General features: G+C 53.7%; 46 protein-coding genes and 2 tRNA genes (1 of these 48 running past the window's edge). 23 read left to right on the top strand and 25 right to left on the bottom strand.

Annotation, left to right across the window (positions count from 1 at the left end; all coding sequences use genetic code 11):
- The 5 genes from atpD to APA10_RS00685 form a co-directional block, all read right to left on the bottom strand.
- Positions 1–146 carry the 5' end (the start) of a F0F1 ATP synthase subunit beta gene (atpD, locus tag APA10_RS00710; protein ID WP_003629791.1) on the bottom strand. It extends 1,327 nt beyond the left edge of the window, so the window shows 146 of its 1,473 coding nt (coding positions 1–146); the start codon lies at positions 144–146; its stop codon lies beyond the left edge, outside the window.
- 31 nt (positions 147–177) lie between these two features.
- Positions 178–1,068, bottom strand: a complete 891-nt coding sequence (locus tag APA10_RS00705) for a F0F1 ATP synthase subunit gamma (RefSeq protein WP_035367292.1) — start codon at positions 1,066–1,068, stop codon at positions 178–180.
- A gap of 17 nt (positions 1,069–1,085) precedes the next feature.
- Positions 1,086–2,621 (bottom strand): F0F1 ATP synthase subunit alpha, encoded by a 1,536-nt coding sequence (gene atpA / locus APA10_RS00700; protein WP_003629794.1) that lies wholly within the window; start codon positions 2,619–2,621, stop codon positions 1,086–1,088.
- The gene (gene atpH, locus APA10_RS00695) at positions 2,621–3,244 is read right to left on the bottom strand and encodes an ATP synthase F1 subunit delta (protein ID WP_373862302.1); all 624 of its coding nucleotides are present in this window, start codon (positions 3,242–3,244) and stop codon (positions 2,621–2,623) included. The genes atpA and atpH overlap by 1 nt, the downstream gene beginning before the upstream one ends.
- A gap of 285 nt (positions 3,245–3,529) precedes the next feature.
- Positions 3,530–3,603 (bottom strand) — tRNA-Gly (locus APA10_RS00685).
- Positions 3,604–3,827: 224 nt separating this feature from the next.
- Between APA10_RS00685 and APA10_RS00680 the strand changes: the two genes are divergently transcribed.
- The 4 genes from APA10_RS00680 to APA10_RS00665 all read left to right on the top strand — a co-directional run bounded on the left by APA10_RS00680 (position 3,828) and on the right by APA10_RS00665 (position 6,560).
- A tRNA-Trp gene (locus tag APA10_RS00680) sits at positions 3,828–3,904 on the top strand.
- A gap of 144 nt (positions 3,905–4,048) precedes the next feature.
- Positions 4,049–4,243, top strand: a complete 195-nt coding sequence (gene secE / locus APA10_RS00675) for a preprotein translocase subunit SecE (protein ID WP_003629800.1) — start codon at positions 4,049–4,051, stop codon at positions 4,241–4,243.
- A gap of 4 nt (positions 4,244–4,247) precedes the next feature.
- Positions 4,248–4,778: a transcription termination/antitermination protein NusG gene (gene nusG / locus APA10_RS00670; RefSeq protein ID WP_003629802.1), complete on the top strand. Its 531-nt coding sequence runs from the start codon at positions 4,248–4,250 to the stop codon at positions 4,776–4,778.
- Between the two features lie 147 nt (positions 4,779–4,925).
- Positions 4,926–6,560, top strand: coding sequence for an NAD-dependent malic enzyme (locus APA10_RS00665; protein WP_035365853.1), 1,635 nt, complete (start codon positions 4,926–4,928; stop codon positions 6,558–6,560).
- A gap of 54 nt (positions 6,561–6,614) precedes the next feature.
- On the opposite strand, the gene APA10_RS00660 is transcribed toward APA10_RS00665, so the two are convergent.
- On the bottom strand, positions 6,615–8,642 hold the full coding sequence (locus APA10_RS00660; protein WP_003629804.1) for a S9 family peptidase: 2,028 nt from the start codon (positions 8,640–8,642) through the stop codon (positions 6,615–6,617).
- Positions 8,643–8,752: 110 nt separating this feature from the next.
- Here APA10_RS00660 and APA10_RS00655 point away from each other — a divergent pair, with 110 nt between their 5' ends.
- The gene (locus tag APA10_RS00655) at positions 8,753–9,415 is read left to right on the top strand and encodes a DedA family protein (protein WP_035365854.1); all 663 of its coding nucleotides are present in this window, start codon (positions 8,753–8,755) and stop codon (positions 9,413–9,415) included.
- Entirely contained in the window at positions 9,412–10,362 is a 951-nt protein-coding gene (locus APA10_RS00650) for an SDR family oxidoreductase (RefSeq protein WP_003629806.1), read from the top strand. Before APA10_RS00655 ends, APA10_RS00650 begins: the two co-directional genes overlap by 4 nt.
- A 55-nt stretch (positions 10,363–10,417) precedes the next feature.
- Here APA10_RS00650 and APA10_RS00645 read toward each other — a convergent pair whose 3' ends face one another.
- Complete coding sequence (locus tag APA10_RS00645; protein WP_003629807.1) at positions 10,418–12,766, bottom strand: helicase-related protein; 2,349 nt, start codon at positions 12,764–12,766, stop codon at positions 10,418–10,420.
- Between the two features lie 318 nt (positions 12,767–13,084).
- On the opposite strand from APA10_RS00645, the gene APA10_RS00640 reads away from it, so the two are divergent.
- The 3 genes from APA10_RS00640 (at position 13,085) to APA10_RS00630 (ending at position 16,811) form a co-directional block, all read left to right on the top strand.
- On the top strand, positions 13,085–13,981 hold the full coding sequence (locus APA10_RS00640; RefSeq protein ID WP_003629809.1) for a ferredoxin--NADP reductase: 897 nt from the start codon (positions 13,085–13,087) through the stop codon (positions 13,979–13,981).
- A 61-nt stretch (positions 13,982–14,042) separates the two neighbouring features.
- Positions 14,043–15,440: a glutathione-disulfide reductase gene (gorA, locus tag APA10_RS00635; protein WP_035367291.1), complete on the top strand. Its 1,398-nt coding sequence runs from the start codon at positions 14,043–14,045 to the stop codon at positions 15,438–15,440.
- 6 nt (positions 15,441–15,446) lie between these two features.
- Positions 15,447–16,811 carry a dihydroorotase gene (locus APA10_RS00630; RefSeq protein ID WP_003629811.1) on the top strand — a complete coding sequence of 455 codons (1,365 nt, stop codon included), beginning with the start codon at positions 15,447–15,449 and terminating at the stop codon, positions 16,809–16,811.
- A 93-nt stretch (positions 16,812–16,904) separates the two neighbouring features.
- Here the strand turns inward: APA10_RS00630 and APA10_RS00625 are convergent, their stop codons facing one another.
- The 3 genes from APA10_RS00625 to APA10_RS00615 are packed head-to-tail and all read right to left on the bottom strand — an operon-like array spanning position 16,905 to position 20,549.
- A complete protein-coding gene (locus APA10_RS00625) occupies positions 16,905–17,369 on the bottom strand; it encodes a hypothetical protein (RefSeq protein ID WP_003629813.1) in 465 nt (154 codons plus the stop codon).
- 16 nt (positions 17,370–17,385) lie between these two features.
- Complete coding sequence (locus APA10_RS00620; protein ID WP_035367290.1) at positions 17,386–18,522, bottom strand: DegT/DnrJ/EryC1/StrS family aminotransferase; 1,137 nt, start codon at positions 18,520–18,522, stop codon at positions 17,386–17,388.
- The gene (locus APA10_RS00615) at positions 18,519–20,549 is read right to left on the bottom strand and encodes a polysaccharide biosynthesis protein (protein ID WP_003629816.1); all 2,031 of its coding nucleotides are present in this window, start codon (positions 20,547–20,549) and stop codon (positions 18,519–18,521) included. Before APA10_RS00615 ends, APA10_RS00620 begins: the two co-directional genes overlap by 4 nt.
- Between APA10_RS00615 and APA10_RS00610 the strand changes: the two genes are divergently transcribed.
- The gene (locus APA10_RS00610; RefSeq protein ID WP_035365855.1) at positions 20,543–21,640 is read left to right on the top strand and encodes an MraY family glycosyltransferase; all 1,098 of its coding nucleotides are present in this window, start codon (positions 20,543–20,545) and stop codon (positions 21,638–21,640) included. The genes APA10_RS00615 and APA10_RS00610 overlap by 7 nt on opposite strands.
- A 9-nt stretch (positions 21,641–21,649) precedes the next feature.
- On the opposite strand, the gene APA10_RS00605 is transcribed toward APA10_RS00610, so the two are convergent.
- The 3 genes from APA10_RS00605 to APA10_RS00595 form a co-directional block, all read right to left on the bottom strand.
- A complete protein-coding gene (locus tag APA10_RS00605) occupies positions 21,650–22,096 on the bottom strand; it encodes a hypothetical protein (RefSeq protein WP_003629818.1) in 447 nt (148 codons plus the stop codon).
- 140 nt (positions 22,097–22,236) lie between these two features.
- Positions 22,237–22,710, bottom strand: a complete 474-nt coding sequence (locus tag APA10_RS00600) for a MarR family transcriptional regulator (RefSeq protein ID WP_012812305.1) — start codon at positions 22,708–22,710, stop codon at positions 22,237–22,239.
- Between the two features lie 98 nt (positions 22,711–22,808).
- The gene (locus APA10_RS00595) at positions 22,809–24,395 is read right to left on the bottom strand and encodes a leucyl aminopeptidase family protein (RefSeq protein ID WP_080587101.1); all 1,587 of its coding nucleotides are present in this window, start codon (positions 24,393–24,395) and stop codon (positions 22,809–22,811) included.
- A gap of 9 nt (positions 24,396–24,404) precedes the next feature.
- On the opposite strand from APA10_RS00595, the gene APA10_RS00590 reads away from it, so the two are divergent.
- The gene (locus APA10_RS00590) at positions 24,405–26,945 is read left to right on the top strand and encodes a helicase-related protein (RefSeq protein ID WP_035365860.1); all 2,541 of its coding nucleotides are present in this window, start codon (positions 24,405–24,407) and stop codon (positions 26,943–26,945) included.
- A gap of 170 nt (positions 26,946–27,115) precedes the next feature.
- Complete coding sequence (gene fdxA, locus APA10_RS00585; protein ID WP_012812302.1) at positions 27,116–27,448, top strand: ferredoxin FdxA; 333 nt, start codon at positions 27,116–27,118, stop codon at positions 27,446–27,448.
- A 276-nt stretch (positions 27,449–27,724) separates the two neighbouring features.
- Here fdxA and cyoD read toward each other — a convergent pair whose 3' ends face one another.
- The 5 genes from cyoD to APA10_RS00555 all read right to left on the bottom strand — a co-directional run bounded on the left by cyoD (position 27,725) and on the right by APA10_RS00555 (position 32,975).
- Entirely contained in the window at positions 27,725–28,057 is a 333-nt protein-coding gene (cyoD, locus tag APA10_RS00580; RefSeq protein ID WP_003629825.1) for a cytochrome o ubiquinol oxidase subunit IV, read from the bottom strand.
- Entirely contained in the window at positions 28,057–28,662 is a 606-nt protein-coding gene (gene cyoC / locus APA10_RS00575) for a cytochrome o ubiquinol oxidase subunit III (protein ID WP_003629826.1), read from the bottom strand. Before cyoC ends, cyoD begins: the two co-directional genes overlap by 1 nt.
- A gap of 1 nt (position 28,663) precedes the next feature.
- The gene (gene cyoB / locus APA10_RS00570) at positions 28,664–30,655 is read right to left on the bottom strand and encodes a cytochrome o ubiquinol oxidase subunit I (RefSeq protein WP_012812299.1); all 1,992 of its coding nucleotides are present in this window, start codon (positions 30,653–30,655) and stop codon (positions 28,664–28,666) included.
- 5 nt (positions 30,656–30,660) lie between these two features.
- On the bottom strand, positions 30,661–31,587 hold the full coding sequence (cyoA, locus tag APA10_RS00565) for a ubiquinol oxidase subunit II (RefSeq protein WP_006116679.1): 927 nt from the start codon (positions 31,585–31,587) through the stop codon (positions 30,661–30,663).
- Between the two features lie 611 nt (positions 31,588–32,198).
- Positions 32,199–32,975: a Bax inhibitor-1/YccA family protein gene (locus APA10_RS00555; protein ID WP_003629831.1), complete on the bottom strand. Its 777-nt coding sequence runs from the start codon at positions 32,973–32,975 to the stop codon at positions 32,199–32,201.
- Positions 32,976–33,162: 187 nt separating this feature from the next.
- Here APA10_RS00555 and APA10_RS00550 point away from each other — a divergent pair, with 187 nt between their 5' ends.
- The 4 genes from APA10_RS00550 (at position 33,163) to APA10_RS00535 (ending at position 38,405) form a co-directional block, all read left to right on the top strand.
- The gene (locus APA10_RS00550) at positions 33,163–33,726 is read left to right on the top strand and encodes a hypothetical protein (RefSeq protein ID WP_003629833.1); all 564 of its coding nucleotides are present in this window, start codon (positions 33,163–33,165) and stop codon (positions 33,724–33,726) included.
- A 208-nt stretch (positions 33,727–33,934) separates the two neighbouring features.
- Positions 33,935–36,163 carry a PQQ-dependent dehydrogenase, methanol/ethanol family gene (locus tag APA10_RS00545; RefSeq protein WP_003629834.1) on the top strand — a complete coding sequence of 743 codons (2,229 nt, stop codon included), beginning with the start codon at positions 33,935–33,937 and terminating at the stop codon, positions 36,161–36,163.
- 52 nt (positions 36,164–36,215) lie between these two features.
- On the top strand, positions 36,216–37,634 hold the full coding sequence (locus APA10_RS00540; protein ID WP_004449230.1) for a cytochrome c: 1,419 nt from the start codon (positions 36,216–36,218) through the stop codon (positions 37,632–37,634).
- 129 nt (positions 37,635–37,763) lie between these two features.
- Positions 37,764–38,405: a uracil-DNA glycosylase family protein gene (locus tag APA10_RS00535; protein WP_012812297.1), complete on the top strand. Its 642-nt coding sequence runs from the start codon at positions 37,764–37,766 to the stop codon at positions 38,403–38,405.
- 6 nt (positions 38,406–38,411) lie between these two features.
- Here the strand turns inward: APA10_RS00535 and APA10_RS00530 are convergent, their stop codons facing one another.
- From APA10_RS00530 to APA10_RS00505, 6 genes are all read right to left on the bottom strand, one after another.
- On the bottom strand, positions 38,412–39,707 hold the full coding sequence (locus APA10_RS00530; protein ID WP_003629838.1) for a glycerate kinase type-2 family protein: 1,296 nt from the start codon (positions 39,705–39,707) through the stop codon (positions 38,412–38,414).
- A gap of 63 nt (positions 39,708–39,770) precedes the next feature.
- A complete protein-coding gene (locus tag APA10_RS00525; protein ID WP_003629839.1) occupies positions 39,771–42,005 on the bottom strand; it encodes an FUSC family protein in 2,235 nt (744 codons plus the stop codon).
- A 144-nt stretch (positions 42,006–42,149) separates the two neighbouring features.
- A complete protein-coding gene (locus APA10_RS00520; protein ID WP_003629841.1) occupies positions 42,150–42,683 on the bottom strand; it encodes an adenine phosphoribosyltransferase in 534 nt (177 codons plus the stop codon).
- A 161-nt stretch (positions 42,684–42,844) separates the two neighbouring features.
- A complete protein-coding gene (locus APA10_RS00515) occupies positions 42,845–45,088 on the bottom strand; it encodes an ATP-binding protein (RefSeq protein ID WP_035365857.1) in 2,244 nt (747 codons plus the stop codon).
- A gap of 103 nt (positions 45,089–45,191) precedes the next feature.
- Positions 45,192–46,454 (bottom strand): multidrug effflux MFS transporter, encoded by a 1,263-nt coding sequence (locus tag APA10_RS00510; protein WP_035365861.1) that lies wholly within the window; start codon positions 46,452–46,454, stop codon positions 45,192–45,194.
- Positions 46,455–46,615: 161 nt separating this feature from the next.
- The gene (locus APA10_RS00505; RefSeq protein WP_003629844.1) at positions 46,616–47,395 is read right to left on the bottom strand and encodes a TVP38/TMEM64 family protein; all 780 of its coding nucleotides are present in this window, start codon (positions 47,393–47,395) and stop codon (positions 46,616–46,618) included.
- 14 nt (positions 47,396–47,409) lie between these two features.
- Here APA10_RS00505 and APA10_RS00500 point away from each other — a divergent pair, with 14 nt between their 5' ends.
- The 7 genes from APA10_RS00500 to rodA all read left to right on the top strand — a co-directional run bounded on the left by APA10_RS00500 (position 47,410) and on the right by rodA (position 56,285).
- Entirely contained in the window at positions 47,410–48,459 is a 1,050-nt protein-coding gene (locus APA10_RS00500; RefSeq protein WP_012812291.1) for a COX15/CtaA family protein, read from the top strand.
- Between the two features lie 295 nt (positions 48,460–48,754).
- On the top strand, positions 48,755–50,344 hold the full coding sequence (locus APA10_RS00495) for a 2-isopropylmalate synthase (protein WP_003629846.1): 1,590 nt from the start codon (positions 48,755–48,757) through the stop codon (positions 50,342–50,344).
- Between the two features lie 204 nt (positions 50,345–50,548).
- Positions 50,549–51,595, top strand: coding sequence for a rod shape-determining protein (locus APA10_RS00490; protein WP_003629847.1), 1,047 nt, complete (start codon positions 50,549–50,551; stop codon positions 51,593–51,595).
- 95 nt (positions 51,596–51,690) lie between these two features.
- Positions 51,691–52,605 carry a rod shape-determining protein MreC gene (gene mreC / locus APA10_RS00485; protein WP_003629848.1) on the top strand — a complete coding sequence of 305 codons (915 nt, stop codon included), beginning with the start codon at positions 51,691–51,693 and terminating at the stop codon, positions 52,603–52,605.
- Positions 52,606–52,610: 5 nt separating this feature from the next.
- Positions 52,611–53,174, top strand: coding sequence for a hypothetical protein (locus tag APA10_RS00480; protein WP_003629849.1), 564 nt, complete (start codon positions 52,611–52,613; stop codon positions 53,172–53,174).
- Between the two features lie 19 nt (positions 53,175–53,193).
- The gene (mrdA, locus tag APA10_RS00475) at positions 53,194–55,122 is read left to right on the top strand and encodes a penicillin-binding protein 2 (RefSeq protein WP_003629851.1); all 1,929 of its coding nucleotides are present in this window, start codon (positions 53,194–53,196) and stop codon (positions 55,120–55,122) included.
- Entirely contained in the window at positions 55,119–56,285 is a 1,167-nt protein-coding gene (rodA, locus tag APA10_RS00470) for a rod shape-determining protein RodA (RefSeq protein WP_003629853.1), read from the top strand. Before mrdA ends, rodA begins: the two co-directional genes overlap by 4 nt.
- A gap of 88 nt (positions 56,286–56,373) precedes the next feature.
- Here rodA and APA10_RS00465 read toward each other — a convergent pair whose 3' ends face one another.
- The gene (locus APA10_RS00465) at positions 56,374–57,603 is read right to left on the bottom strand and encodes a tetratricopeptide repeat protein (RefSeq protein WP_003629855.1); all 1,230 of its coding nucleotides are present in this window, start codon (positions 57,601–57,603) and stop codon (positions 56,374–56,376) included.
- Positions 57,604–57,671: the final 68 nt, after the last annotated feature.

Genomic DNA, 57,671 nt, shown 5'->3' with positions numbered 1-57,671 from the left:
AGCTTGACGTGCAAGGCATTCAGAATTTTAGGCAGTTCACCTTCGAACTGCACGTCAACAACCGGGCCCTTAATCTCGGTAATGCGGCCAACTGCATTGGTCTTCGTGGCCGCAGGGGCCTGGGTCTGGGTTGTGGTATCCGACATGGGTCAGCTCCTGCGGGGCAAACGAGCGGGCTCAGACAGCCTGTGCGCCCGAAATGATTTCGATCAATTCGTTAGTAATGTTTGTCTGGCGGGTTCTGTTATAAACCTTGCTCAGACTATCAATGGAACGCCCAGCATTACGCGTTGCGTTATCCATTGCCGTCATACGGGCACCGTTTTCGCCCGCTGCGGTTTCAAGCAGCGAAGCATAAATCTGAACCTGCAGATTACGCGGCAGCAGCATTTCCAGCAGCGTTGCTTCATCTGGTTCAAATTCATACAGAGCCACATCATTAGATGCCGCAGCAGGTTTTTCTTCTGCCTCATCCATAACCATGGGCACCAGCTGCTGACATGTCGGCACCTGTGTCATCGCGTTTTTAAACTTGTTGAACACTAGGGAGCAGACATCAATTTCTCCTGCTTCCAGCAGGGTGTTGATTTTTTCACCCAGATTGCTGGCAGCAGAAAAAGGCACTTCCTTACCGCTAACACCAATAACCTTATCAATGATAAGATCAGCATAATCACGAGAAAAGAAGTTGAATGCACGGCGGCCAACAGGCAGCAACTTTACCGTTTTACCTTCAGACTGAAGGCGGCGGATTGTCTGCACTGTCAAGCGATGCACATTGGAGTTAAAACCGCCACAAAGCCCACGGTCACTGGTCAAGGGCACCAACAGATGCACCTTATCCTGACCTGTGCCTGCCAAAAGGCGCGGACCACCGTCCTCACCTTTTGTGGCAGCAGCAAGCTCACCTAGCATGCGGCGCATGGCCGCTGCATAGGGACGTGCGGCTTCCGCACTGGCCGGCCCCCGCCGCAGCTTGGCAGCCGCCACCATTTTCATGGCGCTCGTGATCTTCCGTGTCGATTTGATACTTCCGATACGCGCGCGGAGTTCCTTCAGGGAAGCCATTGGACGATTCTACCCTCTTAGCCGGCAAAGTTGCGGTTGAAGGTTGTTAGGTATTCTGTCAGGCGCGCTTCCAGATCTTTGGAAATGGCCTTTTCCTTTTTAATGGTATCCAGAATATCTTTACCTGCGCTGCGCACATCGTTCAGCAGCGCACGTTCCCAACTCACAACCTTATCGACAGCAATACCATCAACAAAACCACGGGTGCCGGCAAAGAGCACAACAACCTGTTCTTCAACGGTAAGCGGAGAAGACTGGCTCTGTTTCAGCAACTCAACCAGACGAGCACCACGTGCCAGCATCTTCTGGGTTGCCGGATCAAGGTCAGATGCAAACTGAGAGAACGCAGCCATTTCACGATACTGCGCCAGTTCCAGCTTAATCTTACCTGCAACCTGCTTCATGGCTTTGATCTGTGCAGCAGAACCTACACGAGACACAGAACCACCCACGTTCACCGCAGGACGAATACCGCGATAGAACAGGTCGGTTTCAAGGAAGATCTGACCATCTGTAATGGAAATAACGTTCGTCGGAATATAGGCGGAAACGTCACCAGCCTGCGTTTCAATCACAGGCAGAGCCGTGAGCGAACCTGCGCCATATTCATCAGACATCTTCGCAGCGCGTTCCAGCAAACGGGAATGCAGGAAGAACACGTCACCCGGATAAGCTTCACGGCCTGGCGGACGACGCAGCAACAGGGACATCTGACGGTAAGCCACAGCCTGCTTGGAAAGGTCATCGTAGCAGATCAGGGCATGCATACCGTTGTCGCGGAAATATTCACCCATCGCACAAGCGGCATAAGGAGCCAGATACTGCAGCGGAGCCGGATCAGATGCGGTGGCGGCAACGACGATGGAATATTTCATCGCGCCTTTTTCTTCCAGCAGACGCACAAGCTGTGCAACCGTGGAACGCTTCTGGCCGATAGCAACGTAAATGCAGTAAAGTGACTTCTTGTCGTCACCTTCATCATTCACGGTTTTCTGGGCAAGAATGGTATCTGTCAGAATGGTGGTTTTACCGGTCTGACGGTCACCAATCACCAGTTCACGCTGGCCACGGCCAACTGGCACGAGGGCGTCAATGGCTTTAATGCCTGTCTGCATCGGTTCATGCACGGACTGACGCGGCATAATGCCAGGCGCTTTCACTTCAGCGCGGCGCAGTTCAACGTCTGTCAGTGGGCCTTTGCCGTCAATCGGGTTACCCAGACCGTCAACAACGCGGCCAAGCAGTCCCTTACCAACGGGAACGCTCACCACCATGCCAGAACGGGTAACAGTGTCACCTTCACGGATGTTGGTATCATCACCGAAAATAACGATACCGACGTTATCGCTTTCCAGGTTCAGGGCCATGCCCTTCTGACCGGCGGTCGGAAAGTCCACCAGTTCGCCTGACATTACATTCTGCAGGCCGAACACACGGGCAATACCGTCTCCGACAGACAGAACCGTGCCGGTTTCGACAACATCAGATTCCTTATCGAACGAGGCAATCTGCTGCTTGAGGATATCCGAAATCTCTGCGGGACGGATTTCCATCACGCGGCTCCCTTCATGGCGTAATGCAAACGAAACAGGCGAGTCTTAAGGCTGGCGTCATAAAGCTTTGCCCCCACCCGCACGACCAAACCGCCGAGGAGGGAGGAATCGACACGCTCGCGAATATTGATACGGGAGTATCCGGCTTCCGCCAGCCGTGCCTGCACTTGGGCACGCTGCTCAGGCGTAAGCGGATAAGCGCTAGCAACTTCTGCCACCACTTCCCCCCGGCGGGAAACGACCAGCGCATCTAGCGCAGCCAGAATCCGGCGCAAAACAGGCAGGCGGCGGTTATCAGCCACAACACCCACAAAATTACGAAGAGTTTGCCCGAACCCCTGCGCCTCAAGCACAGCCAAAACGGCTTTGCGAGATACAAGGATATCAAGACGCCTGTCTTCCAGGACCGTGCGCAAAGGCGCACTTTCATCAATCAGGCGCGCAAGAGCGGCACCTTCATCAAGCACTGCATCCAACTGGCGCTGTTCGGCTGCAAGATCATAAAGCGCCGTTGCATAACGGCCTTCAAGACCATTGGAAGCAAAAGCAACCGGTTGTGCTGTCGTTACGCCCGAGGCCACCACTCTTTTGGTTCTTTCCTTCTGTGCGCGCCGGCATTCCACACTAACAAACTCTGACGGTGCCGCGGCTTATCCGTTAAACGTCTTACAGCACGCAACCATCGGCGCGGCCTCTAGCATGCTCATCAGCCCCACGCAACATCCCTGACGCGCCATTTTTAATTCCACACCCATTTGTGCCACCAAAAGCGCGCAAAAACAGGCCATAAATCACCACAAACCACGAAACACAAAAAGACGCCAGACACGTAATAAAAAACTCACCCTCAGCATCCACTGATAGGATGAAGGATTTTGGTCTGCTTAAAATTTTTGGGAAAAGGAAGATGGAGCGGACAGAGGGAATCGAACCCTCCTCAGTAGCTTGGAAGGCTACTGCATTACCACTATGCTATGCCCGCATACTCCATATGTTTCTACCACTAACTGCAAAGACGACATTTTGCAAGTTTGAAGAGAAAAAATTTAACCACACACCAAAAAAGGGCAGACATTTGTTGTTTGCCTCTTGACTTTAAGCCCACAACATATTTTCTTCCGCCACCTGCAAAGGCTGCTGTTAAGTGGCTGGTCAGGCTGACGGTTATCCGTTATAGCATTGATCCAGCTACGGCAGACAGGCTGTAGGGGTGTAGCTCAATTGGCTAGAGCGCCGGTCTCCAAAACCGGAGGTTGTGGGTTCGAGACCCTCCACCCCTGCCAGGTTCAAGATTGCAGGTTCTGCGCCGTAGTTTCCGCCTTGTTTTTCTAAGTTTCAACGCGGAAATCCTGTGCGGAATGTGTGGTGTATTCAGGACTGCCACCGGAGAAACATCCGGTTTTCGTGCAGTGTAGAAAGGGTGGTTCGTGTCGTTCAGTCCCGGTAAGTTCCTGCATGATGTGCGTGCCGAGGCGGAACGGGTCACATGGCCCACCCGCCGTGCTACCTTGGTAACCACGGGCGCCGTTCTGGCCATGGCAGGCATGGCATCCATCTTCTTCTTTTTTGTTGACCAGCTGATCGGTCTCGGTGTGCGTCAACTTTTCGGGCTGGGAGGCTAACGACATGGCCAAGCGCTGGTATGTGGTTCACGTCTATTCGGGCTTCGAAAAGAAAATTGCCCAGCACATCCGTGAAGAAGCGGAACAGAAGGGCCTGAGCGACCATATTGATGAAATTTTGGTGCCTTCTGAAGAAGTCATTGAAGTGCGTCGTGGCCAGAAGGTGAATACGGAACGCAAGTTCTTCCCCGGTTACGTGCTCGTCAAAATGGAAATGACTGACGAAACATGGCATCTGGTCAAGGACACCCCAAAGGTTACGGGTTTTCTGGGAACCAGAAACCGCCCTACCCCTATTTCTGCTGCTGAAGCCGAACGCATTATCAAGCAGACAGAAGAAGGTGTGCAGCATCCTCGTTCTGCCGTTTCGTTCGAAGTGGGCGAACAGATTCGCGTGGCAGATGGTCCGTTCACATCCTTTAACGGTGTGATTGAGGAAGTGGACGAAGAAAAAGGCCGCTTGAAAGTCAGCGTCTCCATTTTCGGACGTTCCACCCCAGTGGATCTGGAATACAATCAGGTGGAAAAGCTGTAAAATCAGCTTTTTTATCTGAAAGAACTCAAGGCGGCCTTGGTGCCGCCTTTTTTATTGCCTTAACCCAGACTTGCTGTTTGCACTCTTCCCCTCTGCATAAAAAACCGCTGTAATCCCGCCCTTGGCCTCACAACTCATGGAGTTATCATGCCCTCTGCTTCCACGCCCCAACTGCGAGGAATGGCCCTTCTTAATAATGCGCACCTGAACAAGGGCACGGCGTTTACCGAGGAAGAGCGCCGCCTTTATGGGCTGGAAGGACTATTACCCACACAGGTTGAAAACCTAGATAGGCAGGTAGAACGTATCCACCGCCATCTTGAGGCCAAACCCAACAATCTGGAACGCTATATCTATCTGAGCGGCTTGCGCGACCAGAACGAAACCCTGTTCTACAAGGTTTTGATGTCTAATCCTGCCCGATTCGTGCCCATTGTGTACGCGCCCACGCTGGCCGCCGTATGCCAGCAATTCAGCCACATCTACCGCCGCCCACGCGGCATGTATATCAGCCTGGATATGCGTGGCCGTATTAAGGATGTGCTGCAAAACTGGCCTATGGATAATGTGCGCTTCATGTGTGTGACCACAGGCGGTCGTATTTTGGGGCTTGGTGATATTGGCGTAAACGGCATGGGCATCCCCATTGGCAAGCTGGACCTTTATACAGCCTGCGGCGCAGTGCCCCCCGATTCGCTTTTGCCCGTGCAGCTTGATATTGGCACCACAAACAGCGCCTTAAGAGCTGACCCTCTGTATCTGGGCCTGCGGCGTGAACCACCCCCGATAGAAGAACTCGATTCTTTTGTAGAAGAATTTATTGAGGCCGTGCAGGAAGTCTTCCCGCAAAGCTGTATCCATTTTGAGGATTGGAAGGGCACGGATGCCCTACGCTACCTCAAAAAATATCATGACCGTGTGCTGTGCTATAACGATGATATTCAAGGCACAGCGGCTGTAACTTTGGCCGGTCTGATTACAGCACTGAAAATCAAGAACGAATCGCTTACCCAGCAACGCTTCTTGTTCTTGGGGGCGGGTTCTTCCGGCATTGGTACTGTCGATATGCTGGTTTCCGCCTTGAAACAGGAAGGGCTATCTGAACAAGAAGCCATTGACCGCATTACGTTAATGGATGTGAACGGTCTTTTAGAAACCTCACGCACTGATCTGCTGCCCGAACAGGAACGGTTCGCCAAGGATCTTCCACCATCGCGTGACCTGTTGGGCATGATCAAAACTGTTAAACCCACAGTGCTGATTGGTGTTTCCACCGCTGGCGGTTCTTTCACCCAAGAAGTGGTGGAAGAAATGAGCAAGCTGAACGAACGCCCCATTATTTTCCCGCTTTCTCTGCCGCAGAAAAATGGGGAATGCACGGCTGAGCAGGCCTATGAATGGTCTAAAGGGCGTGCGCTTTTTGCTGCAGGCCTACAGTACCCAGAAGTGACGTATAATGACCGTACGTTCTATCCGGGGCAGGCTAATAACTTCTACATCTTCCCTGCTCTGGGTCTGGCTGTGTATGCCACCTGCCCCAAGCTGATTACGGATGAAATGGTGATTGAAGCCGCACAGGCTCTGGCAGATCAGGTAGATCCGGCAGCGCGTGAACGGGGCCGGCTGTTCCCGCCACAAAGCGATATTCTGGAAGTGTCCATCACCTCCGCCACACGCATTGCTGAGTTTATTTTTGATAAAAACGCAGCAACGGTGGAACGCCCCAAAGACATTCGGGCGTGGATTGAAAACCTGACTTACAAACCACGCTATACAAACTAAACCGTAAAAAAGGCTGAGGGACATTTGCTCCTTCAGCCTTTTTTATTTCCACGCTTAGTTCTGCGCAGCAAATCCAAACACCTTGGCATAAAAAGCCAATTCTTCAGCAAAGGCAGCGCGGATAGTCGCTTCCTTGCGGAAGCCATGCCCTTCCCCTTCAAATTCTTGTAAAGTCACCGGCGTTCCAACGGCTTTCAAAGCATTGGCCATGGAATATGCCTGTTCTGGCGGCACAACTTTATCGTCCATTCCCTGCAACAGTAGCACAGGCGCACGAATCTGATCGGCAACAGAAATTGGAGAGCGCTGTAGATATAGTGCCTCAGCTTCTGGCCACGGGCCAATTAGACCATCCAAATAGCGTGCTTCAAATTTATGGGTTTCCTGCGCCAAGGCACGCAGGTCGGTTACGCCATATAGGCTCACCCCCGCCGCAAATATGTCTGAAACAGCTAACGCCACCAGCACAGTCATGCCGCCTGCACTGGAACCACGGATGGCGATACGATTCGGGTCTACCCGCCCCGATTCTACAACGGCACGGCAGGCAGACAGACAATCTGCCACATCCACCACACCCCACTGACCTTTTAGACGATTCCGCCACGCGCGCCCGAATCCGGTAGACCCACCATAATTCACATCCAGCACAGCAAACCCGCGAGACGTCCACCACTGGATTTTAAAGGATAATCCTTCCTGCGCCCGCGCAGTTGGTCCTCCATGCACTTGTACAATCATGGGAGGACGCTCACCCTTTGGCACACAAGCATGGCGGTTGGTTGGAGGATAAAAGAAGGCGTGCCCCTTCAAACCATCTTCCCCATCCACTGAAAAACGAATCGATTCGGGTATGGAAATATCTGCAACATCCAGTTGTTCTGCCGATGAACGCTGCAAAATAACCTCTGCCCCCTTCTCGGGCGTGCCCACCACAACAGAAGGCAGAGCATCTGGCGGCGCTTGCAACCAGGCAAAACGCCCATCGGCCAAGGGAACAGGGCATTGGTCCGGTTTGGCATGGAAGATGCGATATTCAGATACACCATCCGGTTTTATCCAGCATGTTGCTTGGCCCTGCGTAACGGCCAAAACCAGACAGCCCTCATTTTTGAGCAGTTGATAGCTACTCTGCCCAAACACCCACGCTGGCTGCCCGACTTCACCTTCTGGAGCAGGATAGCGGGATAAGGTTGGGCTACTTTCCTGCCAATTGACGTTCCATATCGTCCAGCTTCCTGAACGATCAGACAAAACAAGCAATTGTCTATCAGATGTCCAACGCGGCTCTATAAGCGATTCGCTTGTCTGTTTACCCGCCAGCACACGTGCATCTCCAATACCGCAGATGTCCCCCGAAGCATTACGCTGAACACGGGCAAGGCACAGGCGTGTGGCATCCCACGGCATGTTGGGGTGATCCCACTCAACCCACGCCAACAATGTTCCATCTGGTGACAAAGCCGGAGCCGCATAAAAATCTGCTCCAACCTTCAGCACCGTGCCCGCTTTGTTGCCCTGAGCATGCAACGCCACCAGTGCAGTTTTGGCTTCCCCTGCTTCTCGGTGATCTTCCCGCACGGCAAGCACTGTTTCAGAACTTACGTCAAACCGCAGATCAGCAAACCGAAGCCCTATCTCTCCAGCCATAAAAACAGCCGAAGTTTCTGCTTCTCTACGCAGCCACACGCTTCCTGTACGTTTATCGGAATAGGCAATACCTCCGCTTTTCACGGCATAGGCGCCACCGCCATACTCATGCACACGAGTTGCCACATCTGTATCTGGTTCCAGTGCCTCACAGGCACCTTCTGCCTGTGTCCAACGCATCAGCACAGAACGGCCAGCTTCTGCCGGCCGCCGTTCCAGCCAGAAAACAGTATTTTCTACAGCCCGTACCTCGGAAAATGACAGTGTCTTTCCCGCCACCAGATCCGGCGTAACAGGGGAAGGCCATGTGCCACACGGCATTGGCATGACAGAAGAAGAAAGAGGAGGTGTGTTATTCATGCTGGTATTTTTTACCATTCCGGCAGTTGCATCCAGAAAAACATGCACCCAGACACCGCACGTGTTAAGCATTGCTGCATACGCTCTTACGCAGAATGCTTGACACAACAGGACCTGAACGGTTTCTGCCGTGAGCAGTCTCGTGCTCTGTCTAAATTGGATGTTCTGTTCTGTTACACTCTTTGCACAATTTCTTTTCGGTAGATTACCTGAGCAGCCTTTTCGCCCAATACGGTTATGGGGTGGTAGGGGTTGTGGTAATGCTAGAAAGCATGGGCTTTCCGCTGCCAGCAGAAAGCCTGCTTATTACCGGAGCGCTGTTTTGTGCCACAACGCACAAGCTGCACATTGAGGGCGTAGCACTGGCCGGCGTGCTGGGTGCCATTATGGGCGACAATTTTGGCTATCTGATTGGCCATCTTGTTGGACTGCGTATGCTGCAAAAATATGGCCCCAAAATTGGCCTAACATCTCAGCGCCTTTTGCTGGGGCGCTACGTTTTTCTCAAACACGGTGGCCCGGTTGTGTTTTTTGGCCGGTTTATTGCCGTGCTGCGTATGTTTGTAGCCCTGCTGGCCGGAGCGAACCATATGCCGTGGCATACGTTTTTGTTTCATAACGCGCTTGGCGGCATATTCTGGGCTGGGGGTTACACACTTGTTGCCTACCTGCTGGGGAACGAGATCCTTCGGCTTTCCGGACCGCTGGCTATCGCCTTTGGGGCGGTGGCCTGTATTGTCATCGGGTCTTTGTCCATATTCATCAAGCGCAATGAAAAACGTCTGACGGAGGAAGCCATGAAAGCAGCCGAGCAGGATGAACGCCTGAAAGTTCTTCCCTCATGACAGGGCGCAGAGCATGGCGCGTTAACCACAACCAGCCTGATCTGAAAGGGCAAGTTGCCCTTGTAACCGGTGGCAACAGTGGGTTGGGCTTTCAGGTTGCGTTGGGGCTTGCACACAGAGGTGCACGTTTATTGTTGCCTGTAAGGCATGCAGAACGTGGGCGTGAAGCTATCTCCCGCATCAAAGCGGAATGCCCAACGGCACAGATTATTCCTTTGCCGCTAGATCTCTCTTCACTCCAGTCTGTCGCGGAATGCGCAGCGGCTGCTACAAAATACACAGACCGGCTGAATCTACTGGTCAACAACGCGGGCGTTATGGCCCCAACACGCCGCAAGGAAACCAAAAACGGTTTTGAGCTTCAGTTTGGCGTGAATCATCTCGGACATTTTGCCCTAACAGCCCATTTGCGGCATTTGCTGGAAAATGCTCCGGGCGGCGGTGTGGTGGTAAGTGTTGCCAGTTTGGCAGCCTGCAAGGGCCATATTCAGTTTGATGATCTGCAATCCCGCTATCGCTACAGCCCTTTTGGGGCGTATCAGCAAAGCAAGTTGGCCAATCTGCTTTTTGCCATGGAATTGGCGCGCCGGGCGGGTGAACAAGGGTGGAATGTACACGCACGCGCCGCACATCCCGGCTGGGCCAGCACATCCATTATTGCCAATGGGCAAGCAGCTAGTCTGCCTGCTCCGCTAGGGCGTATTGAGCAGTTTTGGGGTGGTATGATTTTGCGCGTTATGGGGCAATCTGCTGCGCATGGGGCTGAACCTATTTTATACGCAGCACTTTCCCCCTCCGCCCGAGATGGAGATTACTACGGCCCACAAGGGCATCAGGAAAGGCGTGGCCCACCGGGGCCAGCCCATATTCCCCCTACTGCGCGCAAGGGCAGTACTGCCGCACGCCTATGGGATGTTTCTGAAAGGCTGACCGGCACAAGCTGGTAAAAATCTAAAAAAGGGGGCGTCGTCTCACAAACAGGACGACGCCCCCTTTCTATGTTCAGAAACGAGTGGAACGGCGTGTACGGCTCTGCTGCCGTAATACGCTTTCAATCCAGTCATTCAGTCTGCGTGTGGTATCTTCTGCTTCTTCCCGATCCGGGTAGATTTCGGGGAAGCGTAGCGCCAGCCAGCGCCATGCCACCAATCGCTTGTGCCGTTTTTCAGCACGTTCCAGTTCTTCACGCCCAGCCCTCTCACTCGCGGGCAAGCGGCCCGTTCCCGGCGGAAGCACGCGCCGCCCTGCCGCATGGTCTGCGGCCCAACCTACCAGACGACGGATGCCATTATCTCGGTCATCGACCGGACACATGGCGTAAGACCAGCGCGTTGTCAGATCCAGCCCTTCCACCCCTTCCAGAGCAGAGGCAATGGCGAAAGCCTGCTCCATATCTGACAACCGGTAATTCGGGTCATCCTTACGCAGCACGGCACGGTGAATACGTGAAAGAACACCATACAGGCTCTGGGAGCCAATTTCCGCAGCTACAGCTTTTACGATATCGGCATCAGGCTGCACATATGGCCGCAGATCATCAGGCTGTTCAGGGTCTGCTTCCAACTGCCGACGAATAAAGGTTGGGCTGCCCGCACCAGCAAGAACCGCAACAACGCCAGTTTCATGCTTACCAAAACGGCCTGCACGCCCGCCAATCTGCTTTACTTCCTGCACGGTCAGATCACGCGTCTGGCGGCCATCATATTTTTTCAGGGCCGCAAACACCACGCGCTTGATGGAAAGGTTAAGCCCCATGCCAATGGCATCTGTGGCCACCAGAATATCGGCTTCTCCATCATTAAAACGCTGGGCTTCTGCACGCCGCACCTCCGGGCTTAACGCCCCATACACCACGGCTACACGCTTGCCGTGCTGAAGCAGAGCAGCACGCAAATCCAGAACCTCACGGCGAGAAAACGCAATCAGCGCATCCCCAGACCCCAGATCTGCCAACCGCACAGGATGCGATGCCGCCCGCAGCGGGCTTTTGCGTTCCAGAGAAATTTCATCCAGTGGATCACCACACAGTTCGGCAATACGCCGCACCATGGGAATACAATCTGGCGCGCCTAATACATACAAATGCCGTGCAGGTGCCCCCATAATGGCGGCTGTCCATGCGGCGCCACGGTCTGTATCGAACAGCATCTGGGCTTCATCAATAACCGCTACATCTACAGGGCTGTAAAACGGGCACATTTCCACCGTTGCTGCCAGATGCTTGCTGCCCGGCACCACAATCCGTTCTTCACCCGTAGAAAGAGAGGCCTCGACTCCTCTGGAAGCCAGTGCTTCACGAAATTCGTGCGCCAGCAACCGCAACGGAGCCAGAGCCAAACCACTTTCAGCCTGCGCCAGTGCGTTCAGAGCCGTATAGGATTTGCCGCTATTGGTTGGCCCCGTAACAAGGGTAATCTGCCTGTTAAGCGCGCGAGCAGTACGAAAATGCGCAGCATATCGGTCTAGGGCCGCCACACGGGCAATAACGGAATTGGCAACCTTGCGGCCCATATCTGGTGCCGTTTTGGGGCCACCAAATTCTGTCCCGCGGCCATTATCTTTCCGCCATTCTCCCAGCTTGCCACGCAAGGCCACCAATGCGGCGGGGTCAAACTCCCACTTCTCGCGTCCGCCGGCTTCGCGCACCTTTCTGGCCACTGGCAGACGATTCTCTGCAATCCAGCGCAAAGCCTCACGTTGGGAGCAACGTAGCAGACGCGGCACTTCAGCAAACGGAACAAGACTTTCTTCCCATTCCCGCAGTTGCGCTTCTTCCTTGTCGCGCTTCTGGCGGGCGGTCTGTTCTATTTTGCTGGCGGTCTGCTGCCTGCGGGCCTCCTCCCGCCGGGCTGTTTCAAGAAACGGGTCTCCCTCAGGCAGCCCAAACGCTACGGCAATGGCCATAAGCAGCAGATCTGTCTGATCGGGGGAAAGCACACGCCCTGTATCCACCAGGTCAGCCTGCACTGTTTCAAACACGGCCCGAGGCGTTGCAGCATACCCACGCAAGCGAGACTCGGCCACAGGTGCCAGCGCGCGCTCCAGTTCCTGATCTCCGGCCTGCGGATCTGTAATGCCGGAAACGGCTTCTTCTATTTCTTCCCGGCTGATCCAGATACGCCCGCTGCGGCGTGTTTTATCCAGCAGGCGGGAAATCCAGCGCTTGCGCCGCACCTGGCACAAAACCTGAAGATAGGTTTCATCCGGCACCTCATGTGCGCCGGGTTCAAGATTACGGGCAAGGCGGCGGAGAACTTCGTGTTCTTCCTTAGCCTCTGGGGCAATGGTGGTGCGGGCTACAGCGCAGGCAAGAGCCTGACGGGCTGGAGAAGCAGAGCTGTCTGACGTCATGCTTTCTCTCTTGCGTCATCCTGCGGGCCGGAACAATGCCTTGGCGGCATACTTCATGCAAAATAAATCAGAAACCTGCCTTGCCCCCACGGCCCGATTTGGCCATTGTGGCGCCCCCAACCTACCCAGCAGACAGAAGCGGCGGGCGGTTTTCAGCCAGTTACGTGTTGCGCGAACACGTTGTGTGATGAATTTACACTGGCATTAGACGCCTCACCCTTCTAAAAACGCCGCCAGCAAGAAATTCACGGTGCTTTTGTATCTACTACGCAAAGGCACATTGTTCTGATCTGCTACAAGCGGAGTACATAGCGGTCCATGTCTGAAACCATGCTTGAAAACGATATCCTGCCACGGATGTCTGCCTCTGAAGTGCCCAGCGGCCTGCTGCCTGTTGATGGACAGGAAGGCGTGTGGCATCTGGCCTCGCCTACCAAGGAATACGGGCACCTTTACCCTGCCAAGGTTCTGACCGTTCATCACTGGACGGACCGCCTGTTCAGCTTCACCACCACCCGTGACCCCGGCCTGCGCTTTGAAAACGGCCAGTTTGCCATGATCGGGATTGAAGTAGACGGCAAGCCCCTGCTGCGTGCCTATTCCATTGCATCCCCCAACTATGCAGATGAAATGGAATTTCTTTCCATTGCTGTGCCCAACGGCCCGCTGACATCCCGCCTGCGCCACGTAAAAGTGGGTGATACGGTGCTGATCGGCCGCAAACCAACCGGCACGCTGTTGCTGGATAACCTGCGCCCCGGCCGTAACCTGTATTTCCTGTCCACTGGCACAGGGCTGGCCCCGTTCATGAGCCTGATCAAGGATCCGGAATGCTATGAACGGTATGACCATGTTATTCTGACACACACCGTGCGTCTGTCTGGCGAACTGGCATATTCCAACCACATCCGCCACGAACTGCCCGAACACGAATTCCTTGGTGAAGAAATCAAGGAAAAGCTGCTGTACTACCCAGCCGTTACGCGTGAAGACTTTGCCGTAACAGAACGCATCACCAAGCTGATTGAATCGGGCAAGATCTTCAAGGATCTGAACATTCCTGAGCTTGATCCAGAACATGACCGCGTCATGATCTGTGGTTCCCCGGAAATGCTGGCTGATACGGAAGCCCTGCTGCGTGCGCGTGGGTTTGATGAAGGCAACATGTCCACTCCGGGTGCATACGTGGTGGAAAAAGCGTTTGCCGAACGATAAGGCACGCGTTTTTATGCCCAACACCGCCTCTTAAGACACATTATTAAAAGGAGCACGCCCCATGAGCTATGATTTTGATCTTTTGGTTATTGGGGCGGGCTCCGGCGGCGTACGGTGCGCACGCATTGCGGCCAGCCACGGTGCGCGCGTTGCCATTGCAGAAAGCCGACACTGGGGCGGTACCTGTGTGAATTTGGGCTGTGTGCCCAAAAAGCTTATGGTACAAGCCAGTGAATACGGTGATATGGTAGATGACAGCCACGGCTTTGGCTGGACCTCTACTCGCGGTACGCATGACTGGGGCAAGCTGATGGCCGCCAAGGATCGGGAAATTACCCGCCTGAACGGCATTTATGTCTCCATGCTGGAAAAAGCCGGTATTACGCTCCTCACCGGCCATGCCCGGTTTGTAGATGGACATACCATCCGCATTGAACCTTCTCCCCTTGCGCCGGATGAAGACCCCCGCACCATTACGGCAGAACGCATTGTTATTGCCACCGGTTCCACACCCGTAAAGCCTGATATCCCAGGCGCAGAACTGGCCATTACATCAGACGAAGCCTTCCACCTGCCGCAACGGCCAAAACGGGTGGTTATTATTGGCAGCGGATATATCGGGCTGGAATTTGCCGGTATTTTTGCAGGCTTGGGCTCCAAGGTAGATCTGGTTTACCGGCGCGATTTGCCCTTGCGCGGGTTTGATGAAGAAATGCGCAGCGCCATGGCGGAAGCCATTGATGCACGCGGCATTACCCAGCACCGCCACGCCTGTTCCACCGCTATTACCAAAGAAGGCACAGACCTTGTGGTAGCACTGGATAATGGACAGCACCTGCACACAGATTGCGTGTTTATGGCAACAGGCCGACGCCCCAAAATTGACGCACTGGGACTGGAAAACACTGCTATTACCACCGCAGATAATGGGCGCATCAAGGTGGATATAAATAGTGAAACAGCCCAGCCAGGCGTTTACGCCATTGGGGATGTTACAGACCGTATCAACCTTACCCCCGTTGCCATTGCGGAAGGCCATAATCTAGCTGACCGCCTGTTTGGCAAAGGGCCTGCCCGCCAATGGTGCTACGCTACAACTCCCAAGGCTGTTTTCTTCTCCCCTCCGTTAGCAACCGTCGGGCTGACAGAGGAAGAAGCCGCCCGGAATGGCGTTGTGGATATTTATTTCACACGCTTTACCCCCATGCGGCACACCCTGACCGGCCGCACTCGTAAAACGGTGATGAAGCTGGTTGTTGACCAAAAAAGCCAGAAGGTTGTGGGCGTGCATATTCTGGGGGATGACGCACCAGAAATGCTGCAAGGTGTGGCCATTGCCGTAACGGCTGAACTGACAAAAGCAGATTTTGACCGCACAATCGGTATTCACCCCACATCGGCTGAAGAGCTGGTGACCATGCGTACCCGCACACGGGAAACCCCAAAAGCTGAAGGATAATTCCCTATGGCACCTTCTGCCCTTTTTATTGGCGACCAGCACGGCCCCTTTGATCTGGCACTGAAAGGTGGTTCCGTTGTGCTGCCTGATGGCACAGTGGAAACCACAGTTTACGTAAAAGATGGCACTATTGCCGCTATTGGTGGGCAAGCTGACGCGGCCCGCACCATAGACTGCACAGGCCTGACCATTCTGCCGGGTGTTATAGATACGCAGGTTCATTTCCGTGAACCAGGTGCCGAGGAAAACGAAAACCTCGAATCCGGCAGTCGTGCCGCCGTACTGGGTGGGGTAACGGGTGTGTTTGAAATGCCCAACACCAAACCTACCACCTCTACGCCAGAAGCGGTGGCAGACAAACTGGCGCGTGCCAAAGGCCGCATGTGGTGCGAACATGCCTTTTACGTAGGCGCCACGGTTGATAACGCCGACCAATGCGGTGAACTGGAAAAACTACCGGGTACCGCTGGTATCAAGGTGTTCATGGGCTCTTCCACCGGCAGTCTGCTGGTTTCAGAAGACAGTATGCTGGAGCGCGTGCTGAAATCTGGCCAGCGCCGCGTGGCCATTCATGCTGAAGATGAAACCCGCCTGAAAGAACGGATGGGAGAACGGATTGAGGGTGATCCATCCTCCCACCCCGTTTGGCGGGATGATGAAACAGCCCTGCGCGCCACCACGCGTGTGCTGCATCTGGCCCGCAAAACCGGGCGGCGCGTGCATGTGCTGCACATCACCACTCCCGCAGAACTGGCCCTGATTGCACAGCACCGCGATGTGGCAAGCTGTGAACTCACCCCACAACATCTGACACTAGCCGGGGAAGAAGCCTACCCTCGCCTAGGCACCTTCGCACAGATGAACCCGCCTATCCGTTCTGGTGCGCACCGTGATGGTCTGTGGCATTGGGTATCCCAAGGCTTGCCAGATGTGATTGGGTCTGACCACGCGCCCCATAGCAAGGAAGCCAAGGCCCGCACCTATCCGGCCTCGCCCTCCGGTATGCCGGGCGTGCAAACGCTTCTGCCCCTGATGCTCAACCATGTTGCGCACCACCGGCTAACACTGCGCCGCTTGGTGGATTTAACATCCGCTGGCCCACAGCGTCTGTTTGGCTTGGTGCGTAAAGGCCGCATTGCCGTTGGGTATGATGCAGACTTCACAATTGTGGATCTGAAAGCCCAATGGACGATCAAGGAAGAATGGTTGGCCTCACGTTGCGGGTGGTCTCCCTTTACAGGAAACACCATTACAGGCCGCCCTATTGGTACCATTATCCGCGGTAATCAGGTAATGTGGGAAGGTACATTGGCAGACAAAGCCATTGGCAAGCCTTTCCGTTTTGATGCCACAGACAGGCCTGCTGGCTAACCCTCCGGCGCAGCCATTCAGCGCATAGCAAAACCCCTTCCATCATGTTGATGGAAGGGGTTTTGCTTTTATGGCGCTATACGCTTTTAAAAATCAGGGAAAGCTGGACCGTTTATAGGGGTAACGGTCAACCATCATCCGCAAAGGCGCAAACTCCTTATTGGAAAATGACCTGTAATGGACCTGAGATCCATCCGGGTTTTCAACAAATACGGTAGAGTTCCAATCTGCGGCACTGATACCTGTCCAAAGCGTAAGCACCAGAGCTTCCTTGCCTTGGGCATCGTTCAGCACCATGCGGGCATCGCCCGATGATGGCGGCGTACGTGTTAACGGCCCCCAGCCACCTTTGTTATCCTTAAACCAGTCATTCACCGCTTTTACTTCATCCGGGCTTAGGGCGCGCGTGCGGTGCATGGGGCCAACATCCAAAGTGCCGCTGGCCACTTGCGGAAAGGAAACCGGCTTCAGGTTAGGCAGAGCCACTTTCCAGATCAGCGCTGCCGTACTGAGCGTAAAAATAAAAAAGCCAATAATAAACGCCGTCTCTTTCCGCATTATCTGTATCTTTCTCTTACCCGCGCACCGCTGCAATAACGCGGGCCACTTCTTCATCAGTCAGTTCCGGGTGGATTGGCAGTGCCAAAATCCGCTGTGCCAGATCTTCAGAAACAGGCAACGCCGTACCGTCATGATGATCACGGTAAGCTGGCTGTTTATGCAGCGGCAGCGGATAATAAATGGCTGAAGGCACACCCTGCTCTTTCAGGCGGGCCTGCATCTGCTCACGCTCGGCACTGTTTTTCAGCAACACGGAATAAATGGCCCATGCGCTCTGGCTGTCTGGCACACGCGCAGGCACCTGTACCACATCTTTCAGGCCTGCGTCGTACTGGCAGGCAATTTCCTCACGCCGCGTCAGTTCTCGTGCAAAATCATCCAGCTTGGCCAGCAGCACAGCGGCTTGCAGGGTATCCAAGCGCCCGTTCATACCGGTGCGCAAAACCTCATACCGGGTTGTGCCTTCACCGTGCGTGCGTAGGGAGCGGTAGAGAGCTGCGCGTTCCGGGTCATCCGTGAGAATAGCGCCGCCATCTCCGTACCCCCCCAAGGGCTTGGAAGGAAAGAAGGAGAGCGTGGTTGCCGTGGCTTCCCGCCCCAAAGGCGCACCGTTCAACTTTGCTCCAAAGGACTGTGCGCAATCTGCCAACAGAAAAAGGTCTTCTTCCTGCGCAATGGCGCGTAAATCTGCCCACGGTGCAGGTTGGCCGAACAGATCCACCCCAACAATGGCACGTGGCTTCAGTTTACCTGCTTCTCGCACAGCACGAATACGGCTGCGCAGATGCTCTGGGTCAATCTGGAAAGTGTTTGGGTCAACATCCACAAAAACAGGCGTGGCACCCAGCACTAAAGGCACTTCTGCCGTGGCGGTATAGGTAAACGCTGGCAGGAACACGGCATCACCCCGGCCAATCTGTTCCCCCATCATCACAATCTGCAAGGCATCTGTGCCGGAGGAAACACCCACGCATTCCCGCGCACCGCACCACTGGGCCAAACGCTGTTCCAGCTCCAGAACTTCTGGCCCCATTACAAAGCGACAATGCGCCAGAACAGCCTCCAGCCGCTGCCGCAATGCGGGTTCCAGCCGTTTTTGCTGGGCTGCGAGATCAAGAAAAGCGATAGGCCTGTTTTGTGAACTGTTCATAATGCCACCTGCTCATTGCCATCGGCCTGCGCCTGTCCGCTGTGTACAACACCCGCAGCCATAGCACCAGACGCCGCAGATTCCGGCGCCAGGGCACGCACCTCTCCTGCTGGGTTATGATCGAATTCCGGCACCAGCAATGCCAGAATACGCAAAGCAGCCTGCACATCACCTTCTCGCGCATAGGCCGTAATCTGGTCCACCGCCTGGCGTATCTGCTCCAGATCAACCAACCGAGGGGTGGCCATTAGCAAACCGGGTTCATCGGTTGGTACAGGGGCTTCCCGACCATGGAACAGTTCTTCATACAGTTTTTCACCGGGCCTTAGGCCCGTAAAACGGATGGTTACATCTTCATCGGGGCGCAAACCGGCCATACGGATCATCTGCCGGGCCAAATCTACAATACGAACGGGTTCGCCCATATCCAGCACAAAAATACCACCGTGCCGCAGCAGATCATCAGTGCCAGACCCCTCGGTGTGGCGCATGCCCCGCACGCTGGCTTGCAGCACAAGCCCCACGGCTTCTGGCACTGTCATGAAATATCGGCGCATTTCCGGGTGTGTGACTGTCAGCGGGCCGCCTCGTTCTAGCTGCCGGCGGAACAGAGGCACAACAGAACCTGTGGACCCCAGTACATTGCCAAAGCGCACGGTAACACACCGCATGGCATCAGGCTTACCCGATGCACGGGCACGCACATCCAATGCCTGACAGTACATTTCTGCCGCACGCTTGGATGCCCCCATTAGGCTGGAAGGATTTACCGCCTTGTCTGTTGAAATCACCACCATGGCCTGCGCCCCATGGCGAGATGCCGTATCCGCCACAACGCGCGTACCATGCACATTGGTCAGCAACCCTTCTGCCGGGTTTGCCTCCACAATAGGCACATGCTTCAGGGCTGCAGCATGAAACACCAGTTCCGGCCGGAAACGGGCCATCACCTCATCCAGCCGCGCTTCATCCCGCACATCGGCCACCACCACTTCACGCGGCACATGAGGAGCACAATCTGCCAGTTCCACGTCTATCTGCCAGAGTTCGAACTCGCCATGATCGAGCAGGATAAGCCGCTCTGGGCTTAACAGAGCAATCTGCCGCACCAGTTCTGAACCAATGGTGCCACCGGCCCCCGTAACCAGAACGGTGCGGTTGCCCACCAACCGTTCCATGCCTTCCCGATCCAATGGCACCTGAGGACGATTGAGAAGGTCTTCCAGCGGGACGGGCCGCAACTGCACACGTTCGGCTGGAGTAAGATCTGTTAAAGCAGGCGTGCGCAATACCGAGATACCGTGCACTGCCGCAGCATCCAGCACATTTGTCAGGGCACGGCCGCGGAAAGAAGGATCAGTCACCACCAAGGATTCGGGCAGCACATTGTTTTTTGCCAGCCGGTCTAAAATAGCTCCGATATCTTCCACATGCCCCAGAATGGGCACGTTATGGATGCGTCGGCCTGCTTGATGTGTGCCCAAGGCCACAAGCCCGACAACACGAATCCCGGCTTCCGGGTTACGCTCCAGCGCACGCAAATACAGATCTGCAACCGTATCTGCCCCTATCAGCACCACGCGCCGCAAATTGGCACGGCGGAGGGCTATTCTATGTGCCAGACGATACCCCACACGCAGCCCGCCCAACATCACCAGCAGAACCAGCGCATAAATAATGGGAAAGGTCAGACTAGGTAACGGAAAGCCCACCGCTACAAGCCCGCACGAAAACAGGACGGAACTTGCAATAGAGGCCCCGGCAATGCCCAGAAGATCTGAAACACCGGAAAACCGCCAGTACTGCTGCGGCATACGGAACGGCAACCCACTGACAAGCAGCGTGATAGCCCCCCCGGCCAGAAACCAGAGTGGGTGCAGCAATCCATCTTGCGGGGCCGCCAGCCACCGCGCCAGAGGTGCGGCAAGTGCTGCCAATACGCCATCCAGCAGGATATTTACGGCTATCCTGTTTACAGGGCGCAGGCGCGGATTACGGTGCAGGGGCTGAGAGTGTTGTGATGCCATTATCTTGCACCTATAGCGTAGCACCTGCCATCCTAGAAGCGGCTCAACCGGACGACTGTCTTTTCATGTCTTTTTCTTTTTCCTGTGTGGCAATTTTTTGCCTTTTAGGTGCCTGTGCTCTTTCTGCCTGTCTTGTGCGTGGCATGATCGGGCTTGCCGTTATGGATACGCCGGGCCACCGCAGCGCCCATGATACGCCTACACCCAAAGGGGGCGGCATAGGCGTAATGCTTGCTTTTGCAGGTGTTTTGCCGGTTCTTATGTATGTTACTGGCCAGTCACTTTTTTCTTTCTCAGCCTGCACGTTGGCCGCTGCAACTTTGTTATTGTGTGCCGTTTCATGGCTGGATGATATTTATCAGTGGTCCCCCGCCATTAAATTTGCAGCACAATGTGCCGCTGCCTGCATAATTGTAGCTGGAGGCATTGCTCTGCCTTGGCCCACGCCAATTGTTGGGGCCGTTCTTTCTGTATTGTGGCTGATATTTATCACCAATGCCGTCAACTTTATGGATGGGTTAAATGGGCTGATTTCTGGCTGTTTATGTGTTGCAGCATTATGCATGGCCGCAGCAGCCACTTATCTGGGAGTGCCCGCCTTACGCTGGCCTGCATTGCTCATGGTTTTTTGTCTGGCAGGTTTTCTGCCTTTCAATTTCCCAAACGCACGTATTTTTCTAGGTGATGTAGGAAGCCAAGGATGTGGGTTACTGGCTGGAGCCGCAGCCCTGTATACCGCAGCACATTCTCCACTACCCTCTGGATGGGTTGTTGGGCCTGCACTGCTGTTCCCGTTGATTTATGATGTGATTTTTACGCTTATCCGCCGCAAATTGGCCGGACATTCCCTAGTGCAGGCGCATCGTGGGCATTTGTACCAGGTGTTACACCGGAGCGGCATATACGCCCCTGCCATTTCTCTTATGGAATGGACCTTCACACTTTGGGGTATGATGGTGAGCTGTTTTGTAGCCCCAATGCCGATTATAGCGGGAAGTATAACGGCTTTTATACTTGTGTGCGTGCCCCAACTTGTATGGACAGGTTTTGCCGTTTTACGCACGCGCCAACACCCTGTTGGCACGTGGTAAAGACCACTTTTATTTTTCCAACGTCAGGGTCAGACCCTGTGCAGAACCGGCAAGCCGAGCACCTTGGGAAATGGTTTCGATTTTAATACGTACGCCATTCTTGTTTTCCAGAACGGCACCACCCAAACCTTGGCCCAGCGTTGCTTCACCATGAGCAGCACCATAAGTCCCATTAAAATCTGACAGACGATGCAGATTATAAACGGTACCTTTGCCTTCAATTTTTGAATAGCCAACGGCAGCAATTGTGCCGCCGGTAATGGAAAACTTATACGTTTTTCCGCCGTAACGCAGCCTGCCACCACCCCATGTATAACCTACGCCAATATCGGCTGATCTTGCCGTAATGGTAACCGTAGCAGTGGGTGAGCCCATGGCATCTTCAGCATGAGCAACAGGAATAAAACTGGCTGATGCCGCAAGCGCTGCTGCGGCAAAAAATGAAGAAAATCGCATGAAACGTTCCTTTCTTCTTGTTGGTTAGGCTGAAAAATCAGCCTGCTACTTTAATATAAAGCAGCAGGCTTTTCAGAAAACCGTGAAGAAAAAACGTTTCCTACCTGTAAAAGTTTCAAGCTGGACGTAGCAGCTAAAACTCAGGCAGCCATCACACGGCGCACACGGCGGGCAGCGGGTTCACGCTCTGCAGAACGCTGGGCCTTGCGGGCCGCGTTTTCTACAGTTTCACCCATAATGGTGCGAATTTCCTTCAGGTAAGCAGCACCTTTAGGCGTACGCTGCACCAGCACGGAACGACGATCCAGCGGATCTACCTTACGGCGTGCCAGATCAAGCTCACTCAGCCGGTCCAGAGCGCGCGTAATAGCTGGCTTGGAAACATTCAGGCTGGCAGCCAAACCACGTACGGTATGGCCGGTTTCATCCAGATAGCATGTCAAAAACACAGCCAATTGGCGAGCGGACAGATCTGGAGCATCTCCACGCACCAAAGACACAATGGTGTCCCGCAGGGTTTTTGCCAGATCCTCTGTTTTTTCTGCTGCCTGAGGCATAAGCTTCACTTTCCTTTTGCTGCACGCTTTTCCTGATCTCTCAAGATAAAGCGACATATTCCCGCTTCCTGTTACGGAACGAATCCCCTTGAGATTTCATATAGGAGGCGAAACGACTCTTTTAAAGTATTAATAAAAACATATTACCTCTTCTTTTATGACACCTTTGTGGCATCGGCATTTTGTTCTTCACAAAAAAGCTTCGTAATGGTTTTGAAAATGGCCCGAACCCCTGGAGAATCCCCACCTTTTGGCCGCCCTGGGCGAGAACTGTCATTCCAGGCATAACTGTCGATATGCACCCAGCGCTGATCTGGATTTACAAATCGTTCAAGAAATAAACCGGCAGTAATCGCGCCTGCCATAGGTCTTGATGAAATATTACTGAGATCTGCAACAGAACTTCCCAACCATTCGCGGTATCCTTGCCACAAAGGCAAGCGCCACATGGGGTCTGCTTCCTGCTGCCCTGCCTCCAGAAATACCTTGGAAACAGCTTCATCATTACACAGCAGGGCAGGCAAATCTGGCCCCAGCGCCACACGCGCGGCCCCGGTTAGGGTTGCAACATCCAACAACAGGTCTGGTTTCTGTTCCCCGGCTTCATGCAGCAGGTCACACAAAACCAAGCGGCCTTCTGCATCTGTGTTGCCAATTTCCACCGTCAGGCCAGAACGGCTGCGCACTACATCCAACGGGCGCATGGCATGGCCGGAAACACTGTTTTCCACACACCCCAGCCGCACTTCCAACCTTATGGGCAGATCCTGCGTCATAATCAGGCGGGCAAGTGCCAGAACTGTTGCTGCCCCGCCCATATCCTTTTTCATGCGTAGCATGCCGCTGGAGGGTTTGAGATCGTACCCCCCGCTATCAAAGCACACGCCCTTACCCACCAAAGAAATCAGCGGTGCTTTTTTATCTGCCGTGCTGCCCTGCCACTGCGCCACCACCACGCGAGGGCCACGGTCTGATCCATTCCCTACATGCGCCAGCAAAGGGTAGGCTTTATCCAGCGCAGCACCTTTTATAACGTCTACATGGGCACCAAATTCCTTGAGCACCGTTTTGGCTGCTCGTGCCAAATCTGAGGGCCCCAACAAATTGGCGGGCGTATTGATCAGATCACGCGCAAGCCAGATAGAACGCGCCATTTCCGATGCCACGCTTGCACGTTCCTGCGCCGTGACCACCAACCGTATTGTGGGTTTTTTGGCAGATGCAGATTTCAGCCCATACTGATACGCCCCAAGGCAGAAACCCAAAATGACATCATGCCGCGCAATGTCATCCGGTGCTTCCACCCGCCAGTCTCCTGCTGGCAGATCTTGTGCCAAAGCCCCAAAAACAAATGGGTCCACCACATCTTTTTCGGGCACCCCAAACAGCGCTGTTGGCACACCATTTGTATCTGGAACCATTACCAGTTGGCCCGGACGCGCCTTAAAGCCGCAGTTTTCTGCAAAAGCCGCTGCCTGTTCCCCTATCCATGAGCCCAAAACCGCTTGATCCGAAGGGCGAACAGCATGAACAGTGCGCACCTTGCTTCCTCGGCGGGACACAACCAGACAATCGGCTTCACGAACAGGCATAACATTTCTCCCTTCGCTTTCAGGCAAACTGCCTGCCAGCATATTTCCGTCTGTAAGGATAATGGCATCTGATGGCTTGCTTTTCCACACGCGGCAGCCGACGATGTTTGCATGATGGTTTCTTCCCGCCGTATGGCTGCTGCCGCTCATCACGCATCTATGCAGGACGATGCTCCCGTGCGGGCCATTCTGGGCCCCACAAACACCGGAAAAACACATCTGGCGCTGGAACGGATGCTGGCCCATTCCTCTGGCATGATCGGCTTTCCGCTCCGGCTGCTGGCGCGTGAAAACTACGAACGCATGGTCAAGCTGAAGGGCGTGCGCTCTGTTGGGCTGATCACAGGTGAAGAAAAAATCATCCCACCACAGGCCCGCTGGTTTTCTTGCACAGTGGAGGCCATGCCATCTGATCGTAAGGTAGAATTTGTTGCCGTAGATGAAATTCAGCTATGTGCGGACCCCGAGCGCGGCCATGTTTTTACGGATCGGCTTTTAAATGCACGCGGGCGGTCTGAAACGCTTTTTTTGGGCGCAGAAACCATTGCGCCGCTGCTGAAAAGCCTGATCCGCGACATAGAAATAGACACACGCCCGCGCCTTTCCAACCTGACATATACAGGGCATATGCGCCTATCGCGTCTGCCTGCGCGTACGGCCATTGTGGCTTTTTCCATGGCCGAAGTTTACGCTATTGCAGAACTTATACGCCGCAAGCGCGGGGGCTGTGCTGTGGTAATGGGCCAACTTTCACCCCGCACCCGCAATGCGCAGGTAGCCCTCTACCAAAACCGAGAGGTGGATTATCTGGTAGCAACCGATGCCATTGGCATGGGGTTGAATATGGATATCCGGCACATTGCCTTTGCCAATATCTGCAAGTTTGATGGTTACAGAAACCGGCTGCTTACCCCAGCAGAAGCCGCACAGATTGCAGGCCGCGCTGGCCGAGGTACGCAGGACGGCACTTTTGGCACAACTGGGGAATGTCCTGCCTTTCCCGAAGGGATGGTGGAGGCTATTGAAACCCACCATTTTGAACCGCTACCTTTTTTGTGGTGGCGCAACAGCAAGCTCAATTTTACGTCTCCCAGCACACTTTATGCCAGCTTGTGCCAAAAGCCCCCTGACCGCTGCCTGAAATCTGCAGCCCCTGCATCTGATTTATTGGCACTCTCTGCGCTCATGCAAAATGCTACGGTGCAAAAACTGGCCCACACACCTGCGCGCACCCAGCTATTATGGGAGGTGTGCCAGATTCCAGATTTTCGCAAATTGGGGGAAGACAGCCATATTCGGCTGTGTGAGCAAATTTTCACTCTGCTTGCCCAAAAAGGGCACCTGCCTTCTGCCTGGATGAAATCTCGCCTTGCCAATCTGGAACAGTTGGAAGGGGATATTGATGTTCTGATGCAGCGCCTTATGGGCATCCGCACGTGGTCTTACGTTTCTGCCAGACCGGATTGGGTAGAAAACGCTGCGCATTGGCGTAACCATACCCTAAGGCTGGAAGATGCTCTTTCCGACGTATTACATGAACGCCTGACAACGCGCTTTGTAGATAAACGTGCAGCAAGCTTGGCACGGCGCTTGGAAGAAGCAGACACCACCCCTTTGCTTTCCGCAATTACCCGTACGGGTGAAGTCAGCGTGGAAGGGCATGCTGTGGGCCATATGCGGGGTTTCAGCTTTACCCCAGACCCCGAAGCGGCACAGTCTGATCAGAAACTCATTCTCAAAGCAGCCCGCAGAGCAGCCCGTAACCAGATTCCCTATCGGGTTTCCCAGTTCCTACAAGCGCCAGACACGGAAATAACGCTGAACCTGCAAAATGGTGCACTCAACTGGCAGGAGGATACGATTGCGCGTTTGCAAGCCGGGGCAGATGTGCTGCACCCAGTTATTGAAGTGCGCGAGGCAGAATTTCTGGAACCCGGTCAGAAAGAAAAAATCCGGCAACGGCTGGCTGCCTTTGTTGATGCATACATCCACAAAGAGCTGGCACCGCTCTTTCGGGCTGAAAAAGCAGTTGCAGATCAACCGTTACTCCGCGGCATGGTGCATATGCTGGTAGAAAATGGTGGCGTAGCGGAGGTACCGCATCTTTCCACTCTGCCTGCATCTGCCAGACACATACTGAAGCGCCTTCACATCACCCAACAGAAAAATACTGTGTTTTGTAGTAAAATGATGCGCCCTGGCTCCATGGCTTTGCGTGCACTTTTGTTAAGCTTACACTCCGGTATTGTTTTGCCAGAGCTGCCACGCACGGGTGCCGTTTCTGCCCCTGTGCCTGCTTTGCTCACAGCGCCTCAGAAATCTCTTCTCATGCAGCTTGGGTGGATTATTTCTGAAGGTACTTTAATCCGACTCGATATTGCTGCTGCGCTGTATGCGGAATCTGTTTCCCTGATTTCACACGGATCACGGCAGATTCCGAATTTCTTTGCCTCTCGGTTGGGTGTGAAAAAGGCTATTCTTCCGGGCATTTTGCGCAGCCTTGGGTTACATGTCCAAAAACCCCAGATTTTACCGGATACACACGCAGGACCACCCGCTCCTTTTCTGATTATCCCCCAGAAAACTGTAAAAAATCGGAAACACTCAAAAAAGCGTACAGGCAGGGTTCAGCCAGAAAAATATAACCACAACAGCCCCTTTGCTGTGCTGGCAACGCTTCGGCAACACCACCAACCCTAGCTCTGTTATAAAAAGAAAGCTGCCCTCCTTACACAGGCGGGTTGCCATTAGGCAAAAAGCGCCTCATATCTGCGCCATCCTTGGTGGCAGGCTTCTATATAACGGTACTGCCATCTGACCCCACGCGGTGAGAGCCCCTCCTCCACCGCCAGATATTTTCGGAGATGGCAATGACCTACGTGGTCACTGAAAACTGCATCCGCTGCAAATTCATGGACTGTGTGGAAGTCTGCCCCGTTGACTGCTTCTACGCTGGTGAAAACTTTCTGGTCATCAACCCAGATGAATGCATTGACTGCGGCGTGTGTGAGCCTGAATGCCCCGCCGAAGCCATTTTCCCTGATAGCGACGACCGTGCAGCAGCGTGGGCAGAAATCAACGCAAAATACGCCACCCAGTGGCCAAACATTACACGCAAGGGCACGCCCCCGGCCGATGCGGAAGAATGGAAAGACAAGCCTAACAAAACAGAGCTGCTTTCCCCCAATCCGCAGAAAGACTGAGAACCCTTATTTACTTGGGTTTGGAGAAATGGTGTCGGCCTTAGGCTGGCACCATTTTTTTTGTGCCCAGAACCTAATGCGCGCTTAAGCTTGGATGTTCCATGCTTCATCCAAAGCCCGTATGGCGGCGGGTAGCCGTAGATACCAGATACCCTGCACAGATCTGTCAGAAAGACATGATCAATAAAAAAGCCCCTGTAGCCATTATAGCTACAGGGGCTTTTTTCAGCTTGCTTTCCCACCGCCACTTAACGCGGCGGTAGAAACCTCACCATATTAGCGGGACATCATATGCAGCGCGGTGTTGTTCATAATGAACACCGAACCAACAATCAGGATGGCCACGAAAGCAACGGTGAAAACAAAGCACATGTTGTTCCAGCGCTGTTCGGAGTCTCCGCCCATGTGCAGGAAGTAGTGCAGATGCACCAGAACCTGAACCAGAGCGAGAGCTGAAACAGCAGCCAGAGTGCCGGCTGGCGAAAGGCTATGGCTCATCACCACGCCAAACGACAGGACCGTCAGGACAACGGCAAGAACAAACCCGATAATGTAAGAAGATACGCTACCGTGGCTCTCGCCTGAGGAGGATGTATGCGGATTGCTCATCAGATCATGCTCGCCAGATAGACATAGGTGAAAACGCAGATCCAGACGATATCCAGGAAGTGCCAGAACAGGCTCAGGCAAGTGAGCTTATTCATCATACGTTCCGGAATTTCAGTCGTACCCATCAGCTGAGCGATCAGGGTAACAATCCAGATCAGACCACACGTGACATGCAGACCGTGAGTAGACACCAGCGTAAAGAACGCAGACAGGAATGCACTGCGATCCGGACCGGCGCCTTCTGCGATCATGTGCGCAAATTCACGCAGTTCCAGCCCCACAAAGCCAAGGCCAAGCAGGAAGGTAACACCAAGCCAAAGGATAACCTTGGAAACCTGGCTTTTATGGGCGGCAATCATGCCGAACCCATAAGTGATGGACGAAACCAGCAGGAGGGCTGTTTCCAGCCCAAGCCCACCGAATTCGAACAGTTCGTGGCCGGTTGGGCCACCGTTAAACTGGTTACGCAGAACTGCAAACACGGCAAAAAGCGTACCGAAGATGATGCAGTCCGTCATCAGATAGACCCAGAACCCGAACACCACCGGAGATTCGTGGTGATGTTCGTCGTGGCCTGCGGTCTGAACAGTTGTGTTCTGTGCCATGTTATTCAGCTGCCTGTGCCATCAGTTTACGGGTGTGCTCGTTTTCAATCCGGGCAACCTCTTCGGCAGGGATATAGTAATCAATATCCTTATCAGCGCTGCGGGCAATTACCGAACCGATAACACCAACAAGGCCAATAGCAGCCAGCCACCAGATGTACCAAACCGCAGCAAAACCGAAGATCAGGGCAAAGATACCACAAGCCAGACCCAGAGAGGTGTTCTTGGGCATGTGGATTGCTTCGTACTGAGCACCAGCCTGACGGGTATCAATACCATTTTCCTTATCATGCATGAACGCATCGAGTTCGTGCACATGAGGAACGATAGCAAAGTTGTAGACCGGCGGCGGGGAAGACGTGGACCATTCCAGCGTACGGCCATTCCATGGGTCACCGGTCACGTCGCGGTTCTGCGGCAGGTTACGGTCACGGATGGAAACATACAGCTGTGTAAGCTGGCAAGCGATACCAAGCATAACCAGCACTGCACCAACTTCAGCAACCAGCAGCCACGGATGCCATGCCGGATTGTCGTAGTGGTTCAGACGACGGGTCATGCCTTCGAAACCGACGATGTAGAGCGGTACGAATGCGCAATAGAAACCAACAAACCAGAACCAGAAAGCGCGCTTGCCCCAGGTTTCGTCCAGCTTGAAGCCCATCACCTTCGGGAACCAGAAGTTCATGCCACAGATGTAACCGAAATACACACCACCAATAATGGTATTATGGAAGTGAGCAATCAGGAACAGGGAGTTATGCAGAACGAAGTCAGCACCCGGGATAGCCAGCATAACGCCGGTCATACCACCGATGGTGAAGGTGATCATGAAGCCAACAGCCCAGTACATGCAGGCATGGAACTGGATGCGGCCCTTATACATGGTGAACAGCCAGTTAAACAGCTTAACACCGGTAGGAATGGAGATGATCATGGTCGCGATACCGAAGAAGGCATTCACGTCCGGACCAGCGCCCATTGTGAAGAAGTGGTGAACCCACACAAGGAAGGACAGAACCATGATGGAGCAGGTTGCGTAAACCATGGTGCTGTAACCAAACAGTGGCTTGCCGGAAAATGCAGGAACAACTTCCGAAAACACACCGAAGGCAGGGATAACAAGAATGTAAACTTCTGGATGGCCCCAAGCCCAAATCAGGTTCAGGTACAACATCTGGTTGCCCCCACCATCATTGGTGAAGAAGTGCATCCCGAAGTAACGATCCAGACCCAGCAGAGCAACTGCAACCGTCAGAACAGGGAAGGCCACCATGATCAGGATGGAAGCACAGAAAGCTGTCCAGGTGAAAACAGGCATTTTCATCCAGGTCATGCCCGGAGCGCGCATCTTCACGATGGTTACAAAGAAGTTCACACCGGTCAGCAGCGTGCCAACACCGGAAATCTGAACGGCCCAGATGTAGTAATCAACACCAACGCCAGGGCTGAACTGATTTTCGGACAGAGGCGGATATGCCAGCCAGCCGCACTGCGAGAATTCACCGATGAACAGAGAAACGTTCACCAGGATAAACGCAACAGCCGTCATCCAGAAGCTCAGGTTGTTCAGGAACGGGAAGGCAACGTCACGCGCACCAATCTGCAGAGGCACGATGAAGTTGAACAGACCGGTCATGAACGCCATGGCCAGGAAGAAGATCATGATCGTTCCGTGAGCGGAGAAGATCTGATCGTAATGATGTGGTGGTAGATAGCCTGGGTTACCTGCATACGCCAGCGCGAGCTGAGTACGCATCATGATAGCGTCAGCAAAACCACGGAAAAGAGCGACCAGTGCCAGGATGATATACATCACGGCTAGACGCTTATGATCGACAGAAGTGAACCACTCTTTCCAGAGGTAGCCCCACTTACCGTAATACGTAATAAGTCCCAGTACCGCGACACCGACAATGACAACGCCGATGAACGTCCCTACCAGGATCGGCACATCCAACGGGATGGCCGAGAGCGATAGTCTCCCTAGCATAGATCCTATTCCTTCATATTCATGTCGGACATCGCAGACTGCTGCACCTGGATCATCTTGCCAGTGCTTTTGTCCATGACCATGCCATTGTTGTACTTGGCAACGATCGTGTTGAACATGCCGGGTTCAACATGCGCGAAATACTCGACGGGGTTCGCTTCGCTTGGTGCAGCAAGTTTCGGATAGGTCTGGCTATCCAGCTGCTCAGAAGAAGACTTCACCTTTTCAACCCAGGCATTGAATTCATCACCGCTTACAGCAAGCGTATGGAATTTCATGTCAGAAAAGCCACGGCCACTGTAGTTGGCAGATTCACCCAGATAGTCGCCTGGTTCGCTCGCCAGCAGATGAAGCTGGGTCTGCATGCCTGCCATTGCATAGATCATGGAACCAAGACGCGGGATGAAGAAGGAGTTCATCACGGAATCAGAGGTGATGTTGAAGTCAATCGGAGTGTTGACCGGAATGGCCAGCTGATTGACCGTTGCAATACCCTGTTCTGGGTAGATGAACAGCCATTTCCAGTCCAGAGCCACCACTTCAACGTGCAGAGGCTTGGTATTAGCTTCTGCTTCAAGTGGTTTGTACGGGTCCAGAGAATGACAGGTCTGATAGGTAATCACTGCCAGGAAGAGGATAATCAGGGAAGGCACGCCCCAAATAATCACTTCAATTTTATTGGAGTGGCACCACTTCGGCAGATACTCGGCGCTCGTGTTAGACTGGCGATACTGCCAGGCAAACAGAAGCGTCAGCAGGATGGTCGGAATCACAACAATCAGCATTGCGACTGTGGAGGTGGCAATTAGGGTTTTAACCCCTTCACCAACCGGGCCTTTCGGGTCGAGAACATCAAGTTCACACCCGGCAAGCAGCAATGCTGACGATAGGCCGCCCAATCGCGCCACTCTCGCCAGTAACTTGTTTTTCATCGCACGCCTCTTGGTTCTGACATCAAATTAGCCTCACTAAGACTCTTTGTTCTGCTGCCATAGAAGCCTGACAACAGCAAGAAAAACCGCGTTTCAACATTCCCCACCTACCACAAACACATGCCTGAGCGTTGTTTCCTTCATAATCAGGAGGAACATGGCACATCATGCTGGTGGCAGAATGAACGGAGCGCGAAAACACCTTGCGGACACTTTATTCCTAAAGCGCAGATTCTCAAATGTCGGAAAAGTTCCATCAGCCTTTCGTCATAATCAGGTTAGCTGATATGGCGGTGCGGCATGGGTACTCTGGTGCGATAAAAACAGAGGCAAACAACTTCACGAAATATTTCAAAATATTTCCATATTTTTCTAGGAAGTCAAATTTCGCTTTCGATTTCATGCCGTTACGCGAAAAAATTTTATCTCACGTTTTCGTTACAGAATCTTGAATCAAGATAACGGCCTGTTTTGGTACGCATTCCAGACAAACATACCGCCATTCATTCAGGGCATACCTTCCCATACAAAAAAACCCAGCCCTCTGAGAGGCTGGGTTTTCTTTTTCAGGATGCCAACAGGGCCTATAGCCCATTCCGACTCCTATAGAATTAATCGTTAGAGTTTCTTGCGCCCATAAACTGGAGAAGAAACTGGAAAAGGTTGATGAAGTTCAGGTACAGGCTCAATGCATCATATACGCTGCGCTTGGCTGTCATTTCCGGGCCTTCATATGCAGCAAGCTGCGGGTAGGTAACCCGAATACGCTGTGCATCAAACGCACTGAACGCTGTGAAGATAAAGACGCCGACAATGCTGTACACATAGTACAAAGCCGGGCTCTTCAGGAACAAGTTTACCAGGCCAGCAATCAGCAGCCCAAACAGACCCATCATCAGGAAAGAGCTGAAGCGCAACAGGTTGGCTTTAGTAACGTATCCCCACAGAGATGTTGCAGCGAACATGCAGGCCGTTACCAGAAACACTCGGACAATGGATGTATCTGTATAAATAACAAAGATATTGGCCATACTGGCGCCCATGGCAGCACAGAACGCCCAAAACAGTGCTTGCGCACCCTGTAGGGAAAGCCTGTTCAGCCCAAAAGACATCACCAGCACAAATGCCAATGGCGAAAGCATGGCAACGTCACCCAACAATGTTGGACGCGGCACCAAACCACCCGGTACTTGTACCACCTGAAAAAACAGATGGCTCAGACTTGTGTTGGCAATAACATATGCCACTATACCGGTAAGCAGCAGGCCAGATGCCATCCAGTTATAAACGCGCAGCATATAGGCCCGCAGCCCAGCATCCAGATTGGCAGCCTGAGCATTCCAATCTGTGGGCGTAGCGGGGGATCGGTAGTCGTGACTAAACGACATGGTGTTTAACTCTCCTTGTCCGGACAGGCCGGCTTTGCTTAATACTTGTGGCTGCCCTGCCCTGTCGTCAAGGGTTGCAAAGAATCAGGTCAAAAACAGGGCGCTTTATTCCCACCTGATTTTACCTCTTACTATAACGCATTCCCCCACAAATCGGCTCTTACAAGCCAAGGAATAAAGTACCAGTATGTTTTTGATTGCCGGGATCCGTCTTCCCGCCCCCATGCTGGAGTTCTTCCAGCAAATTCAGACCTTCTTTCCCAACCGGGAATGGGAACCCGAACCCTTCCTGTTTCTTCCTTTGGTGATCGTGGGAGAAACCTCTGATCCAGACGTCATGGAGAATCTGGATGCGGGATTGCTCTCTATCCAGACACCAACACCGGCAACACTTGTGCACTCCGGGTTAGACGTTGTGCAGCAAGGTGAACGAATCATTCTCACAGCCAAGATTCTGTCAGCTGTGTGTGATCACCTTTCCGTGAAAATCAGGCGTCAGGCTCAGCATGCAGGCCTGAAGGTGAAGCGCACCTGCCATCCACTCAGCGTGCCACTCGCTACGATCTCAACCGTTCCACCAGAAAACGTTCATAACTGGTTGCGCATCCACCACAGCCTACGTGCACCAGAAGCAGAGGTTTATGAATTCGCCCTGTTCAGTTCTTGGAAAAATCGTGAAACGACAGATATGGAACTTCTGGCTGATTATGCGTTTACACCGAGTTGCATAGCGCCTGCATCCTTGTTATAACAAGAATTATAAGCGCCTTTCATAACCTGATTGTGAGCATAATTTCCTGCTCTACAGGCCTGTAAGCACGGGAAATTATCCCGCAGAATGGAAGCTGCTATTCCTTCCCCGTGATTGACAGACAGCGTTCCCCTTGGCTGTTGTGTGAGAAACCGGCCTGCCGGCTATCTTTTTCCTCACCGTATATAATAGTCGAGGACATGAACGCATGACCCGCCCCGCCTCCGCCAAGAGACGTTCACTGCTAGGAATTCTCGCGGCCGGAACAATCTGTGCCGCTGCTTTGCCTTACGCGGCAGTCCCTGCCCGCGCTGACGGTCAGGGTAATACGGGGGAAGCTATCATCCATGCAGATGATCACCCCGAAAACTGGCTTTCTTATGGTCGCACTTACAGCGAACAGCGCTATAGCCCCCTAGATCAGATCAACCGCTCCAACGTGGGTGATCTTAAACTGGCTTGGTACTATACGCTGGATACCAACCGCGGTCAGGAAGCAACTCCGCTGGTTGTTGATGGCATTATGTATGCCACAACCAACTGGTCCAAAATGGAAGCGCTGGACGCTGCCACAGGTAAGCTGCTTTGGCAGTATGACCCCAAAGTGCCAGGCAACATTGCTGACAAAGGCTGCTGTGATACGGTTAACCGTGGTGCAGGCTATTGGAACGGCAAGGTTTTCTGGGGCACGTTTGATGGCCGTCTAGTCGCTGCCGATGCAAAAACCGGTAAAAAGGTGTGGGAAGTTAACACCATCCCAGCCGATGCCTCTCTGGGCAAGCAGCGCTCCTACACAGTGGATGGCGCGGTACGCGTAGCGAAGGGCCTGGTACTGATTGGTAACGGTGGTGCCGAATTTGGTGCCCGTGGCTTTGTTTCCGCTTTTGATGCCGAAACCGGCAAGCTGAAATGGCGCTTCTACACCGTTCCGAACAACAAGAACGAACCCGACCACGCTGCATCAGATAATATTCTGATGAACAAAGCCTACAAAACCTGGGGCCCCAAAGGCGCTTGGGTACGCCAGGGTGGCGGTGGCACCGTATGGGATTCTCTGGTTTATGATCCGGTCAGTGACCTGATCTATCTGGCTGTTGGTAACGGGTCTCCCTGGAACTATAAGTATCGTTCCGAAGGCATTGGTTCCAACCTGTTCCTGGGCAGCATTGTCGCACTGAAGCCTGAAACCGGTGAATATGTCTGGCACTTCCAGGCAACCCCGATGGATCAGTGGGATTACACCTCGGTTCAGCAGATCATGACACTGGATATGCCAGTGAATGGCGAAATGCGCCACGTGATCGTGCATGCCCCTAAAAACGGCTTCTTCTACGTTCTGGACGCCAAGACCGGTGAATTCCTGTCCGGCAAAAACTACGTTTACCAGAACTGGGCCAATGGTCTGGACCCTCTGACAGGTCGCCCGATCTACAACCCGGATGGTCTGTATACCCTGAACGGCAAGTTCTGGTACGGTATCCCCGGCCCACTGGGTGCGCATAACTTTATGGCCATGGCCTACAGCCCCAAAACGCACCTGGTCTATATCCCGGCTCACCAGATTCCGTTTGGTTATAAAAACCAGGTTGGTGGCTTTAAGCCGCATGCGGATTCCTGGAACGTTGGTCTGGACATGACCAAGAACGGTCTGCCTGATACCCCAGAAGCCCGTACCGCTTACATCAAGGATCTGCACGGCTGGCTGCTGGCATGGGATCCGGTCAAGATGGAAACGGTCTGGAAGATTGACCACAAAGGTCCGTGGAACGGCGGCATTCTGGCCACCGGCGGTGATCTTCTGTTCCAAGGCTTGGCCAATGGTGAATTCCACGCCTATGACGCCACGAACGGTAGCGACCTTTACAAGTTTGACGCACAGAGCGGCATTATCGCTCCGCCTATGACCTATAGCGTCAACGGCAAGCAGTATGTTGCTGTTGAAGTGGGCTGGGGCGGCATCTACCCAATTTCCATGGGTGGCGTGGGCCGTACTTCTGGCTGGACAGTTAACCACTCCTACATTGCTGCGTTCTCTCTGGATGGCAAAGCCAAGCTGCCGGCTCTGAACAACCGCGGCTTCCTGCCCGTAAAACCACCTGCACAGTATGACCAGAAGGTCGTTGATAACGGTTACTTCCAGTATCAGACCTACTGCCAGACCTGCCATGGTGATAACGGCGAAGGTGCAGGCATGCTGCCTGATCTGCGTTGGGCCGGTGCTATCCGCCACCAGGATGCCTTCTACAATGTAGTTGGTCGCGGTGCGCTGACGGCTTACGGGATGGATCGCTTTGACACCAGCATGACGCCGGATGAAATTGAAGCAATCCGTCAGTATCTGATCAAACGGGCAAACGACACGTATCAGCGTGAAGTGGATGCTCGGAAGAATGACAAAAATATTCCCGAAAACCCGACACTTGGCATTAACCCCTAATGCCTCGGCAGAGTTACGACGTCATTCAGCACACAGGCGATAAGTGGTAAAAATGATGATTAACAGGCTAAAAGCTGCCCTGGGGGCAGTCGCTGTCGGGCTTCTTGCGGGAACGTCCCTGGCGCATGCACAGAACGCTGATGAAGATCTGATCAAGAAGGGCGAGTACGTTGCACGCCTAGGGGACTGTGTGGCTTGCCACACATCCCTGAACGGTCAGAAATATGCTGGTGGTCTTTCTATTAAGACTCCCATCGGCACAATTTACTCCACCAACATCACGCCAGACCCCACGTACGGGATTGGCACCTACACATTTAAAGAGTTTGATGAAGCCGTGCGCCATGGCGTGCGTAAGGATGGTGCTACGCTGTATCCAGCAATGCCCTACCCATCCTTCGCCCGCATGACGCAGGATGACATGAAGGCTCTGTACGCATACTTCATGCATGGCGTGCAGCCGATTGCGCAGAAAAATCATCCAACTGATATTTCCTGGCCGATGTCCATGCGTTGGCCGCTGTCCATCTGGCGCTCTGTATTTGCTCCGGCTCCCAAGGATTTCACACCAGCCCCCGGCACGGATGCTGAAATTGCACGTGGTGAATACCTTGTAACTGGCCCTGGCCACTGTGGTGCATGTCATACACCGCGCGGCTTCGGTATGCAGGAAAAAGCTCTGGATGCATCTGGCGGGCCAGACTTCCTTGGCGGCGGTGGCGTGATCGACAACTGGATTGCCCCAAGCCTGCGTAACGATCCGGTTCTGGGCCTTGGCCGCTGGTCTGATGAAGACCTGTTCCTGTTCCTGAAATCCGGTCGTACCGATCACTCCGCAGCCTTTGGTGGCATGGCAGACGTGGTTGGCTGGAGCACCCAGTACTTCACCGATGCAGACCTGCACGCCATGGTGAAATACATTAAATCCCTGCCGCCGGTTCCGCCTGCACGTGGTGATTACAGCTACGATGCCTCTACGGCTCAGATGCTGGATTCCAACAACTTCTCCGGCAATGCTGGTGCAAAAACATATGTGGAACAGTGCGCAATCTGCCATCGTAACGATGGTGGTGGTGTAGCCCGTATGTTCCCGCCGCTGGCTGGTAACCCGGTTGTTGTTTCCGACAACCCGACATCTGTTGCCCATATTGTTGTTGATGGTGGCGTTCTGCCTCCCACCAACTGGGCACCTTCTGCAGTGGCCATGCCGGATTACAAAAACATCCTGTCTGACCAGCAGATTGCAGATGTTGTAAACTTCATCCGTTCTGCATGGGGTAACCGCGCACCGGCTAACACAACAGCAGCAGATATCCAGAAACTCCGTCTGGATCATACGCCGCTGCCGACACCGGGTTGGGCTAATGCAACTGAAGAATCCGCTACATGGGGCCTCTTCATGCCGCAGCCTTACGGCGCTGGCTGGACCTTCGCACCGCAGACACATGCCGGTGTGGATGAAGCACAGTAAAGCTTCTGCCTAAATAACTAGCCTCTTTTATGGGGCTGGTTACAAAGCGCTGTAGTGGCAACACTACAGCGCTTTTTTTATGTTGTTTGCATTGTGAGTGAGCAGATCATCCCCACATGTTTGAACAGCATGAAGCAGACCCAGACAAAATTAGAATGGTGCACGCCAAGTTCTGCAAAGAGCAGTGATGTGGAAACACAACTTAACTGTTTGGTGCAGGAAATCAGGAAATGCACAGCTTGTGCACATAAGCTGCCATTAGGCCCACGGCCTGTTTTGCATGTTTCCCCCCATGCACGTTTACTTATTGCCGGACAGGCACCAGGCACACGTGTGCATGAAACCGGGGTATCTTTTAACGATGCATCGGGAGATCGTCTGCGAGGTTGGCTTGGTATGAGCCGAGATGTTTTTTATGATTCCAACCGTGTTGCCATTTTACCTATGGCGCTTTGTTATCCGGGTGTGTTGCCTAAAGGTGGTGACCGCCCACCTCCACCGGAATGCGCCAGCTTATGGCGAGAGCGTATTCTGGCGTTACTGCCTAACCTGCGCCTAACCCTTCTGGTTGGATCATATGCCCAGAATTACGTTTTGGGAAAAGGCAAAGTATACGAGCGGACAGAGCATTTTCAGGATTTTCTCCCGCAATACTTCCCTTTGCCACATCCATCATGGCGCACAGGGGCATGGGAGCGTAAAACCCCCATGTTTCAGGAAAAAATCATTCCGGCCCTGCGGCGCGAGGTTGCTCGTGCGCTTGCAGATTAAACAGAACTAGAGTACCAAAAGCAGGCGCACGTCATTCACATTCGTTAACGTTGGGCCCGTTTTGATAAGGTCATCCAGTTTTTCAAAAAAACTGTAGCTATCATGCTGTTTTAGAAATTCCTCAGCAGCCACACCATTTTGCAGGCCTTGGGCTAATGTATCCGGGGTAAATATGGCGCCAGCGGCATCTTCCGTACCATCAATGCCATCTGTATCTCCCGCCAAACCCCATATACCTGCCTGACCATTTAAGGCCAGTGCGCAGGAAAGCAGAAACTCTGTATTCCGGCCGCCCTTTCCCGGCTTTGTGCCGGCACGAATACTTACTGTTGTTTCACCACCACTTAGCAAAACAGCCGGAGCACGCACGGGCACAGCATGCTCCTGAACAGAGCGGGCAATGCCACTCATCATCACGCCCATTACGCTGCTTTCACCTTCCAGCGCATCTCCTAAAATTAAAGGCGTTACGCCTGCTGCGCGCGCCACCTCTGCCGCTGCCTGTAACGCCATAAAAGGGGTTGCTATCATTTCAACCCGGTTGTCTGCGTTAACAGAATGCTTGGCAGAAGATGCCGCAGTGTTTTTCTCCAAAACATGACGGACTGTATCGGGAACGTCTAAATTGTATTTATCAAGAATACGCAAAGCATCTTGAGGTGTTGTTGAATCCGGCACAGTGGGGCCACTTGCAATAATTGCCGGATCATCTCCGGGTACATCACTAATAACAAGCGTCACCACTTGTGCAGGTGCTGCTGCCAAGGCCAGCTTGCCACCTTTAATGGCAGATAAGTGCTTACGCACTGTGTTCATTTCAGAAATTGCTGCGCCAGAATGCAAAAGCTGGCGGCCAATATTCTGCTTTTCTGCCAGAGTAATGCCCTCTGCCGGCAAAGCCAGCAGCGCAGACCCTCCACCAGATATCAGGGCAATAACAAGATCATCTGGCCCCAACCCTTTTACGGATTGCAAGATATCATGTGCTGCCTGCTTACTCCGCGCATCTGGTACAGGGTGCGATGCTTCCAGAATCGTAATATGGCGCGTTGGAACAGCGTGCTCATCCCGCGTAACCACAACACCCTGCAAAGGTACATCTGGCCATGCAGCCTCTAACGCAGCGGCCATAGCAGCAGATGCCTTGCCAGCGCCTACAACTATACAGCGGCCCTTAGGTTTTTCCGCCAAATATTCTGCCAGCACCTTAAAAGGATCTGCTGCGGCAACTGCTGCATCAAACATGCTGCGCAACAGGGTACTGGCCTGTTTATTCTGTTCGATTTTGATATCTGACTGCACCAACGCAACGCTCTCCTACAATGCTCTACTTTAATATCAGAGCACGTTTATGATCTATCTGGTTTAGGTAAATGCTTTATCCAGATATGGAGAAGACGCATCAAAGAACGCACGGTTCTCTGCCAGCTCTGTTTCTATCACGCGCAGGCTGGCTAATGCCCGAAGCATTTCTTCACGGACAGAAAGATTTGCCTCAGTTTCTTCGCAGTTTAACAAATACTCTACAGCTATATGTGTTGCCCGCGCAGTCCGGCCGTATTGCCCGCCATATCGGCCTGTAAAATGCTGCATGCGTTCCATCATCACTTCCACGGCTTTCTGCGCTTCTGGCGGCAGAATATTCTTTGCCAGAACGGTACGTAATCGCATTACGTTCAGCGCAATGGTCATGCTGGACAGCACGCCACTTAAATACCGCTCCAGCACATAGGTATTGCCATCATCCGTTGCCATGGTGGAAAGGCGCACAAACCCGTCTACACTGCGCCCAATAATTTCCGTTACCGCAGGAGGCCTGCGCTGCCCTGCCAAACGGCGCAAGCCACGCAGAATGTTCACTCGCATATCCCACCGCAAACCATCTGGATCGTACGGCAGAAACACACGGTACATCCACATGCAGAACATCATGGCCAACAACAGCGGCATGGCGGTGTTGAAATACATGATTTCATCCATCCGCCCCTGATTGATCGGCCCCACCAGAATAGGCAGAAACAGATTATAGGCCACAGCCGCAAGCACCAGCGGAGGCCACGCAAAGGCCAACCCGCCAATCAACATAGGCACAGCCAGACACATGGCCATCATTTCGTAAATGGTTGGCTGGGCCATGACCCACAAATCAAGCAATGCGCTCATGCCAATGACACACACAGTGCCATGCAAGAACGCCTGTGTGGCAAGAGCAGGCTGCTCCAAAGTGGAGAACAGCGCACACACAATACCCACAAACATGATGAATGTGAGGCCATCAGGCCACGCGGTGGTAATCCATATAACACCGGCCAAAAAGATGGTGACGGACGCCCGCAAGCTATTGGTAAACGCCATCCGCCAGTCTCGATAAGACTTCATGGGATAGCGGAAATGATCATGCGGCTGCGGGTTGCGGCTCATTTCAAACTGCTCAATGGCCAGATACAGCTCTTCCAGCATGGTATCCAGCTTATGCAGCAATTGCCCTTGCCGGGTGAGCACTTCCTCCTGATTCACATCCATTGGGGGATGTGTGGCGGCTTCCATTTCTTTTTCCAGGCAACTTGCGGCAAGTTGTCGGCAGGTTGCCCGTAAAGATGTCAGGTCCCGCAAAACCGGCTCAATAGGCTGATCATTATCCAGCCGGTCTGGCAGAGCTTGTAAAAAACTACTCACCTGCCGGGCTGTATCCTGATACTCCACGCCCTGACTATGCGGCACCTCCAACAGTGCGCCCAAATCCAACCCGCGTGACAGCAACACTGTAATGGCTGCCAAAGCCGCTCTGGCGTGGTCACCTTCGTGCTGGTGTTTCCCCATTTCAATTTCGGCAAATTCAACCTGATCGCTTAGTGCAATAAGGGTGGAGAACACACCGGGCGAATTTGCCACAGCGCGCCTATCGCCCTGCAACAAACGCAAAGTGGCGGGCACCGCGCCTTTAAGAGCCTGCACAAAATTGGTTGCCAGCCGCGTTCTGGCCCGCAACCCCAACTGATACTGAAACAGAGATGAAATTGTGGTTTCCACTACAATACCAAGCGTAATGTATGTGGCACGTGCCATTGCGATCTGAAAAATATGATCGGGCGCTACTATGCCGTCCAGCGCAATAATAACGTATGTAAAACCGGAAGCCCGCATACCGTGAATACGGTAATTGGTCATGGCGGCAGGGCCGGGCAACAACGTGCCTATAAAACAGAAAGTGCCAATCCCCACAGCCACAAAAAAGATATAGAGCAGTGGTGATTGCGGCATACTGGCCACCAGCACGATGGCGCATATTGTGCCCACCACCATGCCAAACATATGCCAGCGCGCCTTGGCAATGGATTTACCACGCGTGCCCTGCGCCACCATCCATACGGTAAGAGCAGCCCATTGCGGGCTCCCCAATTCCCACCACAAGGCAATACCAAGAGCGATTAGGGATGAAATGGTGGTACGAAGCGCATACCCAAACGAAAGCAGATTGGGCGCAAACAGCCAGCGCAAGTGGTCAAGCTTGCGCGGTGGACCGCCGCCAACAAGCGCCTGCCGGACAATAATAGAGACCGACCGCCAAAGCTGCCCCAAGGAAAGCGTCATGCTTTTCACGCGGCCAAACCTGAGGTGCTAATGGGGAAACAACGTGCCATACATCTTCTCTTACCCCAACATGGCAGAAAAGCGTATTCACACCTCATATGTTCTGTTCTGCACCCAGATGTGCAAACAGAACATATGAATATTGAAAAGTGCTTATTCTTTGTAAGTTAATAAAGTGGAAACAGGTGCATCCACTTTATTACGGCCACCCAGGCTGGTTAGCTCTACCATAACAGAAGCGCCTACCACGTTAGCCCCTGCCTTGCGCAGCAGTGCTACAGAAGCAGCCAAGGTGCCGCCGGTTGCCAGCAGATCATCCATAACCACAACGCGCTGGCCGGGCTGAATGGCATCTGCCTGAATTTCCAGCGTATCGCTGCCATATTCCAGATCGTAGGTGTGGGAAATGGTTTCACCCGGCAGTTTGCCACACTTACGCAGCATCAGCAGCCCGCAGCCCAAGCGATCTGCCAGCGGTGCAGCTGTTAAAAACCCGCGAGATTCAACGGCTGCCAGCAGATCCGGCTTAAGCGGCGCCACCTGCCGTGCCAAACGCCCCATGGCCAACTGCCACGCATCCGGATTCCGCATAAGGGTAGAGATATCGTAAAATAGAATGCCCGGTTTAGGAAAATCGGGAACGTGCCGGATAAAGCGCTTGAGGTCGATTTCCTCATGTGCCGTCATGGCCTTAATAATCCTTCCTGCGTGCCAGCCTAAGGCTGGCCCTCTGTTACTTCTGCCTTGTATCCTGCCAAAAAGAAGAACACGTTCGGGCAATCCGGCGCCCGCTCTATCCTGCATGCGCCGGTTCTGCAAGGTATGGCGGCTTTTCCCTTATGGTCTACTTATGCCCCGGTACGTGCGCTCAGTGCTGCTGTTACCACTTCCATCAAGCCATCCCGACGGAAAGGTTTGGCCAATAGCCGTGCATTTGTCACGCCGCCTTCAGGCAGTTTGGAATCCGCTGTGAGATCCCCCGACATATAAACCACAGCCAGTTCAGGATACCGTTCCACCAATACGCGTGAGAGGGTTAGCCCATCCAGCGGGCCGGGCAGTTGAATATCGGTTACCAGCAGATCAAGAGGCCCTTCCGCAGCTGCTGCCACATCAAACGCCTGCTCGCCATCTCCTGCTTCCAACACGCGATGACCTGCCATACTCAGAATGGTCACAACAATATCGCGGATAGCTGCATCATCTTCCACCACCAGCACCTGCAAAGTCTGTGATGGCGCTGGCTTGTTTATTTTAGGCAGCACGGCTGGCTGTAAAACCTGCGCGGCGGAAAGAGCAGCCGCCTTGGGCAACCACAAGGAAACCTCTGTTCCGCTGCCGCTGCCTGTTGCCACCACAACGCGCCCCTTAACCTGCTGGGAAAAAGCCAGAACCATGGCCATGCCCAGCCCTGTACCTGCACCTTCACGTTTGGTGGTGAAAAACGGTTCAAACAGATGGTCCAACACTTCACGCGTCATACCGCTGCCGCTGTCAATCACATCCAACCGCACCCAATCTCCCGCAGGCAGCGGAGTCGGGTCGGACACCACGCGCATGTTGCGGCCTTCCTCAACAGGCAGGCTCATCAGATCTGCATTGACGGAGAATGTCACATTGCGAGCAGCAATGCGCAGCCGCCCACCAGAGGGCATGGCATCTCGCGCATTGATAGCAAGATTAAGTACCGCGCTTTCAAGCTGTGCCGGGTCTGCCCGCACAGGCCATACGCCAGACACATCAGCACATTCCACTACAATTCTGGGGCCGATCACACGCGCCAACAGCCCATCGAGCAGGGAAAACAGATTGGCCAGATCAAAGCAGTCTGGCACGCCTGTCTGCTGCCTGCGCATAAAGGAAAGAAGTTGGCTTGTAAGAGCTTCAGACCTATGGCCCGCATGTGTGGCGGCAGAAAGATATTCCTGCCGCTGTTCTACCTGATCTGGCAGATCATGCTCTGCTGCAAGCTCCAGATTCCCCAAAATGACGGTCAGAAGATTTTTGAAATCGTGGGCAATACCTGCGGTAAACTGCCCCAGCGCACGCAGCTTTTGCGCTTCACCCAAGGCGCGCTCGCTGCGCAAACGCATGGTGATATCTGCGGCTGTTAGCACAAACCCACGCCGTTCTGCCGCGCCATCTGGGGCAAAAAACAATGTGCGGCACAATTCCAGATCTGCGCCGTTAATACCCTTGCATTCCACCACCACAGGCGGTGCGGGTTGCCCTTTGGCCAAGCTGGTTTCAACGTGTTCCAATGGTTCAAGCAGCGGCACACCATCTACCACCAGCACTGCGCTTAAATCATTGTAAGACAGGCCTGGTTTGAAAAAACTCTTTTCCAAACCAAGAGCCACGGCCAGTTGCTCATTCCAGTGCCACAAATGACCATCTGCACCAAACACGGCCACACCAAGGCTCAGACTGTCCAATGTTGCCCGCAAACGTAACGCCAGATCACGCGATGAGGCCTCGGCTCGCGCTGCCGCCAAGGAAGAACGATCTAGCACCCAGCCTGCTGAAACAAGGCTGAAAACACCGGTCAGAATCCCCAATAACGCCAAACGCCGCTGCCAGCTTGTATTGCGCAGCATGTTGGCAACGCGGTCTGCCTGATCCAGCGTGCTGGCCCGGCTGAGAATGGAAAGGTTCTGATCCAGATCCGCCAGAAGTTGCGCCCCTCCGGCGGGCGTGCCCTCTGGTGAATGGGGCCATGCACTTATGGTTTCAAGCTGCTGCCACACACTTTGCAGCGGTTCTACGCGGCCACCGCCTTCACGCAGTTGCACCACACGAAAGGATTCGAACCCACGCCGGGCATCAGAAAGCTGCTGAATGGCCTGCACATAACAACTGCCATCCTGGGGCTTATGCTCGGCCATCCATGCATAATGGCATATGCGGGCATCACTGGTGGCGTGATGCAACCCGCGCAAGTAATTGCCTGCCGCTGTGCTCTGACGGTCCAGATTACCATGCCGGGCCATTTCATTGCCCAGCTCAATCCCCATTGTGCCAAAAGTTACAATCAGCAGCCCGGCGCCAATAAGCGCCAGAACGTGGGCCCGTCTTGCTGGATGCCGTGGCATGTTATGCACGCTCCCTTCCCTAACCCCATCTTTTCATCTGGACTGGGCCGCAGCCCTGTCGCCGTCAAGAGCAGAGCGGGCATAACCGCTTTTTGTACAGTTTTTAGTTCACATTCTGTCGATTAGGTCGCACCAAGCCCATCAGGAACATCAGAATAGCACCACAACACATGCATCCTGCCATAGGAATTGCAGACTCAGCCGGAAATTGCCCAACCACAACACCGGCCACGGCCCCAAGCACATATTGCAGCGTGCCCGCCAGAGCAGAGGCCGCCCCGGCAAGAGAGGGATGGTCTGCCAAAGCCCCCATCATGGCATTGGGGAAAATAATACCCGTAGGCGCAAGAGCCAGCAGCATGGCCGCAATAACCAACCACACCTCATATGGCTGCCATGCCGGAGGGGCGTACCACGCACTCCACAAGCTCACCGCCACCAGCAGAATCCCTCCGGTAACGGAAAGGCAGATTGCGCCCATAAGCAGCTTGCCGGAATCAATACGCCCCACCAGCAACCCGTTCACCTGGGAAGCCCCGATCATGAACACAGCAAAAAAGCCGAACAGCATGGAAAAATGCAGCGGTGAGAAATGAAACAGCTGCACAAACACAAACGGAGCTGCCGTAAGATAACTGAAGGACATGAAGGTGGAAAAAGCTGTTATCAGCGCATGGCTGGCAAAAGCCCGATCCCGAATCAGGGTGACGTACCGCGTTACCAGCGTGAAGGGAGAGAGTGCGACCCGCCGATCATATGGCAGGGTTTCTGGCAGCACGAACAGAATCAGTGCCACACATATCGCGCCATAGGCCGCAGAAGCCCAAAAGATAATCCGCCAGGAAACAAACTCTACAACCAGACCACCCAGCATAGGCGCCAAAATGGGTACAACACCCATGACCATAACCAACTGAGACATCATGCGTGCCCCAGCATTACGGTCTGGCACCATATCGCGCACACAGGCCGTGGGAATAACCAGACTGGCCGATGCCCCAACAGATGCCACAAACCGCGCAATAGAAAACGTGGTGATATCTGGCGCAAATGCGCAAACGGCAGAAGCCACGGCATACAGGGCATTGCCTATAAGCATGGGACTACGGCGCCCAAATCTATCTGATAAAGGGCCAACCGTAATCTGCCCGATAGCCAACCCCACAAACCAGATGGACAGCGTAAACTGCACATTGCCAGCACTTGTATGAAAGGTCTGCTCCATGGCCGGAAAAGCAGGCAGATAAATATCTGTCGAAATAGGTCCAACGGCTGTCAGGAACCCTAAAAGCACAGGTACCCACATGGGGATGCGCCCACCAATAAAAGACGTTCCGGCATCCCGCACAGCAGAGGGAGAAGCCATAAGCAGCACTCCAAAAACAAACAAAAACAGAAGAAAAAGAAAAATGTCTGGCAAAAACACAGGCAAAAGCCACGCAGGCCAGTGCCTTAAATTATTTTACAACGGGCTTAGAAACAGCCCTTAGTTCCTGACATCTCAGCAGCAGCCAGACCATATATGGATCAGGAAACCTGCCGGGCTATACGTGCATGCCGCCATAACCACACCCCAATGGCGCCAGAAAGCACAAACAATGCACCACCGGCTGCATACTGCCAGAAAGTACCTACCTGAACCCCCGCCCCCAACAAAACGGCAACAAGGTTCTGCGGTATGCCGCCCAGAAGGGTTGCTGTAAAAAACGGCAGCACATCCATACCCGAAATACCCCCCAAAAGGTTCAGCAGTAATGCGGACCCCACGGGCAACAGTCGCAAGGTGAGAATACTAGAAAACGGCTGACGTGTCAGAAATGCGTCCATTTGGGCAAAACGTTGCCCCAATTTCTGCCGTGCCCATGCACGCCCGCCCCATCTGGCCCAGAAAAACCCGGCCAAGCACCCCAATGTGGAGGCTATGGTGATAAGTGCAAGGCCTTCCCACAATCCATAAGCCAATCCGGCGGCAAATCCGGCCACCTGGCGTGGCAGCCCAAACCCGCACCACAAAACAGCACCAGATAGAAACACCATGCGGCCCCATACGCCTTGGCGTAGTACATCCGTACCATGCAGCATGCTGTGGAGTGCGGGCACATGCCGCAACCCAACTGCCCCCACCACCAATACAAGCAGCATGAGCAGTGGGCGCAAAAGCGATACAGAAGACCGAGAAGGAGGACGAATATGCTGTTCCATCCAGCCAAGCGGTACCATCTTCTTGCAGCAGCCCGCAAGCTGGCTGTAAACCCGATACAGAAATTTAACCCACAGCGCCAAAGGCTGCCATGCCCACCTCATCATCCCCCCAGACAGACATGACACCCGCCCACCGCAAACTCATTTCAGGCTGGCTGTTTCTGCTTTGCTTCATGCTGCTGGGCATGATCGCCATTGGCGGCGTAACGCGCCTGACGGGTTCGGGCCTTTCCATTATGGACTGGCAGCCAGTAAGCGGCTTTATCCCGCCCCTTTCCCATGCTGAGTGGGAAAGGTTGTTCGCGCTTTATCAAACCATTCCACAATATCACCTTCAGCATGAAGGGTTTGGGCTGGAAGGATTCCAGAAAATTTTCTGGGCGGAATGGATTCACCGCTTTTGGGGCCGTCTGATGGGGCTGGTGCTTCTGCTCCCCCTGATTTGGTTTGTTGTGAGAGGCATGATTACGCGCCGGTTGGCCCTGCGCTTGTTCATCTTTTTCATTCTGGGTGCGCTACAGGGTGCCATTGGGTGGTTTATGGTGGCCTCTGGCTTCCGCCCCAACAGCACGGCTGTGGAACCTGTACGTCTGGTACTGCATCTGAGTGCGGCCCTGCTGCTTTATGGCGCTATTTTGTGGACAGCATTTTCTATCCGCTGGCCCACACCAGAAAGCCATGGTTCATCTTCCGCTGCACGTTTGGCCAAGCGGCTGGCTTGCTTCACCATCGTGCTGCTGTGCACCACCATTATTGCCGGTGGGTTTACGGCTGGCACACATGCGGGGTTCCTATTCAACACCTTCCCGCTGATGGACGGGCATTTGATCCCGACTGATTATGCCCAGCTTTCCCCTTTCTGGATGAACTGGTTCATCAACAAAGCGGCTGTGCAGTTTGACCATCGCCTGCTGGCTACTCTTACAGCCCTGAGCATTGGCGCTGTGCTTCTTGTTGGCCTGAAAGCAACGGATCTGGGGGCCAAAGCCCACAACGCCTTTATCCTTTTAGGGTGGGCTGTGGTTATTCAGTACGCGCTTGGCGTAACCACCCTGCTGTTGGTGGTGCCGGTATGGGCTGGTGCTGTGCACCAAACCTTTGCCGCCGTGTTGCTTGGCGTTATGCTGTATGTGCTGCACTGCCTGCGCGGCACCAAGGCTGTGGCCTGAAAGAGCATTTGAGAACGTTTTAATGTTGCGTTTGAAAAACTGGACGGTATGGTGCTGCGCATGAATTCCGAGTGGTTCACGTCCGATTCCCTGCAGACCCGCAAATTAGCGGGTGCGGGCGGCGTGGCCCTCCGTCTGGACCTTCTCCTTCGACTAATCTGCCCCTGAGCGAGCCAGGTGGCCAAGCGCTGCCACGCCCAGGGGAGAACGAAAAGAGCGCCCGTGCATAAACGGGCAGAATATGTCACAGCCCCTCTATTCTTGTTCCAGACCAGACTTTTTCAGGAAGAATTCCATGTCTGCTGATACCACCAGCTTCAATCATCCGTCCTTTGGCCGCATGACGCCAGACCGCGTGATTGTGTTTGACACCACCCTGCGTGATGGCGAGCAATCTCCCGGTTTTTCCATGAACCTGGCAGAAAAGCTCCGCATGGCGGAAGCGCTGGCCAACCTGGGCGTGGACGTGATTGAAGCAGGCTTTCCTGTTGCATCCAAAGGTGATTTCGAATCCGTTAACGAAATTGCCAAAAACACCAAGGGTTCCGTTATCTGTGCACTGGCGCGTAGCGGTGGCGCCAAGGATATTGCGGCTGCGGGTGAGACACTGGCCCCGGCGGAACGCAAACGTATCCACAACTTTATTTCCACCTCTCCGCTGCACATGAAGTACAAGCTGCGGATGGAACCGGAAACTGTTCTGGAACTGATTACATCTGGCAATGCCGCAGCCCGCAATCTGACAGATGACGTGGAATGGTCTGCTGAAGATGGCTCCCGCACAGAACCGGATTTTCTGTGCCGCTGCGTGGAAGCCGCCATTAAGGCTGGCGCCACCACCATCAACATTCCCGATACCGTTGGTTACGCCACACCAGAAGACATGGAAAAAATCTTTTCCATGCTGCGCCAACGCGTGCCGGGTGCAGATCAGGTAATCTTCTCTGCCCATAACCATAACGATCTGGGGCTGGCCGTTGCCAATACGTTGGCTTCTATCCGTGGTGGTGCGCGACAGGTGGAATGCACCATCAACGGTATTGGCGAACGCGCAGGGAATGCCGCGTTGGAAGAAATTGTGATGGCACTGCGCACGCGCCATGACCAATATCCCTTCACCACCGGCATCCATACAGAAGGCCTGCTGAAGGTTTCTCGTATGCTGGCCACCATCACCAGCTTTGATGTGCAGCCTAACAAGGCCATTGTGGGCCGTAACGCCTTTGCGCATGAAAGTGGCATCCATCAGGATGGCGTGCTGAAAAACGCCGCCACCTATGAAATCATGACCCCAGAAAGCGTGGGTTGGACACGTTCTTCCCTAGTTATGGGCAAGCATTCCGGGCGCGCAGCCTTCCGCGATAAGCTGAAGGTACTGGGTTATGAAGGCATGGATGAAACACGCCTGAACGAAGCCTTCACCCGCTTTAAGGATCTGGCTGACCGTAAAAAGGTTGTGTACGATGATGACATCATCGCGCTGGTGGATGATGAAGCCCGCGACCATGACCGCATCCGCTTTGGTGCACTGAGCCTGAAATCCATTTCTGGGCAGCCTTCCGAAGTTGATCTGGAACTGAGCGTGGATGGCAAAGCCATTGAAGCCAAAGCCACAGGCAATGGCCCTGTGGATGCTGCCTTTAATGCGCTGCGCAAGGCCTTCCCGCATGAAGCACGTCTGGCCCTGTTCTCTGTTGGCGCTGTAACGGAAGGTACGGATGCACAGGCCCGCACAACCGTGCGTCTGGAAGAAGCCGGCAAAATGGTAGATGGCCAGGGCGCAGATGCAGATACGGTTGTTTCTGCCGTACGCGCTTATGTACATGCACTGAACAAGCTGCTGGTGAAACGGGCTCGGACAGCACCAGAAGCCCTGACAGCCTGAAAAAACTTTTCAGGCCCTCCTGCAAAACCGGGCAGACAGACCTTACCTTGAGATTATATGTCAGTTTCTTGACGGAAGGTCTTGTCTGCCTCGTTACGCACCGGTAATTCCTGCTCACATATTTCCAAAGCAGCAGGGGCAGGTTAGCGTGCCCGGCTTTCTCGTCCTCTGTTGTATGGTGCCCGCTTCAACCAGGAGTCCTGGATGTTTTCTCGTCTGCTCGGTCTCATGTCTGCCGACATGGCTATTGACCTGGGTACTGCCAACACCCTTGTTTACGTAAAAGGACGGGGTATCGTTCTGAACGAACCGTCTGTTGTGGCTATTGCAGATATACGAGGAAAAAAGCAGCTTCTTGCCGTAGGCGAAGAAGCCAAGCAGATGGTTGGCCGTACACCGGGTAATATTACGGCCATTCGCCCCATGCGTGATGGCGTGATTGCTGATTTTGAAGTGGCGGAAGAAATGATCAAACATTTCATTCGCAAGGTTCATAATCGCCGCGCTTTTGCCAGCCCCCAGATTATTGTGTGCGTGCCCTCCGGCTCTACTGCAGTGGAACGCCGCGCCATTCAGGAAAGCGCAGAAAGCGCCGGTGCACGCCGTGTATTCCTAATTGAAGAACCCATGGCTGCTGCCATAGGTGCTGGCCTACCGGTTACAGAGCCTTCTGGCAGCATGATTGTAGATATTGGTGGCGGCACAACAGAAGTGGCCGTTATCTCCCTCGGCGGTATTGTTTACGCACGTTCTGTGCGCGTGGGCGGAGATAAAATGGATGAAGCCATTATCTCCTATATTCGCCGCACCCACAGCCTGTTGATTGGGGAAAGCTCGGCAGAGCGTATCAAGATCAGCCTTGGCTCCGCCATGATGCCGGATGAACCTTATGAAAACGGCCCATGGCAAGACGTTAAAGGGCGCGACCTGATTAACGGTGTCCCGCGCGAAGTACAGGTTTCACAAGCGCAAATTGCAGAAAGCCTTATGGAACCAGTAAGCCAGATTGTGGATGCCGTAACAACCGCGCTGGAAAACACCCCACCAGAACTTGCTGCCGATATTGTTGATAAAGGCATCGTTCTTACCGGCGGTGGTGCATTGCTCTACCGGCTGAGTGATGTACTGCGCCTTGCAACGGGCCTGCCAGTTACAGTAGCTGAAGATGCACTTTCCTGCGTAGCTTTGGGCACAGGCCGTGCACTGGAAGAAATGAAGCGTCTGCGCAACGTGCTGACAACCATGTATTAACTCAAGGCACCAGCTATCTGGCTGTAATCCGGCGCCAGAATGCAAACGGGCATGCCTTCCGCTTTCCTTCCCTCAGATAGGGGTTCCCGGCTTTCATGATCCCGGTTTCCATCCAGGTAAGACAAGCTCTTGGCAAACTGGTTTTGCCAGTGCTGCTGCTATTGTCTGTTGGGATTATTATTGCTGGGCAAGCTGATCGACGGCTGGCTGATACAGCCCGTATGTACGTGGCAGATGCTCTGGCCCCTTTGTGGGGGCTTATTGCCCATACGCAAACAGATGTTAGCCACCTTGTGCAGGGCGTAAAAGACGCCCGGCATTTGGCCGAAGAAAACGCCAAGCTCCAGACAGAAAATGCCAAGCTACGCCGCTGGTATGATGTGGCCGTTTCTCTTGCGCGGGAAAATGATAACCTGAAAACAGAGCTGCACTGGGTGCCAGAACCTACCCCTGCCTTTGTAACAGGCCGGGTAGTGGCAGATAGTGGCGGCATGTATGCCCGCGCTGTATTGCTTGTAGCTGGCACAACCAGCGGGGTACACGTAGGCAATGTGGCATTGGCCACAAATGGCTTAGCAGGGCGGGTTACCGAAGTGGGCCCTCATGCAGCCCGTGTGTTGCTCATCACCGATATTGCCAGCCGCCTGCCCATTGAACTGGAATCCAGCCATGCCACGGCCATAATGGCAGGTGACAACTCCCCCATGCCAAGGTTGATGTATTACCCGCAGGATTCACGCCCCATTGAAGGGGAGCGTGTTGTGACCAGTGATCAGGCAGGGGCTTTCCCTATGGGGTTGCCCATTGGTACAGTGCATTACCTGCACCCCGGGCAACCGGTTGTGCAGCCCTTTGTGCAACTGGATAAACTGACCATGCTACGCGTGTTTGATTTTGGACAATCTGAAATTGAACCGCCTGATGCACCGGGGCATGTGCCACTTACGCGCCCGCATCGTCCGTTAGCACTGCCATTCAAAACACTTCTGGGACAAGGGCAGGAAGGATAAACCTGATGTCCGATCCCTCACCCCCATCATGGGACCCAGATCTTGAACCGCGTCTAACGCTTGGCCAGAAGCTGGACCGCACAGCGCGCCATCTGCTGCCATCGGCTTTTATTGTTCTGGTTATTATCTTTTTTTCGGCACCCCTCGCCATTCCCGGTTCTGCCGAACTGCTTTCTGCCATTGTTATTGGCTCGGTGTTTTTCTGGTCTGTCTGGCGGCCTACGGGCATGCCTGCGCTGGCACCGTTCCTGCTTGGCCTGTTTATGGATCTGGTTGGCTTTACACCTTTGGGCGTCAGCTCATTTATTCTGCTTCTGGTTTACGGAATCAGCACCTATGCCCGGTTTGGGCTCATGCGCATGAATTTTTTAGTAGTATGGTTCCTTTATGGTCTGATAGGTGGAGCCGCTTCTTTCCTGCAATGGGCGTTGGCATGTCTGTTTCGGCTGCACGGCCTTGATCCGGCGCCTGCCTTTTTTGAAGCACTACTGTGCATAGGGGTTTATCCGTTGCTTTCCGCCACCTTCTCATGGTTCCTGCATATTCTGGATGAAAAGGAATCCGCATGAACAGGCATGAAAGCTTCTTATGTGGCTAAAGCGGCGCAAGAAAGAAAACCGGCGTTTTCTACCTGTTCGTGAACAGAAAGACCCTGCACGCGGCGTTTTTACACGCCGGGCGCTGCTGTTTATGGCTGTCCAGACTGTGGCCTTGGGGGAACTTGGCCGCCGCCTGTATAAAATCCAGATAGAAGATGGCGACCATTATGCCCGCATGGCTGCCAAAAACCGTATCAGCAAGCGCCTTCTGGCCCCGCCGCGTGGGCGTATTGTAGACCGCTACGGCGTAGCCCTTGCCAATAACAAGGAAAACTGGCGCGCCCTTTTGATGCCCGAAGAAACCACGGATGTGACGGGCACGATTGAACGGTTTTCCAGCATTATCCCGCTAGATGAACGCGACCGTACACGAATCGCGCGTGAAATGCGGCATCAGCGACGCTTTGTGCCTGTCATGCTGCGAGATTTTCTCTCATGGGATGAAATGGCACGTATTGAACTCAACGCGCCCTCTCTCCCCGGTGTGTTGATTGATGTAGGCACACGTCGCGTTTACCCGGAAGGCGAATTGCTTGCCCACATTATCGGTTACGTAGCACCGCCCAATGAAAAAGATGTGGCCCGCTCTGCCTTGCTGGCTCTGCCGGGGATGCGCGTAGGCCGCGCGGGTATTGAGCAAAGTCAGGATGACAATCTTCGCGGCACGGCTGGATCTGTAGAAATGGAGGTCAACGCCGTTGGGCGTGTGATGTCTGAGCTGAACCGAGAAGAAGGCGTGCCGGGTGAAGAAATCAGCCTGACCATAGATCGCGCGCTCCAGCAAAAAGTACTAAACGCTATAGGAGATCAAACAGCCTCCGCCGTGGTGATGGACTGCCAGAATGGCGAGGTACTCGCCATGGTCAGCACGCCTTCGTTTGATCCCTCATTGTTTGATAGCGGCGTCAGTCATGCACAGTGGATTGAGTGGACAAACAACCAGCGCACGCCCCTTATCAACAAAGCTGTCGCGGGGGTGTATCCACCGGGCTCCACTTTCAAACCTGCTGTGGCAATGGCGGCTCTGGAATCGGGTCTTGTTTCCCCCACGGATCGTTTTTTCTGCCCCGGCCACTTGGATGTAGGTGGTACACGCTTTCATTGCTGGTCTCGATGGGGGCATGGATCTGTTGATCTGCATCTGGCGCTTAAATATTCCTGCGACGTTTATTTTTATGAAGTCGCACGCCGTATCGGCATGGAACGTATTGCGGCCACGGCACATAAATTCGGCCTTGGCACGCAGTTGGATATTGAACTTCCCCACACCCGCACCGGCCTGATTCCTACTCCGGCATGGCGGCAGGCTCACCACCACCATTGGAACGGTGGGGATACAATTGTAAGCGGCATTGGGCAGGGGTTTGTACAGGTTACGCCACTGCAACTGGCTACCTATACAGCCCGCATTGCCTCTGGTCGGGCCGTACAGCCCCATCTTGTGCGTGCCATTAACGGGGAAATTGGCAAGCAAGTACAACCAGACCATTGGCCCACCCTTGATATGCCAGACAGATATCTGGCGGCCCTACGCTCTGGCATGTTTGCCGTTATTAACGAACCCCACGGAACAGCCCCCAAAGCGCGACTAGATCTGCCCGGCATTACCATGGCTGGCAAAACGGGCTCGGCACAGGTGCGGCGTGTTTCACGCGCATTGCGTGAAAGCGGGCATTTTAACTCTGCCAACCTGCCTTGGGAGTATCGGCCGCATGCGTTGTTTATCTGCTTCGCCCCGTATGATTCCCCGCGTTATGCCGTTTCTGTTGTAATCGAACACGGAAACGCAGGTGCAGATGCCGCAGCCCCTCTGGCCCGTACCATCATGCGCGATACTTTGCTGCGTGACCCGGTAACACACACCACGCCGCCGCCAGAAAGTGTAGCTGATGCAAGCAGCCTGGTAAGTGATCCATGAAGTTTCATAAACGGCTGCTCAGAGCAGAACCCAGCTTCCGCCTGATGTCCAAGCTATGGCGTATCAGTTGGCTTTACATTCTGCTGATCTGCACATTGGCTGGCGTTGGCTACGTTACGCTCTATTCTGCCGGAGGGGGTACGCCCTACCCTTTTGCCGCCCCGCAGGCTGCACGCTTTGCTGTGGGTTTGGTGATGATGATTACCATCGCCATGTTGCCTCCACGCATGCTTATACACGCAGCAGCACCCATGTACGTGCTCTCACTTATACTGCTTGTAGCCGTGTTACGCATGGGCCATGTGGGCAAAGGCGCAGAACGTTGGCTGATTATAGGTGGGTTACAGGTTCAACCCTCGGAATTCGCCAAAATTGCGCTGGTTTTGGCACTTTCTGCGTGGTTTTCTCGCATAAGCTATGCCCGAATGGGCAACCCTTTGTGGTTAATACCGCCAGCCCTTATCGTGCTTGTGCCTGTTGGCCTTGTACTCAAGGAACCTAACCTTGGCACTGCTGTCATTATTGGCGGCATTGGAGCATCGCTATTTTTTGCTGCCGGGATGCGGCTTTGGCAAATTGTGCTGCTTTTGCTTCCCGTGCCGTCGCTTATCAAGTTTGCATACAACCATCTGCATGATTACCAGCGCGCACGCATAACCACCTTTTTGCACCCGGAAAATGATCCGCTAGGGGCAGGCTACAATATCATCCAGTCCAAAATTGCACTGGGTTCTGGCGGCATGTGGGGGCAGGGTTACCTGCATGGATCACAAGGGCAATTAAACTTCCTGCCCGAAAAACAGACAGACTTCATTTTCACAATGATTGCCGAAGAATGGGGGTTTGTTGGCGCTGCCGCTGTTATTGGCCTGCTGCTCATGATCATTCTGGGCGGCATGATTATGGCTATTCGTTGCCGTAACCGCTTTGGGCGCCTTATTGCCCTTGGCATCAGCATGAACTTCTTTTTTTACTGCCTGGTTAATCTTTCCATGGTGATGGGCGCTATCCCTGTAGGGGGGGTACCTTTGCCATTGGTCTCTTACGGTGGCTCGGCCATGCTGAATGTTATGCTGGGGTTTGGGTTGCTGCTTTCAACATGGGTTCATCGTGATTCTGTTGACGATGAGGACGAAGAAGACGCCAACAAAGATCTTATCTGATGCTTCCGTTACCGCAGGTTCATTGCTTATAAAAAAGGCCGCTCTGATATTGAGAGCGGCCTTTTTTATAATTTTGTGGTCTTAATAATTATTTGGCGCCAGAGGGCTGCGTTACACGCAAGATCCAAAGCTGCGCGATATCATGCGCACCGTTGTCTCCTTCAACACTACGCAAAGCAGCCAGAGCCTGATCCTTATGGCCAGCATAAAGCTCCGCCAGTCCCAAATGGAGGCGTGCGATATTCACATCGCTTACGCCCTTGCTGATAGCCTGCTGCATAAGTTGCAGACCTTTATCAGCCTGCCCGAAGGTAACGTAATTGTACCCAACTGTTAGCAAATCATCTCCATTGCTGGCAGAAGCAGCTGCCTGCTCATCTGCTGCAATAGAAGCCTTTTTGGAAGCGACAGCCTTTTCAACCATGGCCTTCAAACGAGCCTGACGCGGAGCTTCTGCCCCCTGCCCCAACACACCCGATTGATAGCCCTGATTCATCAGATCTAGCGCCAGTTGCGGCGTATTCTGCTGTACTGCAATTTCCGTCATATCCATAAAGTCACGCGCTTGGGAAACATCCCCAACAGCCAAACGGATACGATAAACATCCAACTGCAAGGATGCCGGAATTTTGGTGTTTACAACCAGTTCATGCAGCAAAAGCGCCCAGTATTCCTTTTTGGGGTAATAAGTCGCCAATAGAACATAAGCATGCGTGGTCGCTGCAGAATCTTTTAGAGCCGTCGCACTTGCTGCGAGCATTTGCAGCTCAGATTCCGTGGGTGTTTTGCCAGCCTTTATAGCGGCATCTGCCTGCTGCTTCACCACCTTGATGGTATTGGGGTAATCCTTCTGCAGATAGTAAGATTGCGCAAGCAATGTTTCCATCTGGGGATCAGAGCCAGCGGCCTTCAGGTATCGCTGAATATTGGCAACAGCTTTGGGGTAATCCTTGGCAGTGTAAGCCATGGTTGCTTCAGACTTCAGCATCTGATTTTTCATGGCCTGCGGCGTGCGGGGGGAAGCAATCAGCTTATCATAGGCCGCTGTTGCGGCAGAAAGATTACCTGCCTGTGTGGCCACAGCTGCACGCATCTGCGCAATGGTATAATCTTCGTAATCTGTTTTGCCTTTTACGGCATCCGCAGCGTTTACTGCATCCATTGCCTTGGCATAATTATGTGCTGCCAGAGCAGACTGCGCGGCTTCCAGTTCTGTCCCAACCTGTTGGCCGAGTTCATCTGCCGCATGTGCAACTGGCTGCATCACAACCCATGCTGTTGTTGCACAAAAAAGGGTACGTAAAAAACGAGAAGCCATTCTCAAAAATCCTCACTTACCGTCAGCGAACTGTTCCTGTCCGACGATTCCGAGTTTTGTGACGCCGA

This window comes from Acetobacter pasteurianus subsp. pasteurianus LMG 1262 = NBRC 106471 (assembly GCF_000285275.1).
Lineage (GTDB): Bacteria > Pseudomonadota > Alphaproteobacteria > Acetobacterales > Acetobacteraceae > Acetobacter > Acetobacter pasteurianus.
Note: the sequence above shows the minus strand (reverse complement) of the source record. Positions and strands in the feature narration are given on the sequence as shown.

Excerpts from the sequence above, each read along its gene's own strand:
- APA10_RS00705 (WP_035367292.1), bottom strand. The coding sequence starts at position 1,068 with ATGGCTTCCCTGAAGGAACTCCGCGCGCGTATCGGAAGTATCAAATCG.
- atpA (WP_003629794.1), bottom strand. The coding sequence starts at position 2,621 with ATGGAAATCCGTCCCGCAGAGATTTCGGATATCCTCAAGCAGCAGATT.
- nusG (WP_003629802.1), top strand. The coding sequence starts at position 4,248 with ATGGCCAAGCGCTGGTATGTGGTTCACGTCTATTCGGGCTTCGAAAAG.
- APA10_RS00665 (WP_035365853.1), top strand. The coding sequence starts at position 4,926 with ATGCCCTCTGCTTCCACGCCCCAACTGCGAGGAATGGCCCTTCTTAAT.
- APA10_RS00660 (WP_003629804.1), bottom strand. The coding sequence starts at position 8,642 with ATGCTTAACACGTGCGGTGTCTGGGTGCATGTTTTTCTGGATGCAACT.
- APA10_RS00650 (WP_003629806.1), top strand. The coding sequence starts at position 9,412 with ATGACAGGGCGCAGAGCATGGCGCGTTAACCACAACCAGCCTGATCTG.
- APA10_RS00645 (WP_003629807.1), bottom strand. The coding sequence starts at position 12,766 with ATGACGTCAGACAGCTCTGCTTCTCCAGCCCGTCAGGCTCTTGCCTGC.
- APA10_RS00640 (WP_003629809.1), top strand. The coding sequence starts at position 13,085 with ATGTCTGAAACCATGCTTGAAAACGATATCCTGCCACGGATGTCTGCC.
- gorA (WP_035367291.1), top strand. The coding sequence starts at position 14,043 with ATGAGCTATGATTTTGATCTTTTGGTTATTGGGGCGGGCTCCGGCGGC.
- APA10_RS00630 (WP_003629811.1), top strand. The coding sequence starts at position 15,447 with ATGGCACCTTCTGCCCTTTTTATTGGCGACCAGCACGGCCCCTTTGAT.
- APA10_RS00625 (WP_003629813.1), bottom strand. The coding sequence starts at position 17,369 with ATGCGGAAAGAGACGGCGTTTATTATTGGCTTTTTTATTTTTACGCTC.
- APA10_RS00620 (WP_035367290.1), bottom strand. The coding sequence starts at position 18,522 with ATGAACAGTTCACAAAACAGGCCTATCGCTTTTCTTGATCTCGCAGCC.
- APA10_RS00610 (WP_035365855.1), top strand. The coding sequence starts at position 20,543 with ATGCCATTATCTTGCACCTATAGCGTAGCACCTGCCATCCTAGAAGCG.
- APA10_RS00615 (WP_003629816.1), bottom strand. The coding sequence starts at position 20,549 with ATGGCATCACAACACTCTCAGCCCCTGCACCGTAATCCGCGCCTGCGC.
- APA10_RS00605 (WP_003629818.1), bottom strand. The coding sequence starts at position 22,096 with ATGCGATTTTCTTCATTTTTTGCCGCAGCAGCGCTTGCGGCATCAGCC.
- APA10_RS00600 (WP_012812305.1), bottom strand. The coding sequence starts at position 22,710 with ATGTCGCTTTATCTTGAGAGATCAGGAAAAGCGTGCAGCAAAAGGAAA.
- APA10_RS00595 (WP_080587101.1), bottom strand. The coding sequence starts at position 24,395 with ATGAGCGGCAGCAGCCATACGGCGGGAAGAAACCATCATGCAAACATC.
- APA10_RS00590 (WP_035365860.1), top strand. The coding sequence starts at position 24,405 with ATGCAGGACGATGCTCCCGTGCGGGCCATTCTGGGCCCCACAAACACC.
- fdxA (WP_012812302.1), top strand. The coding sequence starts at position 27,116 with ATGACCTACGTGGTCACTGAAAACTGCATCCGCTGCAAATTCATGGAC.
- cyoD (WP_003629825.1), bottom strand. The coding sequence starts at position 28,057 with ATGAGCAATCCGCATACATCCTCCTCAGGCGAGAGCCACGGTAGCGTA.
- cyoC (WP_003629826.1), bottom strand. The coding sequence starts at position 28,662 with ATGGCACAGAACACAACTGTTCAGACCGCAGGCCACGACGAACATCAC.
- cyoB (WP_012812299.1), bottom strand. The coding sequence starts at position 30,655 with ATGCTAGGGAGACTATCGCTCTCGGCCATCCCGTTGGATGTGCCGATC.
- cyoA (WP_006116679.1), bottom strand. The coding sequence starts at position 31,587 with ATGAAAAACAAGTTACTGGCGAGAGTGGCGCGATTGGGCGGCCTATCG.
- APA10_RS00555 (WP_003629831.1), bottom strand. The coding sequence starts at position 32,975 with ATGTCGTTTAGTCACGACTACCGATCCCCCGCTACGCCCACAGATTGG.
- APA10_RS00550 (WP_003629833.1), top strand. The coding sequence starts at position 33,163 with ATGTTTTTGATTGCCGGGATCCGTCTTCCCGCCCCCATGCTGGAGTTC.
- APA10_RS00545 (WP_003629834.1), top strand. The coding sequence starts at position 33,935 with ATGACCCGCCCCGCCTCCGCCAAGAGACGTTCACTGCTAGGAATTCTC.
- APA10_RS00540 (WP_004449230.1), top strand. The coding sequence starts at position 36,216 with ATGATGATTAACAGGCTAAAAGCTGCCCTGGGGGCAGTCGCTGTCGGG.
- APA10_RS00535 (WP_012812297.1), top strand. The coding sequence starts at position 37,764 with ATGAAGCAGACCCAGACAAAATTAGAATGGTGCACGCCAAGTTCTGCA.
- APA10_RS00520 (WP_003629841.1), bottom strand. The coding sequence starts at position 42,683 with ATGACGGCACATGAGGAAATCGACCTCAAGCGCTTTATCCGGCACGTT.
- APA10_RS00515 (WP_035365857.1), bottom strand. The coding sequence starts at position 45,088 with ATGCCACGGCATCCAGCAAGACGGGCCCACGTTCTGGCGCTTATTGGC.
- APA10_RS00510 (WP_035365861.1), bottom strand. The coding sequence starts at position 46,454 with ATGGCTTCTCCCTCTGCTGTGCGGGATGCCGGAACGTCTTTTATTGGT.
- APA10_RS00505 (WP_003629844.1), bottom strand. The coding sequence starts at position 47,395 with ATGATGAGGTGGGCATGGCAGCCTTTGGCGCTGTGGGTTAAATTTCTG.
- APA10_RS00500 (WP_012812291.1), top strand. The coding sequence starts at position 47,410 with ATGACACCCGCCCACCGCAAACTCATTTCAGGCTGGCTGTTTCTGCTT.
- APA10_RS00495 (WP_003629846.1), top strand. The coding sequence starts at position 48,755 with ATGTCTGCTGATACCACCAGCTTCAATCATCCGTCCTTTGGCCGCATG.
- APA10_RS00490 (WP_003629847.1), top strand. The coding sequence starts at position 50,549 with ATGTTTTCTCGTCTGCTCGGTCTCATGTCTGCCGACATGGCTATTGAC.
- mreC (WP_003629848.1), top strand. The coding sequence starts at position 51,691 with ATGATCCCGGTTTCCATCCAGGTAAGACAAGCTCTTGGCAAACTGGTT.
- APA10_RS00480 (WP_003629849.1), top strand. The coding sequence starts at position 52,611 with ATGTCCGATCCCTCACCCCCATCATGGGACCCAGATCTTGAACCGCGT.
- mrdA (WP_003629851.1), top strand. The coding sequence starts at position 53,194 with ATGTGGCTAAAGCGGCGCAAGAAAGAAAACCGGCGTTTTCTACCTGTT.
- rodA (WP_003629853.1), top strand. The coding sequence starts at position 55,119 with ATGAAGTTTCATAAACGGCTGCTCAGAGCAGAACCCAGCTTCCGCCTG.
- APA10_RS00465 (WP_003629855.1), bottom strand. The coding sequence starts at position 57,603 with ATGGCTTCTCGTTTTTTACGTACCCTTTTTTGTGCAACAACAGCATGG.